Below are 50,530 nucleotides of genomic sequence, written 5' to 3'. Positions count from 1 at the left end.
GATTATATCTGTTACTACAATAACGAACGATTAAAATTGAATTTAAATGGAATGAGCCCGATGGAATATCGGGCTCATTATAACAAATCTAATAACTAAATTTGTCTAAACTTTTGGGGGCAGTCCAAATTCGACAGCCCTTTTACCCAAAACAGTTATACTGCTATTTACTCTCTTTGTTTTTCAGTTCAGTAACCTCGTTACGTCCTTCCTGAGCCAAAACTTTAATATCCTGGAAAGCCTTACGCAAACGAGTTCCCGCTGCTTTGTTTCCTTTAGTGTAAAAAGCTGTTGCATCTGCTTCAGTAGCAGCTACCAATTCTTTCAATTTTTCAAATGCTGACATAATAAATAGTTTAAGGGGGTGAATTTATAAATTAATTGATGAAAACTCCAAATGCGCTACATCGCCATTTCTGGCTTTGAGAGGTACCCTTTTCCTTTCCAGCGGAAATATCCTTTCCTTGTTTAACCACTTTCTGAAACTGCTCCCTATTGACAGGCCAATTGTCCAGGCTAAAGAAATTCAGGTTACCAAACCGTGGTACGGCCTCCATCTGTAACTTCTTTAGTTCCCCCGCCTCCGTTAATGCAGTAACACCTGGGCGTTCCCTAACCCCTGTTATCCAGACCTGGATGCATCAGGTTATCTTGGGAGATTAGATTAAGAGTTCAATCCCCATATGGCAAAAACCAGATTTGCTAGAATTCAATAGGCAGAAAATGTATCAAAAGCTGAAAGCCTTCCCAATGAAATCTGATGGATGTTGCTGATTTCACACGAGCCTATCAAGAAAAAGAAGGACATTAAGACTTCAGCAGCAGGTTTACGATAATATCAGTAAACCCAAAAACTTCAACTGATTTATCCAAGTTTTTCATACTTCAAACCAGTAATACCCAGTTCCTCGAATGATTTTTTCAAATCTTCGGTTACTATTATGGTAGGAAAATATTTCAATATCCTAAAAATTCTTGCATCGCCACACTTCGTACTATCAATAGAAAACCTATTCAAACTTTTATAGGTATTCTCCCGCACTGGCACCATTTGAACTTCTGCATCATTCCAATACTCAAATTCTGATTTCTTTTCATCCACACAATCGTAAAAGTTGCTTATTCGTAAAGCAAAATAATTTTGCTTAGGTTCAATGTTTGTGAATACTACAGGATAAAATTCAGCTTCATCACCAGTAAGTAAGTTTCTAAATTTCTCGCTAATAATTTGAATACCTGTAGTTGATAAATTAAAGTCACTTTCATCACATCCGTATTCATCATCAATTTCTATTTCAATTGGTTTATCAACAATATTTTCCCACTCGGGAGTATTCATCTTTTTTATCTCGAACTCGCCAAAGTTCAAAATTTCACCCAAATCCCATGCATCTTCATGCTCACTTAATGCATTTATAAGCTTATAATATATCATAATCAATATTTATTCAAAATATATTAAGATTTCCAGTCAGCAATTCAAGCCCAAGCTCTCTCAATTCTCGAACTCTGGCAGCTTCAATTTCTTTCTTCGCTGCCTTAGGAATACCTTTATGAGTAGAAATTCCTTTGGCTTCTGCGTCCTTAAATTATGGATCTTTTCTGACTTTTCGAGAGCTATTTTTTCATATTAGAAACTTGTAATAGTCAGAAAAAGGATTTCCGTTTAATGCCTCCAAATATTTTTCTTTAAATTCTGAAAAAGACTTAGCGATTAAAACCGCCTCTTCATATTCTGGTTCACTTCCGTAAAAAATCTCTCCTTTGTTATTTTCACCTATTCCAACAGCTACATATTGATAACCATTTTTTACAGTCATTAAAATTGGAAGATGTGATGCCCAAAATTTAATAATATCATTTTGCATATCATCATCAATGCTATCTAAACTTTGCTTTTCAAACTCATTCCAAGGGAAGGCTACATCTGTTTTGCTTTCATAATCTTTTAAGGAAAGAAACCAAATATTATCTTCTTTATTTGCTAATACTTCAAATGATTGGACAAAATTTTTGATATCCTCGGGAACTTTCAATAATCTGCCATTTGCCAATTTATTAAAGTCTATTTCTTTATTAATGGATAATTTACTAATGTTCCATTCTGTTTGATTTAAGAAATCTATAAAAATTTCATTTTGCATAATTGTAATTTAAAGTTGTTTTTTCAGAACATTTATTACTCTTCGCTGAAGTCCTGTAACTTTTGAGTGTTGCAGATTTTTAACAGTTTGGGTTACTTCGTAATTTTTAATTTCCTGACCATTGTCCTCTAAAAGAATATGATCAATTAGTGATTTTTTTTCTAACAATTCACATGAAAACTAAAAAAAGTATACCCATGCCAATCCGGCTCCTATAAATAACAAAGAAAGGAGCACATAAAGAATTTGTGCAGTTCTGAAGCCAAAGGTTTCAGCTAGCCAGGCTATATTGAACATGCCATCGCCACCTTCAAATAACCAGCCCCAACGTCTGATAGACCCGTATAAAAAAAGAGCGCCTAAAGCAACCATTAACCAACCAAAAATAGTAGGATTTTGTTGAAAATATTCTCCAAGCTGGTCTATATAACTTTTGTCTTTTGCTTGTTCTTCCATTGTACATAAATATTTGTTTTGCAAAACTACTTTAGTGCCTTGATTTTTGATTATCTACCCAAACCCAAGCCAAAATATAGAATCAAAATAGCAAAAATATCCTGGAACGTTAATGGTTCCTAATAAAAAAAGCCCTGCATCTATAATTGACGCAGGGCCTTCTCCCAAAACAGTTATACTGCTATTTACTCTCTTTGTTTTTCAGTTCAGTAACCTCGCTACGTCCTTCCTGAGACAAAACTTTAATATCCTGGAAAGCCTTACGCAAACGGGTTCCCGCTGCTTTGTTTTGGCTTGCATACCCTACCTGTTGCAATCTCGGAACATTTACCTGCTACGGTAAATCTTAAATAGATAGGTGCTCCACCAGAAAGATAGTTTTTTGTTTCTTCATGTAGAAGAGCAGACTGAAATTGGTTTTCATAATCAAAGATTTAAGGTTAACAAAGTTAGCCTTGCAGTCTTTACGCATCAAATTGTTTAAATTTATAACTAACTTAATAACAAATAGTTACACGTTATTCGGTGAGTAAATCGGAACCTCAAATTACTCACCTAATCACTCACCTATTTTTTGCGGATTTTGAATATTTTGAAGTTTTCACTAAATGCAAAAAGCCTGCAATCATTTGATTTGCAGGCTTTTATACGTTTTGTTACTATTCTCTGTGATCCCGCTGGGATTCGAACCCAGGACCACTACATTAAAAGTGTAATGCTCTACCAGCTGAGCTACGGAATCATCTTCTGTTGTTTGAAGAGGGTGCAAAGATAGAATTATTAATTTATTCTTATAAAGAAATTTTAAAAAAAATCAATGCACCTATATAAGTCATTTATTTACAGATAGATTATTTTCCTTATAACCCTTACTAGCTAAACAAAAAGTATGCTATAATCAATGTAATAATGATATTGAACCCTTGCGCAATTATAAAAGCATAGAATGGTGTCTTGCTATTCCTACCAAAAAGATCTTTAAAGTTTGTTTCCAGGCCAATACTTGTAAATGCAAGTGCAAACCATAAACCTTGCATATTTTTCAGCATTCCCTTTACTTCCTTATTTACTTCTGGTGTTATAAAGAAGGAAAACAATAGTGAAGCGCCTACAAAACCTATTACAAACTTAGGAAAGCGTTCCCAGATTACTTTTATTGTTGGTTTTGACTCTGCCTCCTTACCTGCTGGGTGCTGTGTAACTGTCCAATAGATAGAGATTGCAAAAGCAGCAATCCCTAACAATACGTTTTGAGAAAATTTTACGATTGTACTAATCTTTAATGCTTCCTCACCTACTAAGCTACCAGAAGCAACTACAGCCCCTGTTGTATCAATACTTCCACCCAACCATGCACCAGTCACTGCCTGAGGAAAATTAAAGTAATTCGCGATGTAAGGCATAAAGATCATCATTGGTATAGCTGTAATTAAAACCATTGAAATGACATAGGAAAGTTTTTTAGAATCTCCCTTGATGGCTCCTGAAGTTGCAATTGCAGCAGAAACACCACATATAGATACCGCACTTGAAATCATCATAGTCAACTCACTGTCTACTTTTAATTTTTTGCATAACCAAAAAGCAAAATACCATACAGATAGTACTACTACCAGGGATTGTAGCAAACCTTTTGAACCTGCTTCTAATATTTCAGAGAAAATAACTGTTGTACCTAATAACACAAGTCCGATCTTAACAAACAGTTCGGTGGACAGTGACGTTTTAAACCACTCTGGAAGCTTAAAGAAGTTACCAATGATCAATCCTATAGTTAAACTAAAGATAACAGCTTCAAGATTTAATGCCTTAACCTGAGCATTACCAGCCAATATCAGTGCAAGAATGGTTAAGATATAAACCGCTGGAAAGGTTAATACAGCATTTTTCACTGATTTACCCATTAGTATTGCACCTAGTGCAGCTATTGCAATTACAAATAGGAATTGTATTCCAATTAATTGCAGGTTTGAAGTAGAAAGTACGAGTGTAGAAAGATCTGTCATGTTCTTCCAGCCAAATACTGGAACGCGCAATACAAATCCTGAAATAGCTAAAATGATTGTTAAAGCACCTAAAATTACGACTACCCAATCTTCATGGATACTGAGTTTTTTGTTTTCTGACATTATATTTAATTTGTGTGTTTACGATATTAAAGTCATACCCATCCCCTTTCACTTAAATTAAGTGAATAATAGATATAAGTTTAGAATCAGGACAATTCCTGCATCAGCTTATCAAAAGCTTCTTTTAGATCAGACAATTCCTGCTCAACTTTACTCAGTCGGCTTTCCAACTCACTAGAAGGTCTGTTGTTGCTTACCTCATCCTGTAAATCAATCTGAGTCAGGTCAGGAATACCACCCAGCAAATGAGCGTATCGAACTTCCTTTTGACCAGGACGCTTTGGTAGCTGCATTACATAAGGCATTTCTGGCGCAGAAAGTCTTTCCAATACTTCTTGTACCTCATCTAATGTTTCAAATTCGTACATCCTACCAGAATTTGTATTGAGCTCACCAGGTGTTTGTGGCCCTCTTAACATCAATAAACATATAATGGTTACGTCTTGTGGAAGAACAGGAAAAACAATAGCAAAGTTATGTTTGTATTTTACACTACGACTTGAGCCACCTGTGGCTGTAGATACAAGGCCTTTTCTTTTTAAAGTATCAAGTGCAAGAATTACTGTTTGATCATCGTATTGAACGACTGGTTTACGAGAGGTTTTTTGGTTACAAGCCAGTGTAATCGCATTTATTGTCATTGGATAATACTCTGGCGTTGTCTTTGACTTTTCCATTAGCACGCCTAAAACGCGAAGCTCAACAGCATCAAGGACTGGTAAAGTTTGTGTTGATTCCATTTCTAAAGATAGAAATAAATCATTTATTACGGCATTTAACATGCCTCAAAAAATATCAGTAACCAACCCAAGGCGGGTTACTGATATCTATACTAATTCTTATTATTTAGCATTTTTCTTTTCAGTAACCTCTGTACGGATCTCCTGAGCCAGAACTTTTAAATCTTGCATTGCTTTACGTACTCTTGTACCTGCAGCATTGTTACCTGCACTATAAAATTTCTCTGCATCAGCCTCTACAGAAGCTAATAATTCTTTAACTTTTGAAAATTTTTCCATGTTTTTTCTTTTTAATTATATGAAAGCTACCCAGGCAGTTTTCATGTTTAGTTTTTATTTTAAGTCAAATATATATTATTTTACAAATAAACGTACATAACTCGTCCGTTATTGCACTTTTCTATCTAAAATATTTTTCATCAAGATGTTTCGGATCTAAAATCATTAATTCAAAAGCTATCATTTTGTAATAATCAGACATCTATATTAATTCAGAGTAAATGAATCTATTTAGAAAAAATTCCAAAAAATACAGAAAAAATTCTTACATTTGAATAGATTTTAAATATAACCCAAAATGGCTGCTACTCCAAAACCATATAAAACTAAAGAAAAGGTTTCTATCGTCGCCGAAAGCACAATTATTGCGCCGTACCAATCTTTATATGACAACCCGATAAGCTTATTAACCAATTCCAAAAAGGGTTTATCAGCAAAAGCCGCTCTTGATTTTTTAAATCTTTCTGGCTTTAGTAAAGAAGAATTTCAGGATACTTTTAAGACCAATGTAAAAACAATACAAAATTATATAATCAGTTCTTCTAAGCTAGATGCTTCCTTAAGTGAAAAACTATTAAAATCTTTTTCATTATTTGATAAAGGAATTGCTGTTTTTGGTTCTGCAAAAGCATTTTACCAATGGCTTAATATGCCCTCTTATGGCTTAGGAAACCAAATACCTTTTGATTTGATGGATACGATTACAGGCATTTCCCTCATTGAAGAAGAACTTATCCGCATAGAATACGGTGATTTAGCGTAAAATGCAGGTATTTCGGATTGGACTGGCAAAATATACGGATTCATTACAAGCCTCGGGAAGAGCAGCGCGATGGAATCCTAATGATATAGAAATGATCTATACAGCAGGCTCAAGATCTCTCGCCTGCCTTGAAAATGTAGTGCACAGAAATCAAATAGGGCTAAATCAATCGTTCAAAGTAATGACTATTGAAATTCCTGATGACTTAGTTATCTTATCTATAGAACAGAAAAAGTTACAAACAGACTGGACTGAATTTCACAATATGCCAGTTACCCAGAAATTAGGAGAAGATTGGATCATAGCTGGTAAGTCAGCAATATTAAAAGTACCATCAGCCATTATCAATGCTGAATACAACTACCTCATTAACCCTAAACATCCTGATTTCAAATCCATTAAACTGTTAAAATCAGAAATTTTCATTTTTGACAAGCGGATAAAAATGTCATAATCTTCATTTTTCTTTGATTTTTGAAAAAAGCTGACGACATTAGCAAAAATGGAACAAACAGGTATTCATAAAGCTGCAATGATGACTTACAATAAAAGTCAATCGCAAGCCTATGCCCTGTTCAAAAGGTTCTTTAGAGAAAACTATCCATTAGGTTTCACATTCCAGGTAACCAGTAAGGACTTTATCATTTAAGCCCCGAATCATTCTTATCACCTTCTTCGATTCAGGGGCTCAGAAATTTTCTGAATCATCATTCCTTATTATTTTTTTCAACAAACAGCTTTATAACACATCTGCATAGGGTTATTCTTTTGATAGCCCTTAAACTATATAACATCATATTTAAGAGAATTAAAATCATGGAAACAAAATCATTATCATTATCAAAAAGCGATTTCAAATTATTAAAAGAACATTTAGAGAAATCGAACATGAGCGCTTATAATAAAGAGAAATTACGAGAAGAACTTAAAGCAGCTACAATTTATTCTGAAGATGAACTCCCTTTAGACGTAGTTTGTTTAAAATCTGAGGCACGTATTGCCAATGTTAAAACAGGAAAAGAATTTACATTTAAATTGGTAATGCCTGAGGAAGCAAATATAAAAGTTCAGAAAGTATCTGTTTTTGCACCGATAGGAATTGCTTTATTTGGATATAGAACTGGCGACAGCATTAACTGGGAAATGCCGGACGGCATCCAGGAATTCAAAATTCTTGAAGTAAACAGATTATAATTAAAATGTGTCGAAGGGGGAGATATTGCTTCGGCCTTATCTCCTGCCTGCCATTTTTATCATGCGTTGCGAAAGATCTTTACCCAGATAGCCATCAATAATACTATGCACGAGATACAACACTGGTGTCATTAAAATAGCAACAATAAATTTATAAACATAACCTACCAGTCCGATTGCCATTACCATTTGGAAGCTCCAATGGTATTGAGGATTTAAGTAAAATGCTATAAAAATAACAACAAAGCTATCTATAAATTGAGAGACAACTGTGGAGCCTGTAGCCCTTAACCAAAGAGCTTTATCGCCAGTTATCTTTTTAATGCGGTGAAAAATCAGTACATCAGCAATTTGTCCAACTAAAAATGCAGTAATAGAGCCTACTATTATCCACATTCCCTGGCCAAATATACCTGCAAATGCAATATTCATATTTACTTTTTGCCCATTTACATCTTGATTAACCCAGAAATCTGAGGGCTGCAGGTGCATTGCAGCACCCACAACGATAAAGGCATAAGAGATTAAAATAGCAGTCAGTATAGATAAAAAACGCACCTGTCTTACTCCAAAATATTCATTTATAATATCTGTCATGATGAATATTATTGGCCAGGTAAGCACTCCTGCTGACATATGAAAAGATAGGTTGGGTACACCAAATAAATTTATATCAAACTGCTTTATGCCTATTGTTCCTTCTACCGTAAAAATTTTAACACCAATAAACTCTGATAGAATTGCATTGGCAACAAAAAAGGCACCCAGGACAAGTAACAACTTACTCTCTTTTGTTCTAAAACTCATAGCAGGTTGAAATTATTAAATAAATCTGATATAAGGCTATAAAATATTTATTTCTATTTTCGTTGTAACATGATATCTATACAGTCAAAATTACCCCACACAGGCGTTACCATTTTCAGCGTAATGTCTAAGCTAGCTGAAGAACACAACGCAGTAAACTTGTCACAAGGCTTTCCCGATTATGAATGCGATCCGAAACTGTTAAACTTTGTTACAGATGCCATGTTAAATGGCAATAATCAATATGCCCCTATGCCCGGCTTACCTGTACTTAGAGAACTTATAGCTGAAAAAGTAAGTGACCTTTATGGTGCAAACTATAATCCAGATACTGAAATTACGATTACAGCAGGCGGAACTCAGGCCATTTTTACAGCTTTGAGTTCATGTATTAATTCTGGTGATGAGGTGATTATTTTTGAACCTGCTTATGATTCTTATGCTCCGGCAATTAAATTATTAGGCGGATTGGTTAAACCTTACGAATTATCCCCTCCTAATTATGAGATTGATTGGGAAATGGTAAAAAAGCTGTTTACTGCCAATACTAAAATGATCATCTTAAACAGCCCTCAAAATCCAACAGGCTGTATTTTATCTGACAAAGATATTAAAGCCTTAATTAAGCTTACAAAAAACACAGACATCTTGATTTTGAGCGATGAGGTATATGAACATATTATATTTGACAACAATAAACATCGCAGTATTGCCCTGTATCCTGAATTAAGAGAGAGAAGCTTCATTACTGCTTCATTCGGAAAGTTACTACATGCTACTGGCTGGAAAACAGGATACTGTCTGGCTCCTGAAAATTTAATGAAAGAGTTCAGAAAAGTACACCAGTTTAATGTTTTTAGCGTTAATACTCCTATGCAAGTCGGTATTGCCAATTATTTAAAAGATAAAGAAACCTATATGGGTCTTTCTCATTTTTTTCAACAAAAACGTGATTTCTTCAGTAGCTTACTTGCAGAAACCCGGTTTAAATTATTACCTTGTAACGGTTCTTATTTTCAATGCGTTAGCTATGCGCATCTAAATCAAGAAAAGGATACGGACATGGCCATAAGATTGGTTAAAGAATTTGGCGTAGCCAGTATTCCGGTTTCAGCATTTTATATGAAGCATACCGATCATCAGGTATTAAGGTTTTGTTTTGCCAAGAAGCAAGAAACACTCGAAAAAGCCGTTGAGAGACTAATGAAGTTATAATTTACATCCCTATAAATTAGAATAATGGACAGCCCTAAATACTTAAACATAAATAACTTAAAAGTCACCATTTTCCAGGCCTATCTTTTCTGGGAAAATATTGACAAAAACCTACAAAACCTTGCACTCCGTCTTTCTTTGGGAGTAAAAGAAAAAACTGATCTGATTGTTTTGCCTGAGATGTTTAATACTGGTTTCAGTATGAATGCAGCTGAACTGGCTGAAGAAATGAATGGTAAAACAATGCTGTGGATGAAACAGATTGCTGAAAAGTACGATAGCGTAGTTACAGGAAGTCTGATCATTAAGGAAAACGGGAATTATTACAATCGTTTAATCTGGATGCTACAAGATGGTACTTCCAGTCATTATGACAAAAGACATTTATTTGGATTAGGAGGTGAGGACAAAACTTACACACCTGGAACTGAAAAAGTTATTGTGGAATTAAAGGGATGGAAAATACGTTTAGCAATATGTTATGACCTTCGTTTCCCTGTATGGTTGCGTAATCAAGATGAAGAATACGATATTTTATTATTAATTGCCAGCTGGCCTGATAAGCGTTCATCGCATTGGAAAGCCCTTATTCCTGCTCGTGCAATTGAAAACCAGAGCTATGTAATTGCGGCCAACAGAGTTGGTCATGACGGAAAAGAAGTTTACCATAGCGGCCATTCTATGTGTATAGACCCTATGGGTAAAACGGTTTATTATAAACCTGAAGACGAAGATCTTTATACTTTTAGCATTGGTTACGAAGAATTGGTAAAAACAAGAAGAAGCTTTCCTTTTTTAAAGGATGCAGACAAGTTTGATATCATTTAATCACAATACGACATTATGTTTAGTCGCCGGATGTTTATAAAATCAACTGCTATTTCTACATCAGTTATATGGTAAATATTGAGGTCTGTGCAAACTCATTAGAGTCTGCACTTGCAGCACAAAAAGGTGGAGCGATTCGGGTTGAACTGTGTGATAATTTATCAGAAGGTGGAACCACTCCCAGCTATGCACAAATCGCACTGGCTAAAGAGATACTATCTATTAAAGTATATCCTATCATAAGGCCTCGCGGTGGCGATTTCCTGTACACTAATCTGGAATTCAATTTAATGAAAACCGATATTAAAACCTGTAAAGCTTTAAATTGTGATGGTGTTGTCATTGGTATTTTAAAGGCTGATGGTAGTATAGACAAAGAGAGATGTGCTGAATTGATTGAGTTGGCTAGTCCTATGCCTGTTACTTTTCATCGGGCATTTGATATGAGTAATAATCTGGAAACATCATTGGAAGATATTATTTCCCTAGGTTGTGAAAGAATCCTGACCTCTGGCGGAGAATCTTCCGCAATCAACGGGGCTGATAGAATTGCAAAACTGATTAAACTGGCCGCTGGTCGTATTATTATCATGCCTGGTGCAGGTATTAATACAAACAACATTACGGAATTGATAAAAACTACAGGTGCATTAGAATTCCATGCCTCAGCAAAATATCCTGTAAAAAGCACTATGATCTTTAAAAACCCAAAGCTAAATATGGGAAGTACAGCTGATGAATTCAGTTACGATCTTACCGACGCCAACACGGTTAAAATGTTAATTGAATTGGCAAATATCCCTTATTAACCTCTTCAAGGTGAGCATATTGACAGATACATTTGTGCAGAGGATGTAAATTAAATACTGTACGTATTAAATTACATAAAATAATCGAGTCAAACTCTTATATTTGCGCAACTGATGAAGCACATACGTAATTTTTGCATAATTGCACATATTGACCACGGTAAAAGCACTTTAGCTGACCGTTTATTGGAATATACTAAAACCATTTCACAACGTGAGTCTCAAGCTCAATTGCTGGATAACATGGATTTAGAGCGTGAACGTGGTATCACGATCAAAAGCCACGCCATACAAATGAATTATAAGGTTGGTGAAATTGAATACAATTTCAACCTGATTGATACACCTGGACACGTAGATTTTTCTTATGAAGTGTCTCGTTCTATTGCTGCTTGCGAAGGCGCACTACTCATTGTAGATGCATCTCAAGGTATTCAGGCACAAACCATCTCAAACTTATATCTTGCTTTAGAGCATGACCTTGAAATCATCCCGATTTTGAATAAAATGGACTTACCTGGGGCAATGCCTGAGGAAGTAAAAGACCAGATTATTGATTTGATCGGTTGTAAACGTGAAGAAATTATCCCTGCTTCTGGAAAAACAGGAATGGGTATACCCGATATCATTCAGGCTATTGTAGACCGTGTTCCTGCACCAGTGGGTGAACCAGATGCTCCTTTACAAGCATTGATCTTTGACTCTGTTTTTAATCCTTTCAGGGGAATTATCGCTTACTATAAAGTAGTAAATGGCGAAATTAAAAAGGGTGATAAAGTAAAGTTCATCAATACTGGCAAACAGTATTTGGCTGATGAAGTTGGTATCCTTAAATTAGATATGTCGCCACGCAGCGTAGTTAAAACTGGTGATGTAGGTTATATCATTTCTGGAATTAAAGAAGCCCGTGAAGTAAAAGTTGGCGATACTATTACGACTGTTGACAGACCTTCATTAGAATCTATTCAAGGTTTTGAAGAGGTTAAACCAATGGTATTTGCAGGTATCTACCCTGTTGATACTGATGATTTTGAAGAGCTACGTGAAGCGATGCATAAATTGCAATTAAACGATGCTTCAATTGTTTTCGAACCAGAAAGTTCTGCTGCATTAGGTTTTGGTTTCCGTTGCGGATTCCTTGGCATGCTACACATGGAAATTATCCAGGAGCGTTTGGAGCGTGAATTTGACATGACGGTTATTACTACTGTTCCCAACGTTTCTTATATTGCTTTTACAACCAAAGGAGATGAAGTAACGGTAAACAATCCGTCTGATTTACCAGATCCAAGTAAATTAGAATCTGTTGAAGAGCCTTTCATTAAAGCAAATATCATTACAAAAGCAGAATTTGTTGGCCCTGTAATGTCACTTTGTATCCAAAAAAGAGGTATTATTATTAATCAGTCATACTTAACATCAGATCGTGTAGAACTTGTTTTTGAAATGCCTATGGGTGAGATCGTTTTCGATTTCTATGATAAGTTAAAAACAATTTCTAAAGGTTATGCTTCATTTGATTATCATCAAATAGGTTATCGCAAATCAGACCTGGTAAGGTTAGATATGTTGCTTAATGAAGAGCCTGTAGACGCTTTATCTTCCCTGATCCACCGTAGCAATGCTTATGATTTTGGAAAGAAAATTTGCGAAAAACTGAGAGAACTTATTCCTCGTCAACAATTCGAGATTAAAATACAAGCATCTATTGGTGCAAAAGTTATTGCAAGGGAAACACTTAGTGCTTTACGTAAGGATGTTACTGCTAAATGTTATGGTGGTGATATTTCGCGTAAACGTAAGTTACTTGAAAAACAGAAGCAAGGAAAGAAACGTATGCGCCAGGTTGGTAACGTAGAGATTCCTCAGACAGCATTTATGGCTGTTCTAAAACTGGATTAGTCTTTCAATTTATAAGTTCATCTAATTTTTAATAACAAACAACATTATCATACATGCAGTTACTTGACGGAAAATTCGCATCTGAAAAAATAAAACAGGAAATAGCAGCTGAAGCTGCAGACTTTTTAGCTACTAGTGGCCGAAAACCACACCTGGTTGCAATTTTAGTAGGTAATGATGGTGGTAGTGAAACTTATGTTGCCAGTAAAATGAAAAACTGTGAGAAGGTTGGTTTTCAGTCCTCTCTGATCAGGTATGATGTTACTGTAACTGAAGATGAATTGTTAAAGAAAATTCAGGAGATTAATCAGGATGCAGGTGTTGATGGCTTAATTGTACAGCTGCCTCTTCCTAAGCATATTGATCCGGAAAAAGTTACTGAAATGATTGACTACCGCAAGGATGTTGACGGCTTCCACCCTGTAAACCTGGGTAGAATGATGCGTAACCTTCCTTGTTTTATTCCAGCTACACCTTATGGTATTTTATTAATGTTACAGGCTTATCAAATTGATACTACCGGTAAACATTGTGTCGTAGTTGGTCGTAGTAATATTGTTGGTAGCCCTATGAGTATTCTTATGGCACGCAATGCTAATCCAGGAAACTGCACAGTAACGCTTACACATAGTAGAACTGCAAACTTAAAAGAATTAGCTCTGCAAGCTGATATTATTGTTGCTGCAATTGGTAAAAAGAACTTTGTTACTGCTGATATGGTAAAACCAGGTGCGATTATTATCGACGTAGGTATCAACAGAGAAACTTCTGATCAGACTAAGTCTGGTTATAAGTTATATGGTGATGTTGATTTTGAAAATGTTGCTCCTAAGTCTTCATGGATTACTCCGGTACCGGGTGGTGTTGGTTTGATGACCATCGTAGGATTACTTAAAAATACACTGGCATCAGCTAAAGGCGAAATTTACAGCTAAATAGATATTATAAAAGGAATTGGTATTAACTGCCAAACAGCTTTTTAATCCAACTTTCTTTAAAACCTACATATATCCCGTCGGCCCTGAGCTCTACGGGATATTTATTTATATAGTCGCCCTGCCCCTCTGCTCCTCTTCCTGTATATAAATTGTATTCCCAGCGATGGATAGGACAAATCAAATGGCCATTTTTACACCAACCACCACTTAATACACCTCCTGCATGTGGACAATAATTCTGTACCACAAAAAACTCTCCTTCATGTTTTACAAGGCATAACTTTTTACCATCAACCATAATTTGTTTCACAAATTCCTCTTCTGGTATTTCGGTATCTATTTTATGCCACTTTAACTTATTCATGAGTTGGTCATTTATTGGTGTCAAGATACATATAATCTCATTTTCAACAGATATTTATTTACCTTTGCCTCCTTAATTATGGCACATCAAATACCAGAAGACGGCACGTTACTTCCTTTAATGGAAGAGTTTTACACTATACAGGGAGAAGGATTTAACACTGGAAAAGCAGCATATTTTATCCGTTTAGGCGGTTGTGATGTGGGGTGCCACTGGTGCGATGTAAAAGAAAGCTGGGATGCTGAATTACATCCTCTTACTTTATCTGACGATATAGTTGCGAAAGCGGATACCTTTCCTGGAAAAGCTGTTGTGATTACCGGAGGTGAACCCTTGATTTATAACCTGGATTATCTAACAAAATCACTTCGTAGTAAGGGCATATTAACTTTTATAGAAACATCTGGCGCTTACCCTTTATCTGGAGAGTGGGATTGGATTTGTTTATCTCCTAAGAAATTTAAAGCTCCACGGCCTGATATTACTCCTTTTGCAAATGAGCTTAAGGTAATTGTTTTTAATAAGAGTGATTTTGAATGGGCAGAGAAATATGCAGAATCAGTTTCTGAAAACTGTAAGTTATATTTACAACCAGAATGGTCAAAATCTAAAGAAATGACTCCCCTGATTATTGATTATGTAATGGCGAATCCTAAGTGGGAAATTTCCTTACAGACACATAAGTATCTAAATATCCCTTAAACGGAATAGATTTTTTTTTACATTTAATGGTATAGTTGTTATAACTTGGCATAAATGAAGAAAATTGCGCTTTTACTATTCCTTTTTTGTATTATCAAAAACACTAATGCGCAAACCTCTAAGGTAAAAAAAGCGCAATCAAGTTATGATAAGGCACAGGTACAGCTTGCATCTAACAATTATGATCAGGCAATAATTTTATTACAGGAAGCTGTGAAAGCAGATCCTGCTTTTCAGTTTGCTTTTTTCCAGTTAGCAGACATCAACCGTAGACTAAAATCTTATGAAGAGGCAAAGCAAAACTATAGCAGTGCACTTGCTTTAGGTAACAACCTGGAAGCCAGGTTTTATTACGGATATGCTGAAGCTGAGATGTATACCGGAGATTATAACAATGCCTTAAAACACCTAAATCAGTTTATAAACACTTATAAAGGAAATGATCCTGATTTTATAAACAAGGCAAAAAAGTATTTAAAGGACTGTGAGTTTGCTATAATCGCATTGAAAAACCCTATAAAATACGAACCCTTAAATATGGGAGCTGAAATCAATTCTGTTCACCGAGATTATTTTCCTTCCGTTACTGCCGATGGTAACCAGCTTATTTTTAGCAGAAAAATAGATGATAATGAAGATTTCTATGTTTCAACTTTGAAGGATAAACAATGGAGTAGCCCCATTCCTTTAAGTAATCAGATTAATACTTCGAAATATAATGAAGGAGCTCAATCTATTTCTGCTGATGGCAGGTATCTGTTTTTCACAGGTTGCAATCGTCCGGATGGTTTAGGCCGTTGTGATATTTACGTTAGTCATAAAAAGGGAAAAGAATGGGGCGAACCGTTTAACCTTGGTGCACCAATTAATTCTAGTTATTGGGAATCTCAACCTGCTATTAGTTCCGATGGAAGTACTTTATATTTTGTAAGTAACAGACCTGGTGGTTTAGGAGGTTATGATATATGGAAAAGTACCTTAAAAGCTGATGGGTTCTGGACGAGTCCCGAAAACCTTGGGCCATCAATTAATACACCTTACGACGAACATACTCCCTTTATACATCCTGATGGGAAGACTTTATACTTCTCTTCTGACGGCTGGCCAGGAATGGGGAACAAAGACATTTTCATGAGCCGTTCTGATGAAAAAGGCAATTGGTCCAAACCCCAAAATCTTGGTTACCCTATTAATACTTTTAATGAGGAAACAGGTTTAATTGTAACTCCTGATGGTAATTATGGCTTATTTTCATCAAACTTAAAAGGTGGTTATGGGGATATGGATATTTACCAGTTTAAAATGCCGGAAAGTAAAAAGCCACTTCCTATTACTTATGTTAAAGGGATTGTGACAGACAGAGAGACCAATGCTTTTTTAGAAGCTAAAGTTCAGGTTGTCAACTTAAAAAGCAGGAAAATTGAGTATAGCGATTATACATCGGTCGAAACAGGCGATTTTTTAGCCGTGATGCCTATTGGAGGAAATTATGCCTTTAATGTAAGTGCAAATGGTTATATATTCTATTCAGAAAACTATGCGCTTGATACATCTTATATCAATAATCCATTTATTTTATCTGTTAAACTGGATAAACTGATTATTGGAAAAAATATGGTGATGAAAAATGTTTTTTTTAACACTAATTCATACGATCTGTTACCCGCATCTGTTACAGAACTAAATACACTTAAAGACCTGCTTAAAGACAATGCCAGTCTGGCTATAGAGATACAAGGGCACACTGATAATGTGGGTAATGATGTAATTAATGAAAAACTATCATTGCAACGTGCTAAAGCTGTTTATGATTTCCTGATCGAAAATAAAATCACTCCGGAAAGACTCAGCTTTAAAGGTTATGGAGCTAAAAAACCTATAACAACGAACGATACAGAAGCTCAGAGAAAACAAAATAGAAGGACTTCTTTTGTAGTGACTAAAATCTAGTTTAACGTATTAAAACTAAAAAAGCGGTTAAATAACCGCTTTTCTTATTCTAATTAGTTTCACTAATAGCTCTTCTATCAAATCGAGATGCAGCATATTTGCGCCATCCGATTTTGCATTAGCCGGATCCGGGTGTGTTTCAATAAACAATCCATCAGCACCAACTGCAATAGCAGCTTTAGCAATGGTTTCTATCAACTCTGGCTTACCACCAGTTACACCAGAACTTTGATTAGGTTGTTGTAATGAGTGTGTACAATCCATTACTACAGGAACACCAAAACTTTGCATTTCCGGAATTCCACGATAATCGACAATTAAATCCTGGTAGCCGAAAGTATTTCCCCTATCCGTAAGGATTACCTTATTGTTACCTGACTCTACAATTTTTTCTACTGCAAACTTCATTGATCCAGCAGAAAGGAACTGACCTTTTTTAACGTTAACTACCTTATTTGTTTTAGCCGCAGCAATTAATAAATCTGTCTGACGACAAAGGAATGCAGGGATTTGAAGCACATCAACATAAGCTGCTGCCATAGCCGCTTCTGCACTTTCATGAATATCAGTTACGGTAGGCACATTAAAAGTCTTTCCGATCTTCTCTAAAATTTTTAATGCTTTTTCATCACCTATTCCTGTAAAAGAACCACCTTTAGAACGGTTCGCTTTACGATAAGAACCTTTAAAAATAAAAGGGATCTCTAATTTATCGGTAATTGTTACCAGTCGTTCAGCTATTCTAAATGCAATTTCTTCGCCTTCTATGGCACATGGACCTGCCATTAAAAAGAAGTTACCAGAACTTATATTTTTTAAATTATCTAATGAAATGTTGGTCATTACTGTTGTTATAGTATTAATTTCCTAATTCAGACATGAACTTTATACGCATCAGCTGTATTTCTTCGCGCGAGTAGTCTGTTTCTCCCAATTCTTTCAATGCCTCGTCTATAGAATCATTTTCAGCAGATTGGAAATAATCAAATACTTCATCTTGTCTGTCTTCGTCAATTACTTCATCTACAAAGTAGTTCAGGTTTAATTTAGTTCCTGAGTTTACGATAGCTTCTATTTCTTTAAGAATATCATCATAAGTGATGCCTTTAGCCTTAGCTATATCTTCAAGACCTATCTTTCTGTCGATGTTTTGAATAATGGATACTTTAAGTTGTGATTTATTAGCCTGTGTTTTAATAATCAGATCTATAGGACGCTCAATATCATTGTCTTCCACATATTTCTTAATCAATTCCAGGAAGGGAGCACCAAACTTTAATGCCTTACCATTTCCTACTCCAGAAATCTGCTTCAGCTCATCCATAGCTATAGGATAATGCGTACACATTTCTTCTAGTGATGGGTCTTGGAAAACGACAAATGGAGGTACATTTTTTTGTTTGGCTATTTTCTTTCGCAGATCTTTAAGCAGTTGCAATAACTGAGTATCTGTTGTTCCTGAGCCATGTTTTACATCATCTTCATCATCATCCGCTGCACTTTCAATTGGCTCATTCAGGATGAATTTAAGACTATATGGATTTTCGATAAAGTCGCGTCCTGAATTAGTTAAACCAAGTAATCCGTAATTGTCAATATCCTTAGAAAGGAAGTTATTTAATACAGCCTGTCTAACCAGGGATTTCCAATAATTCTCTCCTTCTACAACGCCAATTCCAAATTCAGACAGTTTACTATGTTCGTAAGCAATAGTTTGTGCCGTTTCAGATCCCATAATTAAATTCAGGATATGCGAATCATCAAATTTCTCACCTACTTTCTGGATTAATTTTAGGAGTAAAGACAATGAATCTTCGGCCTCAAAAAGAGTTTTCGGCTTTTTACAGTTATCGCACATACAGTTACAACCTGTTTCGTTAAAGTTTTCTCCGAAATAGTGAAGGATCTGTTTTCTTCTGCAAACTCCAGATTCAGCATAATCAATAACCTCTTTTAAAATCTGTGTCCCTATTTCTCTTTCAGAAACAGGTTTATCTTTCATAAACTTAGCCAATTTATCTACGTCCTTTTGTGCGTAGAAAGCAATACAAACACCTTCTCCACCATCTCTTCCGGCTCTACCCGTTTCCTGATAATAGCCTTCCATACTTTTAGGAATATCATGGTGTATTACAAAACGAACATCAGGTTTGTCGATCCCCATACCAAAAGCTATGGTCGCTACGATTACCTCTACATCTTCCATCAGGAACTTGTCCTGAGTTTCTGCTCTAACTTTAGGTTCTAATCCAGCATGGTAAGGTAAAGCCTTGATACCGTTCAGATTCAATGCTTCAGCCACCTCCTCAACCTTTTTACGGCTTAAGCAATAGATAATTCCAGATTTACCAGTGTTGTATTTAATATACCTGATAATCTCTTTAATGATATCTCGTTTAGGTCTGATTTCATAAAACAAATTGGGTCTGTTAAATGAAGACTTAAACAGCGTTGCATCGCTCATTTGAAGATTTTTAATGATATCCTGCTGCACTTTAGGGGTGGCTGTTGCAGTTAAGGCTATGATGGGAATTCCCTCACCTAAGCCACTAATAACCTGTCTGATCTTACGATACTCAGGTCTGAAATCATGTCCCCACTCGGAAATACAGTGGGCTTCATCTACCGCTACAAAAGATATTTTTATCAGTTTCAGAAATTCAATATTATCTTGTTTAGAAAGCGACTCAGGAGCTACATAAAGTAACTTGGTTTGTCCGCTTAATAAATCCCCTTTTACCTGGGCAATTTCTGTTTTGTTCAGTGAAGAGTTTAAAAAATGTGCAATACTATCACTTCCACCAAAAGCTCTCAATTGATCTACCTGATTTTTCATCAGTGCTATTAGTGGTGAAATAACGATTGCAGTACCTTCATTCATCAATGCAGGCAACTGGTAACATATGGATTTCCCCCCTCCTGTGGGCATGATCACAAAAGTGTTCTTCTTCTCAAGAACATTGGTGATTATTGACTCCTGATCACCCTTAAAATTGTCAAAACCAAAAAAGGTTTGTAAGTTGTCAAACAACGACTTTTTCACATCCATTTCGTGTATAAAATATTCAGTGCTATTTTTACTTCAAAATAACATAATTTTGCACTAATTCAAAGCATCAATATACTAATAAATTCTGTTTGAAAAGTAAAAAATCTATTATCGAGGCGGGTGTCAGCACTTTACAGTTAGAGGCTGATGCAATTTTAGGCTTAATTAAAAATGTAAATGATGATTTTGTTAAGGTTGTTGACTTAATTATTGAAAGTAGCGGACGTGTAATCGTTACTGGAATTGGTAAAAGTGCCATAATTGCACAAAAAATTGTAGCAACTTTCAACTCAACAGGTACGCCTTCCATATTTATGCATGCTGCAGATGCGGTACATGGCGACCTTGGAATGATCCAGAAAAATGACATTGTTATCTGCATTTCGAACAGCGGAAATACGCCAGAAATAAAAGTACTCGCTCCCCTTCTTAAACAGTCAGGGAACATCATGATCGGTATGATAGGACAAATGAATTCGGAACTGGCTAAACAAGCTGATCTGGTTTTAAATACCACGGTTGAAAAAGAGGCTTGTCCACATAACCTAGCTCCAACGACAAGTACTACTGCCCAGCTTGCTATGGGTGATGCACTTGCAATATGTTTATTGCATACCCGGAATTTTAATGAGCAGGATTTTGCAAGATATCATCCTGGAGGAGCGTTAGGTAAAAAATTATATTTAAAAACAGGTGATTTGGCACTTAAGAACCACAAACCTAGTATTAGCCCGGATGCTTCTGTTAAAGATGTGATCGTTGAAATTAGCAGAAACCGTTTAGGTGCTGTTGTTGTTGTAGAGATGAACAAGATTCTAGGTATCATTACTGATGGTGACATTAGGAGGATGCTGGAGAATCATTCTGATTTAAGCAATATTAAAGCTAGAGATTTAATGAATTCAAATCCGAAGAGAATCGAAAAAGATTTATTGGCAATAAGTGCGCTTGATGTCATAAAACAGAATAACATAACCCAATTGTTAGTAACAGATGCTGGAAATTACTTTGGTATCGTACATTTGCATGACCTTCTTCAGGAAGGCATCATATAACACTTTCTAATTTAGCATGAATAAGAATAATTACGCATTGATAATGGCCGGCGGTGTTGGCAGCCGGTTCTGGCCGGTAAGCAGGACAGAGTTCCCAAAACAATTCATTGACTTCTTTGGTGTCGGAAAAACTTTGATTCAGAGTACTTATGAACGTTTTTTAAAAATATGTCCGCCTGAAAATATTTTTATTGTAACTAATGAAATCTATATAGATATCGTTAAAGAGCAATTACCTGACCTAAAAGAAAATCAGATCCTGGCTGAGCCTATCATGAGAAACACAGCACCATGTATTTCTTATGGTTCAATGAAAATTGCAAGTCTGAATCCAAATGCAACCATAGTTGTTGCACCTTCAGATCATACCATAACTAATCCGGATGCCTTTGTAGCAGCAATTGAACAGTCGTTAAAAGCAGCCTCTGAGAACAATTGCCTGATCACACTAGGTATTAAACCAAGCAGACCAGATACAGGATATGGTTACATTCAATATGTAGAAAATACACTTAAGACTGACGAGCAAATCCATAAAGTGAAGATATTTACTGAAAAGCCAAATATTGAGCTCGCAAAGTCTTTTATACAAAGTGGTGACTTCCTATGGAATGCAGGGATATTTATCTGGTCTGCAAAATCTATAAATGATTCATTCCACAAGCACCTTCCTGATATGCACGAGATATTTTTACAGGGACGCGCTTTATATAACACTGAAAATGAAAAACAATTCATCAGTGATGCCTATCAGCAATGCACAAACATTTCTATAGATTTTGCCATTATGGAGAAAGCTGATAATGTTTATGTGTTACCTGCAGAATTTGGTTGGTCTGATTTAGGCACGTGGGCTTCAATATATGATATTGCTGAACATGATTATGTTGGCAACGCGGTGATACCTACTGAAAAAGTAATGATGTTCGACTCTTCAAATTGCATGGTTAATGTACCTAAAGATAAACTGGTTATTCTTCAGGGATTACATGATTATATTGTTGTAGAATCTAACAACACATTACTAATTTGTCCACGTTCAGAAGAACAATCTATAAAACAAGTTGTTGCAGATGTAAAAGCCAAATTTGGCACAAAATACATCTAGCTTTCAAACTAAATTCTATACCTACATCCGAATTTGGACTAAAAACCAGGTTCGGATGTCTTTTTATTACCCTTTAAACATTTTGAGTTTTTACAATGAGTAAGTTTTTATATGGAATTGATTTTGGAACAACCAATTCTGCCCTATCTATTTTTGATGAAGAGAAAAATGAAATTATAGAAACGATTATCGTGCCTTCAATTTTATATTTTGGAAGTGAACAGAGTGCAGCAGAGCCACTAAAGTATGTAGTTGGAGAAGAGGCAATAGCAGCTTACCTTGCTGATGGAATGAAGGGACGCTTCATGAAATCAATTAAACGAATACTTCCAAGAAGCAGCTTTATCGAAACAAGAATCCATCATAAAAGATTGAATGCATCAGACCTGGTGACTTTAATTTTAAAAGAGTTAAAGACTAAGGCAGATTTGATTACTGGTATTGATTGTCAGAAGGCTATTATTGGCAGACCTGTTTTCTTTGATGATGACAATACCACTAAGGATGCATTAGCACAAAAAAGATTAACTAAAGCTGCAGAAAATGCTGGATTTAATGAAGTAAGATTTCAATTTGAGCCTATTGGAGCAGCTTTTGCCTATGAAAAAACCATTAGTAAAAAGGAAAAAGTACTGGTTGCCGATCTGGGTGGTGGAACTACAGACTTCACTTACCTTGAACTAGATCCTGCAAAAATTGGCAGTAAAGACCGTAAAAAAGACATTATTGCCACTGGAGGTATATATATTGGCGGCGATAGCTTTGACTCTGCATTTATGTGGGAAAAAGGCACACCTTATTTTGGAAAATATACGATGTATGAAGCAGCCCCTGGAAAAATGCTTAAGGTCCCAGTTTCCTTATTTTCTAATATATGCTCATGGGAGCAGATGAACTTTTTTAACGGTTTAAAGGTCAAAAATGACATACAGACTTATTATCACTATTCCAAACAGGACAAGACATTCAAAAATCTTATCACACTTATAGATAATAATTTAGGCTACTCTATATTCCAAACAATAGAGCAAACTAAAATAGAATTATCCAAACAAACCAGTTCAAAATTTAAGTATTCAGAAATGGAAATCGAGATTGATGAAGCTATTTCTATCGAACAATATGAAACAGTGATTGATAAGGATATCAGAAAGATCAGCCAGTATCTCGATGCTTTTTTATTGCAGCATCAGATTAAGCCTGAAGAAATAAACAGTTTATTTTTAACAGGAGGAACATCAATGGTGCTTGCCATTAAAAGCCTATTTAAAGACAGATTCCCTGATACCCCAATGCATACAGGAGATAACTTTATAAGTGTAGCTAAAGGATTAGCTTATAGCGGTTACTTATTTAACGATTAATAAGAAAAAATGGTCATCTTCAGCTATTGCCGCTGTCTGATGGCCTCATATAAAATAACACCTGCCGATACAGATACGTTTAACGAACTGATCTCTCCAATCATAGGAATTTTAGCCAGGTGATTTGCCATACGCATTATCTCATTTGAAATCCCCTCATCTTCAGCCCCCATTACGATAGCCGTTGGAGCAGTATAATCAGGCACATAGATCAAATCATTGGTTTTTTCAGTACAAGCCACGATCTGCAAGCCACATTCCTGCAAATACAAGGCTACTTTATGCAAATTCTGATGTCTGCATACCGGAATAGTGAACAGAGCTCCGGCGGAAGTTTTTATGGCATCGGCATTAATTTGCGCAGAATTTTTAGAAGGTACAATTATAGCATGTACTCCGGCACAAGCAGCAGTACGGGCAATAGCTCCCATATTTCTTACATCAGTAACCCCATCAAGAATCAATACCAATGGTGTCTCTCCTTTTTCATAAATTATTGGAATGATATCCTCAATTTTTTGAAAAGAGATAGCTGATATAACTGCGATAACCCCCTGATGGTTCTTTTGGGTCATTCGGTTCAATTTTTCAATCGGCACATTGTGTACAGGAATATCAGTCCCTTTTAATAAGGCCTTTAGCTCCAATATGATCCCACCGGTAAGTCCGCGTTGTATATAAATACTCTCCACATCTTTTCCAGCTTTAATCGCCTCTATTACAGCACGTATACCAAATACAAATTCATTATTTTCTTTAGGTCTTGAAGGTCTCCGGGAATTTTCCATTAATATTAAATTGAACGGCAAAAATAAGGATTCTTTTCCACATAGTTTTGTTAGCAAAAATCTAAAATTTCATAGGACGATACCGTAACGCAAGTATTGATGAATGTCTAAATGTGAGTAAACAATTAACGAAAGGACTTATTTTTTGCATAATTTTGTAGTTATGAGTAACGATCCCCAATCCCAAGGAAATGATAAAGCAAATTTTAGTGCAAGAAAAAACCGTTTAAGTAACACGATAAGTACTATGGGGAGGATACCTCCACAAGCTACAGATCTTGAAGAAGCGGTTCTAGGTGCACTGATGCTCGAAAAGGATGCATTATCTACTGTTATTGACATCCTTAAGCCTGAAATGTTTTATAATGAAGCACATAGAAAAATATTTGAGGCAATCCAGGGACTCTTCCAAAAATCAAAGCCAGTTGATATTTTAACGGTTACGTCTGAAATGCGTACACTGGGGCTATTGGAAATGATTGGAGGAGCTTATTACATTACGAATCTGACCAACAGGGTCGCTTCTGCGGCGAACATTGAGTTTCATGCCAGAATTGTTTCTCAGAAATATATTCAAAGGGAACTGATCAGAATTTCATCAGAGATCATATCTAATGCTTATGAAGATACAACAGATATTTTCGACCTGTTAGACCAGGCTGAAAAGGGGTTATTTGATATTGCACAAAACAACCTGCGTAGAGATACACAGAAAATGGATGAGATTGTAAAACAATCATTGGCTACACTAGAAGAACTACGAGGTAAGAGCGATGGTTTAACTGGGGTACCTTCAGGTTTTACAGATCTTGACCGCATTACAGGTGGCTGGCAACCTTCGGATTTGGTAATTATTGCTGCACGTCCGGCGATGGGAAAAACAGCTTTCGTATTAACCTGTGCAAGGAATGCTGCAGTACAGTTTCATCGTCCAGCCGTAGTATTCTCTTTAGAGATGTCTTCCGTACAGCTTGTAAATCGTTTGATTTCCGGAGAAGCTGAAATTGAGCAAGAGAAAATCAGAAAAGGTAATCTACAAGAATGGGAATGGCAACAACTACATAGTAAAATAGGTGGATTGACCGAAGCCCCTCTATTAATTGATGATACACCCGCACTTAACATATTTGAGTTCAGAGCTAAATGTAGAAGGCTAAAAGCACAATACGATATACAACTAATCATTATCGATTACTTGCAGTTGATGCATGGTAAAGGTGAAGGTCAAGGTGGTGGTGGAAACAGGGAGCAGGAAATTGGTAGTATTTCAAGGGCATTAAAATCTGTTGCTAAAGAATTAAACGTACCTGTATTAGCCCTTTCGCAGTTAAGTCGTGCGGTAGAAAGTAGACCTGGGGTAAATGGAAAGAGGCCAATGCTATCAGATTTACGTGAATCGGGCTCTATTGAGCAGGATGCGGATATGGTTTTATTCTTATACAGACCTGAGTATTACGGTATCACAGAAGATGAACAAGGCCGTTCACAAGCCGGTGTTGGTGAGGTAATTATTGCCAAGCACAGAAATGGTGAAACTGGTATTGTACCACTTCGCTTCATTGGTAAATACGTTAAATTTGCGGATTTGGAAGAGAGTTTCTCTGCACCAACTTCCTTCTCAATGGATAGCCCTAGTGCAGGCATGGCTCCTTCTCAAGATTTTGACAGGCCAGCGGGAAATGTAATTATTAAACCTTCACGGATGGATGATATGCATGATGATGCACCATTTTAGGCTACAAAAAATAGCCTAGTAATATTCCGGCAAGCACAATAAATGGCGTACTGATTTTGGTATAATTAAGCACCAGAAAAGTAATCACCATTATTACAATAGCCAATGCATTTAAGGCAACAGGCATTAGTAACAGAATAAACGCTGCAATAATAAAACCTACACTCACCGCATTAATACCCGTTAAGGAGTATTTAATGCGTGTGATTTTTTTAAGATCTTCCCAGAAAGGAACAATAAACAACACTAATATTACTCCGGGTAAATTGATTCCGATAACACCAACCACCCCTCCTAAGATCTGTCCACTTATACCAAAACCAAAATTACGCATACTCAGAGCACCCAGGTAGCTGGTAAAAGAAAATGTTGGACCTGGCAGCGCTTGTTGCAAAGCGAAGCCCGATAAAAAGCCAGAAGCACTCAGGTATTGCTTCATTTGTACGAACTCGGTAAACATCAGTGGAACTAAAACTTGTCCACCTCCAAAAATCACGATACCATTGCGGTAAAAATTCTCAAAAAGCCTGATAGGCAAACTAAATGGTGAAGTTCTATTAATGATGGCCCCCATAAGTGCTAAAATCAGCAATACTCCAAAAAAATAACTTAACTTTTTGGGGTTGATATTAGAGAATAAATTCAATCTGATATTACTTTCTTCTGCCGGTGTGCCTATGGCTGAAGATATCATTCCTCCCATTAAAATAGCCAAAGGAAATACGTAAGCATTCCTTAAAACCAAGGTGACGATAACAGCGGATATTGCCAAAAATATAGTTAACTGTGATATTAAAATTCTTTTAGCAAGATTAAACGCCCCATATGCCACAATTCCAAGTGCAATAGGTTCTACATATTCCAGCACATCGGTAAACTTGCCTTTCTGATCCAGCTTTCCAAAAGTTATTGCTGCAAAAGTCATAATTGCAGCTGATGGTAAAATCCAGATTAAAAAAGTGATAATAGAAAGCTTTAACCCTCCTACTTTATAAGCAACACCTACAAGTGTTTGCGTAGATGCAGGACCTGGTAATACTTGTGCAAGTGCATTTAATTCCAGCAGCTCTTCTTCAGAAACGAAGGCCACATTCTTCACAAAATACTTTAGTAAAAGTGCCAGATGCGCCTGTGCTCCTCCAAAAGCCGTAAAAGTAAAAAGAGTTACATTCCTGATAAACAACAATTGCCTTTTGCTCACCTGCTTCAATTTAATTAATCATCTTCATAATCTAAACCGGCTGCCGAGTTATATGCTCCCTGAAGTTCAGAAAAAGCATGCATATCTCTTTTTGCCCTGGCAGCAAGCATACCTTTCTGATAAATTTCCAATGCACTATCCGTTTGTTCTAATTTCTGGTAAAGTTTACCCAGATGATAATAAGTACCCACATAATCAGGATGGTCATTTATCAGCTTTAAGTAATATTCCAGCGCTTTTTCAGTATCATTTGAACTGTTATACTCTGTAGCCAGTGCATACAGAACAAAGGGATCATTAGGATCACTTTCTAAAAACTCCAATAACTTTATTAATCGGGTACTTTGCATTTTAATTCCCTGCTTTTTTAATTAGATTTGCAAAAAGACATTTAGAAGTTTAAGGACTTCTTTAACCTTTAAAAATCAAATATATTAATTCTATGAACCCATCTTTGGGTTAAATATTAAAAATCAATATGTGATCCTATGAAAATATTAGTTTGTATCAGTAACGTGCCCGACACGACAACAAAAATAACTTTTACCAACGATAATACACAATTCAATACAGCAGGGGTGCAATTTATTGTAAATCCTTATGATGAAATTGCGTTATCAAGGGCGATTGAGCTTTGCGATGGTGGAAAAGGAACAGTTACGGTAGTCAATGTGGGTGAGAGTTTTACAGACCCAACTATTAGAAAAGCTTTAGCTATCGGAGCTGATGATGCAGTCAGAATTAATGCTGCACCCAGAGATGCTTATTTTACAGCATACCAGATTGCTGAGTATGCAAAGACCAATGATTTTGATATGATCCTTTGCGGACGTGAGTCGATCGACTACAACGGCTCGCAGGTAGCTGCAATGGTTGGCGAATTTTTAGATATCCCATCTATATCTATCATTAAAAAATTGGATTACGATGGATCAACAGCAACAATTGAGCGTGAAATTGAAGGTGGTAAAGAAGTGATTTCAGTAACTGGAAAATTCATTGCTAGCTGCGCCGAAGGAACTGCTGAACCTAAAATCCCAAATATGAGAGGAATTATGTCAGCACGTACTAAACCTCTTCAGGTAGTTGAAGCTAAAGATATTGTGCAACTTAGTAAAGTACAGCAATTTGAAACACCTCCCCCACGTGGTGCAGTTAAATTAGTACCAGCAGAAGAAACTGCTAAATTAATCGATCTGTTACACCAGGAGGCGAAAGTTATCTAAACTTCAGTTTCAAATTTTAAATTATTTAATAAAGATCTTATGTCAGTTTTAGTATATGTAGAACAAGTTGATGGTAAATTTAAGAAATCAGTTTATGAAGCGGTTTCTTATGCAAAAGCCATTGCAGATAAACAAAATAGTAATTTAACAGCCATTTCTATAGGTAATGTTGCTGAGGCAGAGCTTAAAGAATTGGGTAAATATGGTGCTTCAAAGGTTTTAAATGTTTCTAATGACCAATTAAAAAACTTTGTAAACCAAGCTTATGCAGCAGTAATTGCTGAGGCGGCTAAAAAAGAAAACGCAGACGTTGTAGTCTTATCTAATTCATTCTCAGGAAAGGGATTGGCACCACGTATTGCAGTAAAACTTGAAGCTGGATTAGTTGATGGTGCTGTTGAATTGCCACAATTAGATGGTGGAAGATTCCAGGTAAAGAAAACAGCTTTCTCTGGAAAAGCTTTTGCTGTGACAGAATTGACTTCTGCTATAAAAGTAATTGCACTTAATCCAAATGCATTTGGCACTAAAGAAAATGCTACCGACGCAGCAATTGAAGCTTTCAATCCTGAAGTTAAATCAACAGACCTTGCTGCTATTGTAAAAGAGGTGGTTAGGGCTACAAATAAAGTTTCATTACCAGATGCAGAACTTGTTGTTTCTGCAGGCAGAGGTCTTAAGGGTCCTGAAAACTGGGGAATGATAGAAGAGCTTGCTGACCTGTTGGGCGCTGCTACAGCTTGCTCTAAACCAGTCTCGGATGCAGATTGGAGACCACATTCAGAACATGTTGGACAAACTGGTATTGCGATCAGTCCAAATTTGTATATTGCAATAGGTATTTCTGGCGCTATCCAGCACTTAGCGGGTGTTAGTTCTTCAAAAGTAATTGTTGTTATCAATAAAGACCCTGAAGCTCCATTCTTTAAAGTTGCGGATTATGGAATTGTTGGCGATGCATTTGAAGTAGTACCAAAATTAATTGAGGCGTTAAAAGCACATAAAGGGTAATATTTGTCATTCTGAGCTTGCTAAATAGATCATAGTTTTAGCGAGCTTAACATGACATTTCAGCAAAATGAAGAAAGTAAAACTAGACATCGTTGGTTTATCTTATAGCCAAACCCAATCCGGGGCTTATGCACTCGTGCTTGGAGAAGTAAATGGTAGAAGACGTTTGCCAATTATAATTGGTGCGTTTGAAGCTCAGGCTATTGCCATAGAGATTGAAAAGATGACCCCGAGCAGGCCATTAACCCACGACCTATTTAAGACATTTGCGCAGATCTATAATATTGAAATTCAGGAAGTCCTGATTTATAATTTAGTAGAGGGTGTTTTTTATGCCAAACTAATCTGTACAGATGGAAAAACTACACATGAAATTGACGCCCGCACTTCTGATGCAATTGCATTAGCTGTTCGTTTCAATGCCACTATTTATACCTACGAGTTCATTTTATCTTCGGCTGGTATTGTAATAGAAGGTAATGATTTCCTTTTCCTTGAAAATATGGATACACTTCCTAAAGAGAAAGGAGCTGAAGACCTCTCCTCTATCCCATCTTCAAGTTATAAATCATTAAGTACAGAAGAATTAAACCAAAAGCTTCAGGAAGCACTTGCAGAAGAGGCCTATGAAAAAGCTGCCCGCATACGTGACGAACTAAACAAAAGAAACAATGAACGTTAAGTTTCGCTTAACCCTGATGAGTTTTATGCAATTCTTCGTCTGGGGTGCCTGGTTAATTACCATAGCTAATTACTGGTTCGGCACAAAACAATGGGATGGCACACAATTCGGTGCCATTTTCGCAACCATGGGTTTTGCGTCGTTAATCATGCCTACGCTAAGTGGTATTATTGCCGACAAATGGGTAAATGCAGAAGTCCTTTATGGTATTCTGCATATTTTGTATGCGGGTGTTTTGTTTTATTTACCACAGGTAGATAGCCCTAATGGTTTCTTTTGGGTAATGTTGCTAGCCATGTGCTTTTACATGCCTACTATATCATTAAGTAATTCCATTTCTTATACAACTTTAAAGTCTGGTTCCTTTGATGTAATCAAAGACTTCCCTCCAATCAGAGTATGGGGTACTATAGGTTTTATAGTTGCCATGTGGACAACCAACTTAACAGGGAACAAAGCTACAGCTTATCAGTTCTATATTGCCGGAACTGCAGCGCTTGCATTAGGCTTATATGCCTTTACCCTACCTAAGTGCCCGCCACAAGGTATAAAAACAGAGAAGAAATCTCTTGCACAAACCTTAGGCCTGGAAGCATTTAAGCTTTTTGCTAATTATAAAATGGCTTTATTCTTCATCTTTTCGATGTTCTTAGGCGGTGCACTTCAACTAACAAATGCTTATGGTGATGTGTTTTTGGATGAATTTAAATTGTTTCCAACTTATGCAGACTCATTTGTAATTAAGTACTCTACCATTATCATGTCCATTTCGCAGGTTTCAGAAACCTTGTTTATATTAGCGATTCCTTTCTTTTTAAAGCGTTTTGGTATCAAAAAGGTAATTGTGATTGCCATGCTGGCATGGGTGCTCCGTTTCGGCTTCTTTGCTTATGGCGACCCAGCAGGTAACTTATGGATGATTGTTATGTCATGCGTGGTATACGGAATGGCCTTCGATTTCTTTAACATTTCAGGTTCTCTTTTTGTAGAAACTTCTACTACTGCAAAAACACGTTCCTCTGCACAAGGAATGTTTATGATGATGACCAATGGATTTGGAGCAGTATTTGGCAGTCTGGTATCAGGTTGGATGATAGATAAATATTTTACTAAACACTACAACGATATTCAATCGCTTGCAGCTGTTGCCAACACAGAACCTACAAATGAGCATTTACTTACCTTTTTAAAGAATAAGGGTATAAATGTATTAACTAATGGAGATTTAAGCCGTGCTTTAGATGTTAAAGACTGGCACCATATATGGCTTTCCTTTACAGCATATGCATTGATTATTACCATTGCCTTTGCCATTATGTTTAAACATAAACACAGCATTGCAGAAGAAAAGGCAATTGAACAAAAACTAGGTCATTAAGATCATAAAAAAATCCCCGCTCAAATGAACGGGGATTTTTCTTTATATATAATTCAAGATATTATCTGTCTTTTATTGCGCTGAACTTTCTATCGGTATGACCAACATATATTTGACGTGGACGCCCGATTGGTTCTTTATTCTCATGCATTTCTTTCCATTGAGCAATCCATCCTGGTAAGCGTCCTAATGCAAACAATACAGTAAACATATCTGTAGGGAAACCTAGTGCTCTATATATGATACCTGAATAGAAATCAACATTCGGGTACAATTTACGTTGAACAAAATATGGATCGTTTAATGCAGCTTCTTCTAGTTTCTTAGCGATTTCTAAAACTGGATCATCAATACCTAATTTCTCTAAAATATCATCACATGCTTTTTTAATGATTTTAGCTCTTGGATCAAAGTTTTTATAAACTCTGTGTCCGAAGCCCATCATACGGAAAGGATCGTTTTTATCTTTAGCTTTATTGATCCATTTTTCTGTATCACCACCATCTTCCTTAATCAATTCAAGCATTTCGATAACAGCCTGGTTTGCACCACCATGAAGTGGGCCCCATAATGCATCGATACCTGCTGATACAGAAGCATATAAATTACAATCAGACGAACCAACCATTCTTACAGTAGATGCCGAACAATTTTGTTCATGATCAGCATGTAGAATAAGTAATGTATTCATGGCGCTAACTACTACAGGATCAATTTCGATTTCTTCGGTACGCTGACCAAAAATCATGTTTAAGAAATTGCTTACATAATCATACTTATTTTTAGGATAAATAAGTGGATGACCTAATGATTTTTTATAAATGAAAGAAACTATAGTCGGAAATTTAGCCAATAATTTAATCATCGTCAGATCCATTGATTCTGCCGATGAATTAGCTTTTAATGATTCAGGATAAAATGTAGATAAAGAACAAACCAAAGAAGACAACTGAGCCATTGGATGTGATTTTGAAGGGTATCCATCCAAAAACTTCTTCATATCCTCATGAATCAACGTATGTCTGCTAATTTGCAACTGGAAGTCTGTTAATTGACTTTCTGTTGGCAAATCGCCATATATTAATAAGTATGCTACTTCTAAAAATGTCGATTTTTCTGCCAGTTCCTCGATTGGATATCCACGGTATTTTAAAATACCCAGTTCACCATCTAAAAATGTTATTGCACTCTTTGTTGAGCCCGTATTTTTGTATCCTAAATCTAAAGTGATATGACCTGTTAAATCTCTAAGTTTAGAAATATCAATAGCCTTCTCCCCCTCGGTTCCTGTGATAACGGGGAATTCATACACTTTTCCATCAATCTTAATTTCTGCAATATCTGACATATATATTCTTAAATTTATAAAAACAAACTTAACCAATTCATTCTAATTGGCTTCTAGCTTAAATAACAAAACTGTTAAATTATTATTAAATATGGGTCAACGCCAAGTAAATTACAAGGCAGTTTTTATTGTTTCTACAACTCGACCACATTCCATCATTTCATCACCATAATATGGATTTTGTATTTTTTGCTCACTCGACAACCAATCACCTCCATCGCCATTGTTAGCCATCGGACAATGTTGAACAAAAATAGCTCCTTTAGTAATATCAGCATGCTTAAATAGCGCTATTACATCTGAACTTAATGAAGTAAAATCTTTACGTTGGGCCGCAATATCTGCAGCTGTAGCGATTTTTTCAGCAATCAATGCTGTATTCTCACAGCCCTTATAACTGGCTAAATCCGCTTTAAGAGCATCAGCAGCTTTTTTCGCTTCCTCAAATTTTGTAGACACTAAAGCGTCTTTTAGTATAATGTAACCATTATAAATCGCCTGAACCTTAGGTTCTTTTAACTCTACTTCAGCAGGAGCCGCAGTGGCTGCATCTGAAGTAGTTGTGTCTGAATTCCCTGCTACTTTTTTTTCTGTATTTGTGCAAGAAACTATCCCTGCGATTAGCATTACTGCCAGATATTTTCTCATGTATTTTTTTTTGGTTAAAATACCAATTTAATTTTAAATAAATAAGAAAGCTCCTGATTTTTTCAGGAGCTTTCTATAATTAGCAGAAAAATAGTGTTATAATTTAAAACCATAGGCTATCCGTAGTGCGACCTGGCCTACTGTTCCACCACCTACAGGTACTCCTTCATATTTGACTCCCAGATCTAATCCACTGCTCCATGCATAGCCAATTGCTGGTGAATACACAAAGTGCGTTCCTGAATTTTCAGTTACCCCAAAGGCAGCACCAACTTCTGCCAATGCATACGGACCAGAGCCAGTTTCATCTAAAAACACTTTCAAACCGGTTTTTAATGGGATATAACCGTAATCACTCACTTTCACATTATTTGCAATTTCTTTTCCCATAAAATGAGTGTATCCCGCTGTTACAGGAATCGAAACTTGCTTAGATACATCGAACTGTAATCTAGCATCAGCACCAAGTGCGAAATTGTATCCATCATTAGTAGGAATACCAAGGTTTAAACCTATTCCTAATTTCTGAGCATTTGCATTAGTAGTAAAAAACAATGCCACAACAGCTACTGCCGAGGCAATAAATTTGGTAGTTCTATTCATAGGTACGTTTTTACGTTATACAATCAGGTTTATCCTGATTTATATACAATGTTGCAAACCCTGTGCCATAGATTTAAAATTGAAGATAAAATAAAAAGGCTCCTGAAAATCAGGAGCCTTTTTACTTTAATTATTTTATCTCAGTTATTACAATTTGAAGCTATAAGCTAAACGTAAAGCAAACTGACCGTTTTGTGGTCTGAATGTGTTAGAAGTTCTTTGTTGAGTAACACCTTCGTATCTAGCACCAATATCAAAACCACCAGCAGTCTGGTAACCTAATCCACCTGAATAGATAAATGACTCTTTAGAATCTTTTTCAGTACCGAAACCGAAACCAGCTTCACCTGATAAATATAAACCACCGATTTGAGGGAATACTTTAACACCAGCTTTTACTGGAATAAAGTTATAATCTTCACCTTGACCATCTTTCGCTTTGAATGAAGTATAACCACCAGTTGCAGTAAGTGCTAATTCTCTTGACAATTCAAATTGAAAACCTAGATCTGCACCATAAGCATATTCGAATGGAGATTTGTCAGTAGTAGTTCCACCACTAATACCGATACCTAAACGTACACCTTTAGCATCTTCTCTTGTTTGAGCTTGAGTAGCCGTTGCAGTAAACATAAACAAACCTGCTGCAATAGCTAAAATTCCAGTAACTTTTTTCATCTTTTTAATTTCAATTATATAAAACTTATTTGTGTATTATAAATATATATTTAATTGTCGATAAATTATTAATACCTCTAACTAAATAACTATTTATTACTCCCCTTTGCAAAACGTATGCCACATTTCTTAACTGTCAATTATTAATTTACAATAATAATGATGTTAAATGTTCTACATTTTACATCAAAATATGCCCTGACTGTTAAAAAAGGAGTTATACAAATCCAGTGCTTGTTGGGTAGGGTCAGTTTTTTCAGTCGATTTTATCCAATGAATTTTAACACCATCCTTTTCCATTTTTCTGAAAAAAGTCATCTGACGCTTTGCAAACTGACATATCGCTATTGTTAATTTCTCAACTAATGTCCTATAATCGATTTCACCCAAAATATACGTTACAACATACTTATATTCAAGACCATAGAACTGAAGCTTCTCTATAGAAACACCTGATTGCATCAATTGCTCCACCTCATTTATAAGGCCTTCATTTAACCTTAATTCCAAGCGGCTAATGATGCTTTGCCTACGCAAATTCAGTTCAGGTTCTAACCCAATTACACACGAATTAAATGTTGGTCTTACTACTTTGTCAAGTTTATGGTCAGTTAGATATGAAGAAACCTCTATGGCTCTAATAATTCTCTTCCGAGAAGACAAATCGGCGTGAGCTGTAAATTTATGAGAATATTTTGACAATAAATGTATTAGTTCTTCCGTTTCCAACTTAAGCAAAGTTGTCCTTAATGTAGGATTTGGTGGAATTGCTGTGTATTCATGGTCTTGCAGGACGCTGTGAATATACATACCACTGCCACCACATAATATTGGCAGTGCATTTTTGTCAGTTATTTTTTCAAAAGCACGATAAAAGTCTTCTTTAAATTCATTTACATTATAACTGTCGCCTGCCTTTTTAATGTCTATTAAATGATAATGGATTCTCTTTCCATTAATTATATATTCATCAAGATCTTTCCCTGTGCCAATATCCATTCCTTCAAATACCTGTCTGCTATCGCCACTAATGATTTCGCCTTTTAAAATATTTGCCAAATTCACAGCTAACTTTGTTTTACCAGAAGCAGTGGGGCCCAATATGATTAGAAGTGGATTTTTAGTCATTATTTAATTAAACTTTATTCAAGTATAGTATGTATTTAAGATTGCCTGTATTAAACACTGCGGCAAATTTATCTTGACCAAGATCCGGCATACGATGTGGAAAATATCTGATCATCTCCTCTTTTTGTAACCATATCTTAGCTGGAGGAGTAGTTTCAACAAGTTTAAAACCTGAAAGTTCATAAGCATTCCCTAGCGACCAATCACGATCTGCATAACTCATTACATCATCAGGTTGAATTAATTTTATAAAATGCTTAAGTAATTTTGTAAAGCCCCCTGTAACTGTATAACCCATTCTAGTAGCAAAACGAATCAATTCAACAGATTTATAACTGGCAGAAATTCCTTTCATCCATCTCACATTACTAAAACAGGCTACTGCCACAGTTTGTCCGTCTATTTGAAGTGCAAATTTATACCGCGCTTTAGCAGAGGCTTGAATATGATTTGCAATTAAAAAATCATCCGCTTCCGTTTGATCAATTACGGTAACCAGCCCCTTTCGCCCATGCAACCTTTTATTTAAGCCTAAAATAGATTTAATTCTTCCGATTACCTGCTCTTGCCTGGTTAGCCAGATATCTTCCCATAACTGAACTAAAACAACATTTTTAAGCTGATATACCGATTGTAAATCAATTAATTCCGAAGCAGAATAATCATTATCAAGGGGTATCAGATTAATGACCAGTTTATCGTTGATCATGATCAAATCATACCGATCATATATTTCAGTTCTTGCAATAATTCCATTATCCTGCAGTGCAATCCAAACACTGTTTTGCCAGATCAATCCTACACCCAACCCTTTTCCTTATATAACCTGAATCCTTCTGCCAATGCACTTTCAATACTCGCTAACAATGTATCGTCCAATTTTTTGATATGAAAACAAGATTTCCCTTTTAATAATTTCAACAGACCAGGATCAAAAATCTCTTTCATTTTTTCAGGTTCTGCATAAACAGGCATAAAATAGAAGCCAACATGTCCTTTAAAAATCTTTACTTCTGCAAAATAAACTTCATTTCTCTTTTTCCCTTCAATAACCACATTCATATCACTCCACAGATCAAAAGTTGTTTCACTGTTTATCCTGTTGCTAAACCCTTGTGCAGTGTAAGGTTGTAATACTGCTCTTATCGTTTGAAATATTTCTATGAAGTCTGTTTTCATTATATAGATGATAAAATTTATTTAGATAACATCTTAAAAACCATATTGTTTATTTACCTAAATCAAGCCACCATTCTTTTGACGGATAATGTTCATCCAAAACAACAGACTCACCCAGTAAGGGGGTTGTAATTTTAAAATTATCAGCTTTAGCCTGTTTTGCTACACGGATAGCTGGATCATCCCAGCTGTGCATTGCTAAAGCAAATTTCCCCCAATGTACAGGAAGTAATACTTTAGCATTTAAATCTTTAGCTGCCTGAACTGTTTGCTCAGGGAACATATGTATCAATGGCCAATACGCATTATACTGTCCACATTCCAGAATAACTAAATTAAAAGGACCATATTGCTCCCCCACTTTTTTAAAATGAGTATCATATCCAGAATCTCCCCCTAAATATAATTTGTGATTAGCACCCTGTAATACAAAAGCCGACCATAGGGTCTGGTTTCTTTTAAATCCTCTACCAGTAAAATGGCGTGCTGGTGTAGCAATAAACTTTAACCCGTTAGCAGTAACATTTTCATCCCATGCCAACTCAACAATTTTGTCTGCCGGCACTCCCCATCGCTCCAGATGTGCTCCTACACCTAAAGAAGTAATGAAAAGTTTAGTTTTACTTTTCAGCTTTAATATACTTTGATAATCAAGGTGATCATAATGATCATGTGTAATCAATACAATATCCAAGTAAGGGAAATCTTCCACCTTCACAAAATCTGTCCCCTTAAAATTACGAGTTCCAATAAAAGAGAATGGAGATGGACGTTCACTAAATACTGGATCTACAAGTACCTTTACACCGTCAATTTGCAAGTAATAAGAGGAATGACCAAACCAAATAAGTTTGGTCTTAGTACTGGTCGTAAAATCTGGCTTAATATGCGGAAGGTTCTCTTTAGGTGAACTATTATCATTGCCCTTCATCATTCCTACAAGCATATCCCAATAACTCACACTATCCGGTTTCATTGGTGTTGGTGAAAGGTTTTCAAGCGTACCATCTGCCTTGAAATTACTAAGCTTTTTTAGTTTTTCCAATCTCGTTCCTTCAGATACAGAACCAAACACAGGTAAGTTCAGTACCCATACTGTTGCCAGTGCGAGTACTACAATAATGACCAAAATGGAATACATAAATTTCTTCATTTACAATTATTAATCAGCTTTCGTTTCAACTACTGCCTCAGTTGGTGGCTGTGGCGGTGGTGCCAATTTTGCAGCAAGTGTATTTCCTGACAGCAATAACTCATTGGTAATTGCAGTCGTATATTCAGCAATTTCTGCCTTAAAATCAACTACCGAAGCACCAGAGCGTATTTCTTCCAGACGTTTTTCCCACTGACCTGTTAACTCTGCTTGTGCAATTTTCTGATCTTTTACTACATCATATACAGCTAAACCCTTTGTAGTTGGTACCAGATTGCGTTTCTCCCTCGAAATATACTCCCTGTTAATCAACGTTTCTATAATTGAAGCCCTTGTTGCAGGTGTACCCAATCCACTATCTTTCATTGCATATCTCAATTCTTCATCTTCAATATCCTTTCCAGATGTTTCAAGGGCTTTTAATAAAGAAGCCTCATTGTACATAGGTTTAGGTTTGGTTTGCTTTTCTAACAAAGCTTTATTTGTAATCGGCAGCTCCTCACCTTTTTTAACTTTTGGCAAAGCAGGATTATCCTCGTCTTTCTTTTCTTCGTCAGACTCGTTAAATACGGACCTCCATCCAGCAGAACGAATAACGGTTCCATTAGCTATAAACAATGAACCCGATTCAACAGATATTTTAGTGATTTCTTTCACACATTCCTGATGAAAAGCCTCGAGCATCCTTCCAACAACCATATCATAGACCGCCTGCTGATCACTACCTAAATGATATGGCGTTTCGCCAGTTGGTAGAATAGCATGGTGATCTGTTACTTTCTTAGCATTAACGCTTCTTTTATTTAATGGAATGCTTTGTAAAAACTCTGCCTGCCTGCCAAAATCCTTATGTGATTTTAATTTGTCTATCAAGTTAAGCACTCCAGCAAATACATCATCACCAATATACCTACTTCCTGTACGGGGATAGGTAACCAATTTACTTTCATATAAACCCTGTAAAAGACTGAGTGTCTGATCAGCTGTATAACCCTTACGTTTATTGGCTTCCTGTTGCAGACTACTTAAATCATGTAATAATGGAGGTGGTTCTTTTCTGGGTTTCGCCTCAACGCTTATAATCTTAGCACCATTGGGAAATCCAGATGCTACATCTTCAATTTTAGCCAGCAGTTCTTCTGCTTCTTCTTTTTTATCGAAGTTATTGACCGACATTGCTCTGAATAGCTGTCCGTCTTTATCTACCTGAATAGCTAATTGATAATAAGCTTGCGGAACAAAGTTTTTAATCTCGAGAAACCTTGAACAAATCATAGCTAAGGTTGGAGTTTGCACTCTACCCAGCGATAAGACTGATCTATTTCCAGCAGAAATACTCAAAGCCTGAGTAGCATTCATTCCTACCAGCCAATCCGATTCAGACCTCATATGTGCCGAATTGAACAAAGTATCATACTCTGTTCCTGGTTTCAGATTTCTGAATCCTTCTTTGATTGCTTCATCAGTTTGCGAGGAAATCCAAAGTCTGCGGAAAGGTTTTTTGCATTTCAGAAAGTAATAGATATATCGGAAAATGAGTTCACCTTCCCTCCCGGCATCCGTAGCCACAATGATTTCCTCAGCCTCATCGAACAACTTTTTAATAATATCAAGTTGTTTACGCACTCCGGGGTCTTCAACCATACCATCTTTGGTTTTTATTTTCCGGATGGCCAGTTTAAATTTCTTCGGCAACATTGGTAAATGCTGTTTTCTCCAACCAATAAAACCATAATCTTGTGGAGGAGCAAGCTGTAACAAGTGCCCAAATGCCCAGGTAAAAGAATAACCTTTCCCCTCTATATAGCCATCTTTTTTAGTTGTAGCACCAAAAACCTTAGCCAATTCACGTCCCACCGAAGGTTTCTCTGCAATAACAATCTTCATAATTATTCAAAAATATCTAAACCAATCTTAAAAGTGTTACAATGTGCATCAACAATATCTTTAATATTTGGTGAATAACCACCTCCCATACTTACCTGAACAGGTAAATTATTGTCCTTACAAAACTGTAACACCAACCTGTCTCTCTCTTTACATCCCTCTTTGCTCATTGCAAGTTTACCTAGTTTATCCGTTTCCAGTACATCAACACCTGATAAATAGAATACAAAATCGGGCTTATGTTTTAATAGTAATGGAAGTGATTCCTTCAGTTTATCCAGATACAATTGATCTGTTATACCATCTTCCAATGGAACATCCAGATCGGAACGCTCTTTTCTAAACGGAAAGTTTTTATCGCCATGCATAGAAAATGTAAACACCCTTGGCTCATTATAAAAAATCTCTGCCGTACCATTGCCCTGATGAACATCTAAATCTATCATTAAAATACGGCTGGCTAAATTATTCTTCAACAAATAGTTTGCTGCTATAGCCTGATCATTTAATAAACAAAAACCTTCGCCCCAATTACTACCAGCATGATGTGTACCACCAGCAATATTAAAAGCAATTCCATATTCCAAAGCAAATAAAGCACCATCAACAGTACCTTTAGCAATGCTAATTTCACGTTCTACCAATTGTGCATTTAAAGGAAAACCAATTCTTCTCTGCTCTTTTGAAGAGAGCGTAAGGCATTTAAGTTCATTCCAATAATCTTTATTATGCGACAATATAACGACATCTTCTTCCAACTGATCAGGGGTAAACAAATTGTTTTGAGTAATTACCCCTTCGTGCATTAGCTGTTCAGGAATCAGTTCATACTTCAGCATCGGAAAACGGTGCCCTTCTGGTAAAGGATGTGCGTAAAGCGGATGCCAGGCTATCTTTACCATATTACTTAAGGATTTCTCCTACATGCTTTTCAATATTGATACAAATCTCGTTTACAGGCAGATCATTAGCATCCTCACCAAAAGGATTTTCAATTTCCTCGGCAATGAGTTCTAAACTAGCCAGGACATACAAGATAAAAGGCACTATAGGAACTACAAAATACCCCAAGCTAAATACCCATCCAAATGGCAATGTAATCACATAAATAAAAATGAACTTTTTAATAAAAGCACTGTACGAATATGGGATTGGTGTATTCTTAATTCGTTCACAGCCACCACAAACCTCTGTAAATTGCTGAACATCATCATTCAGAATTATCAGCTGCTGACCTGTAATTTCGCCATTTGCTTCCAATTCAAAAATCCTTGAAGATATTCTTGCAGCCACCTGATTTGGAATATGTTTACCTCCATCGACCTCAATTAAAACACTGTTTTTGCCAAAATACTGCTTCTCTCTTAAATGCTCTTTTAATGCGAAAGCATACTTTGCAATTGCATATTCAAAAAACTCATTATGCTCAGCTTTAAGCTTTAAAGCTTTTATTTTGATGGCAAAATTACGGCTGACATTTGTTAAGGCACCTAATTGCCTACGGCCTTCCCACCATCTGTCGTACGAAGTATTTGTTCTGAATACCAACAACATAGAAATCACAAAACCTAGTAGATTATGCATCATTCCTATATTTTTCACATAGGTCGTTTCAGCAAGCTTCAAATAATTCAATTCCAGGTAGGCAATAATCCCGGAGAATACTGCTACACTGAGCATCAATGGCCATAAAGTACGTATGGTATCCGCTTTATGAATATGAAATATAAAAGTTACCCAGTCTTTTGGATTATAATTTATCATATTATTTTCTATTTCAGAATATTAGATTTTGCTTAAGATATTAATTAAAGTATCCGCTTACTGATATCTAGCAATAAGGCCCCCATAGTAAATACATCCTCAAAAGAATTGTATAACGGCACAGGACTTAGCCTGATCACATTAGGTTCACGCCAGTCGCCCAATACATTATTGGCAACCAACTCCTGGAATACCTCTTTTCCCTTTTGCTTAGCGATAATAGAAACCTGTGCACCACGATCAGCCTCTGTTATAGGCGTTATAATCTTATATTGCTCTTCGCCAATTGCTTTATTCACCTCATTAACAATAAAAAACAAATAGGCTGTTAATCTTTTACTTTTTTCTCTTAACGGAACCATAAAACCAGCTTTTTCAAAGCTTTGTAATGCTGCATAATATAATGCCATTGGCATAACCTGAGTACAGCTAACCTGCCATCCATCTGCACCGCTTTCCGGCACAAACCCTTTTTCCATTTTAAATCGTTGCTCTTCCTGATAACCCCACCAGCCAGCAAAACGGTTCATTTTAGTATCAGAGAAGTGCTTTTCGTGAACAAAAATACCACTGATGCCACCTGGCCCTGAGTTTTGGTATTTATAGGAACACCAGCAAGCAAAATCAACGTCCCAATCGTGCAGTTTTAGAGGAACATTTCCAGCCGCATGCGCAAGGTCAAACCCTACCACAGCACCAGCTTCATGTCCTGCTTTAGTAATTACCTCCATATCAAACCACTGGCCCGTAAAATAATTTACACCACCAAATAAAACCAGTGCAATGTCATTTCCATTTTCTGCAATTGCATTTGTAATGTCTTTTGTTCTTAAAGTATATTCTCCTTCTCTTGGTGCAACTTCAATAATAGCAGTTGATGGATCGTAACCATGAAAACGAACCTGACTTTCAATCGCATACTGATCCGATGGAAAGGCTCCAGCTTCCATTATAATCTTATACCTATTGGTTGTTGGTTTATAAAAACTAACCATCAACAAATGAAGGTTTACGGTCAAAGTATTCATCGGACAAACTTCAGCTGCACTAGCGCCTACTAATGGTGCCATCAGTTTTTTTAACTCTTTATGATAAAACATCCAAGGTGTTTCACCTTCAAACCATCCTTCAACAGCAAGGTTTTCCCAGTTAATTAGCTGCTCATTTAACACCTCACGTGCAGCTTTAGGTTGTAAACCTAAAGAATTGCCACATAGATAAATAAATGGATTTCCATTTTGTTGTGGAAATAAAAAATCTTGTCTCAATTCACGCAGAGGATCTGCCTGATCAAGCGACTGTGCGAATGCTAAAGTGTTTTCAAAATTCATTGTCTCAAATATCTACAAAAACGAGGATAAATTAATCCCAGTAATCATTTTGTTATCCACAACAAAGGGTTAACACTGGTAGCAAGGATGATAGGGATAGGCAACAATAAAAAATCAGGTATTGGGTTTACTCACAAATTTATTTCCTTTGATATAATATCGCCAGGGCAGCAAAGCATGATCTTCAGCATAATCTACACCTACCCTTGGAACCGCAACAATGTCTTCAGACCTAACAATCAAACCATTATCTTCAATCCAGATTTCTTCTCCACAAAGATCTTTAGCATTCAATCCTTTATCAATTCCCATAGCTTTAGCCAATGCACCTGGGCCAGCGGTTAATGCAGGTTTTAAAACAGGTTTATTTCTTCTATACAACATAATATCCAAACCGTTTACCGGCTCTAATCCCCTTATCAACACCGCATGAGGCGTTCCTTTAGGAGCTGTAACTACATTAAATAGATGATGAATACCATAGCATAAATAAACGTATGATATCCCACCTTCATCATACATAATCTTCGTGCGATCGGTAAACCTACCACCATAGGCATGAGAAGCCTTATCTTCCTCGCCATTATACGCTTCAGTTTCTACTATAGTTCCAGAGGTAATTACCCCATCTATAAATGTATACAACTGTTTACCCAGTAGTTGAATAGCAAGCTGGTTAACATCTGTATCCTGATAAAATGAATAGGGTAATTTAGACATTCAACATCTTAATTATTTCCTTTAAGTACTTAGCATCAATATCATCAAAATGAGAAATATATTCACTATCAACATCAAGTACTCCAATTATTTCTTCCCCTCGATACAAAGGTAAAACGATCTCAGACCTTGAAGCTGAAGCACAAGCAATATGACCTGGAAACTGATCAACATCCGGTACGACTAAAATCTGATTCTGTTGCCATGAGGCACCACACACACCTTTACCTTTTTTAATCCTTGTACAAGCCACTGGCCCCTGAAAAGGCCCCAAAACCAATTCATCACCTTTAACCAGATAAAATCCAACCCAAAACCATTTAAATTGCTCCTTTAAAGCCGCTGCAACATTAGCAAGGTTAGCGATCTGGTCGCTCTCTCCTTCCAACAAAGCTGTTATCTGGGGAATAATTGATTTGTATTGAGCTTCTTTATCTATGTCCGTATTTATAATTAAATCTTCTGCCATTCTTAGAAAGTTGAATAACAAAAATACAAAAGTAAAATGGAAAGGATTTGGATCTTATATTGGTTTCTCTTTAATCTTGGTCGCCAAACAGTAAAAAACCAAATAGAAAGGGGCTAAACTCCAACATGACTCCAACTATTTCTTAGGAAACTTGGTATTATGTTGGAGTTTAGTTGGAGTCATGTTGGAGTCATCTCATTATTATATCCTACTTTTGCAATGAATGAAGCCCATCCTACAATTATTTGATTTTTCCCAAAAAGTAAACTACAGAACAGAAGTACTTGCTGGTTTAACAGTAGCAATGACCATGATGCCTGAATCCCTATCTTTCGCTATTCTTGCAGGCTTACCTCCATTATCTGGACTCTACGCAGCTTTTATTATGGGTTTGGTCACGGCTATTTTTGGTGGCAGACCAGGCTTGATTTCTGGTGGCGCAGGAGCTACTGTAATTGTACTCATTGCCCTCATGAAATCAAATGGGCTTGAATATGTTTTTGCTGCTGTGGCAATGGCTGGTGTAATACAAATTATTGTCGGCCTTTTTAAACTGGGAAAATTTATTCGTCTTGTTCCGCAACCTGTGATGTTTGGCTTTGTAAATGGATTAGCTATCATCATATTTATGGCACAAATTGAACAATTTAAAGTAAATATAAATGGACAACTGGTATGGCTAAGTGGAAGTGCACTATACATTATGCTTGGATTAGTAGCTCTAACGGTAGCAATAGTTATGCTTTGGCCAAGAATAACGAAAGCAGTTCCAGCCTCTCTTGTGGCTATCATTGTTGTGTTCCTCATCGTACTTGGTTTTAATATTGACACCAAAACAGTTAAAGATATTGCATCAGTAGGTGGTGGTTTTCCTCCTTTTCATATCCCTGAGATTCCTTTTACGCTAGAAATGCTAAAAATTGTATTCCCGTACGCCTTGATTATGGCCGCTGTTGGTTTAACAGAGGGTCTGCTGACTTTAAATCTTGTTGATGAAATCACAGAAAGCAGAGGGAATGGGAACAGAGAATGTATTGCTCAAGGTAGCGCAAATATACTTAATGGCTTCTTTTTTGGTATGGGTGGCTGTCCTATGATTGCGCAAACACTAGTCAACCTTTCTGCCGGTGCCAGAGCTCGTCTTTCTGGTATTATTGCTTCCATGACTATTTTAATTATCATTTTATTTGGCTCCTCCCTAATTGAAAAAGTACCCATGGCGGCTTTAACGGGTGTAATGATTATGGTGGCTATTGGAACTTTCGAATGGATGAGCTTTAGGGTAATAAACAAAATGCCCCGACAAGATATATTTGTAGGTGTCCTGGTAGCATTAATCACCATCTGGTTACATAACCTGGCTTTAGCAGTATTGATTGGTGTAATCATTTCTGCATTGGTTTTTGCGTGGGAAAGTGCTAAACGCATCCGAGCTAAGAAATACATTGATGAGTATGGAATAAAGCATTACGAGGTCTATGGTCCACTGTTTTTTGGTTCAATAACTGCTTTCTCAGAGAAATTTGACGTCAATAAGGATCCACAAAAAGTAATTATTGATTTCCGGGATAGCAGAATTGCGGATATGTCTGGAATCGATGCTTTAAATAAGCTTACTGAGCGATATCGAAAGGCAGGAAAAGAATTGCATTTAAAACATCTGAGTGAAGATTGTCGTCAATTACTAAAGAATGCTGATGCCATAATCGATGTAAATATTATGGAAGATCCTAATTACAGAGTAGCGGATACTCGTTAACTATTAGACAAAACACATCCCTAGAATTGTTGTTTTTAAAAAAAACGATTATGTTTGCGCTATGAGATACCTCGCTTTCATATTCACAATTTACATTATGGCGCTTTCTGCGTGGCCATGCTGTGGTGATGAAACCAGTATTTCTTCGAACCATGAAGATGTGTGCCTGAGTTCAACAGAACATCAGAAAGACAGTCACGAGCACCCAGATGCCTGTTCTCCATTCTTTCATGCCAGTAATTATCACGTTTTCGTAATATCGCCTGCTATAACCAATGCCCCTGTTATTGCAAATGCAGAACAAATAAATGACTATCCAGAATATAAAGATGCTGCAGTTACTTTATTTCCAGGTGATATCTGGCAACCACCTCAATTAATTTAATTTCTTCAGGTCTAATTCTTATTGGACAACCTGTCATTCTGTTTTTTAGTTGAAGCAATTGCTATTTGCAGGTATGTGTTTCATTCAGAAAAACGACAAAATACTATACTAAAATATTATTAATCATTGCATTAATGCAGGATTACCTCCTGTAATGCAGTAAAACATCATTATATGTTTAACAAGATTATTTTATTCTCTATCAAGAATAAATTAGCAATAGGCATAATGACCCTGGCCCTTATGGTCTGGGGAATTTATTCCTTAACTAGATTACCTATTGATGCGGTACCAGATATCACTAATAATCAGGTCCAAATCATTTCACAAGCACCTAGTTTGGGCGCACAGGAAGTGGAACAATTCATTACAGCACCAATTGAGTTGTCGATGGCTAATATTGCAAATGTTGTCGAAAAACGCTCTATCTCCCGTGCAGGTATTTCAGTAATTACCATAGTCTTTGAAGATGATACGGATATCTATTGGGCTCGTCAACAGGTGGCTTTGCAGTTAAAAGAGGCTGAAAGCATTATCCCGGCTGGCATGGCAGAGCCTACCTTAGCCCCTATCACAACAGGTTTAGGAGAAATCTATCAATACGTCTTGCATACTAAAGAAGGTTACGAAAACAAATACTCTGCCGTAGACCTTAGGACTCTACAGGATTGGGTAGTACGCCCTCAACTTGCCGGAACCAAAGGTGTTGCTGAAGTAAGCGGTTGGGGCGGCTATGTCAAACAATATGAAATTGCATTAGACAACGAGAAATTGAATGCCAATAATGTAACCATTTCCCAGATCTATGATGCACTTAAGAATAACAACGAAAATACAGGAGGATCCTATATAGAGCAACAAAGTAATGCCTATGTGATCCGTGGAATCGGACAGGTTAAAACCCTTGATGATATTGAAAAAATAGTTGTAAAAAACGTTGGTGGTGTCCCTGTACTTATCCGAGACATTGGCACAGTTCAATTTGGCACATCTACCAGATATGGCGCGGTTACCAGGAATGGGACAGGTGAAGTTGTTGCCGGAATTACCCTGATGTTAAAGGGCGAAAATTTTAACGAGGTGATTAAAAATGTTAAAGAAAGGATTGAACAGATTCAAAAAACCTTACCCGAAGGTGTGGTTATAGAGCCTTATATGGATCGTACTGAACTGGTTGGCCGTTCCATTAGCACTGTACAGAAAAACCTGATAGAGGGTGCTTTAATCGTGATTTTTGTATTGCTGTTGCTATTGGGTAACTGGAGAGCAGGATTAATTGTAGCTTCTGTAATTCCTTTATCAATGCTCTTTGCTTTCTCGATGATGCGATTATTTGGCGTTTCCGGAAACCTGATGAGCCTTGGTGCTATAGACTTTGGTTTAATTGTAGATGGTGCTGTGATTATTGTAGAAGCAATAATCTTCAGACTTACCGAAAGCAAATTATTTAAAGGTACTCCAAGGCTAAATCAGGAGCAAATGGATCAGGAGGTATATACTGCATCTTCTAAAATAAGAGCCAGTGCTACTTTTGGTGAGATTATTATCCTTATCGTATACTTACCCCTATTGTCGTTGGTTGGTATTGAAGGGAAAATGTTTAAACCGATGGCAGAAACCGTTGTTTTCGCTATTATAGGAGCATTTATTCTCTCGCTTACCTACGTCCCGATGATGAGTGCTCTATTTTTAAGCAAGAATACGGAGCACAAAAGGAACATATCCGACAAAATCATGGATTTCTTTAAACGTATATACAAACCTATGTTAGAAAGGGCATTGAAATTTAAGAAAGTTGTTGTTGCTTTTGCAATCATCTGTTTTTCTATTGCCCTTTGGTTATTCAATAACATGGGTGGCGAGTTTATTCCTCAGTTAGAAGAAGGCGATTTAGCGGTAGAAATTGGAATGGCACAAGGAACATCGCTTACACAGGTTGTAGAAACTTTTGGTAAAGCAGAAAAAATACTGAAAGATAAATTCCCTGAAGTAAAGCAAGTAGTAACAAGAATTGGTAGCGCAGAAATACCGACCGATCCTATGCCGGTTGAACGTGGCGACATGATGGTGACTATGCTACCTAAAGAGGAATGGACTACCGCAAAAACCAAGGAAGAAATGACCGAAAAGATGGAACATGCTTTGTCGATCTTACCAGGTGTAAGTGTTGAACTCACACAACCTATGCAATTACGGTTCAATGAATTGATGACTGGTGTAAGACAAGATGTTGCCATTAAAATTTATGGTGAAGATCTTGATGTATTAGCAGCGCAGGCTAAAAAAGTTGCTCAACTTATTGCTCCAGTGCAGGGTGTAAATGAACCTTTTGTTGAACAGGTAACAGGCTTACCTCAAGTTGTTGTAGATTATGACCGAGACAAAATTGCACAATATGGCTTAACCATAAGCGACATTAATAACATCTTAAAAACTGCCTTTGCAGGCAATGTAGCCGGTGTGGTATTTGAAGGTGAAAAACGCTTTGATATGGTGGTACGTTTACAACGTGACCTTAGAGCCGATATATCTAGTATAGAGAATTTATATATTCCAATTCCTTCAGGTAACAAGGTACCTTTAAGTCAGGTTGCCAAAATTGACATTAAAGAAGCTCCTGCGCAAATTTCACGTGAAGATGGAAAAAGGCGCATTTATGTAGGCTTTAATGTTAGAGGCAGAGATGTTGAACGTACTGTGGCAGAAATAAAAGGCATTCTGGACACGAAATTAAAGCTCCCTGCTGGTTATTATACCACATATGGAGGACAATTCCAGAACCTAATTGAAGCAAAAGAACGACTAATGATCGCTGTTCCAGTGGCTATGTTGCTCATTTTATCTTTGCTTTACTTTACTTTCAGATCTCTTACTCAAACTATATTGGTCTTTACAGCCGTCCCTTTGTCAGCCATTGGTGGCGTAATTGCATTGCTATTTAGAGGCATGCCTTTCAGTATATCCGCAGGTGTTGGTTTTATTGCTTTGTTTGGTGTAGCTGTACTAAACGGAATTGTGCTCATCTCCTACTTTAACCAGCTTCGGGAAGAAGGCATTACAGACGTATATAAACGCGTTATACAGGGAACAGGGGTACGACTAAGGCCTGTAATTATGACAGCCTCCGTTGCTTCTCTAGGTTTTTTACCAATGGCTTTATCTGGCAGTGCAGGTGCAGAAGTACAGAGACCATTGGCCACAGTTGTAATCGGAGGCCTAATATCAGCTACATTTTTAACACTGTTTGTATTACCTTGTCTTTATGTATTGGTTACGGATCGAAAAAAGCGTTTAGATCTACCAGTTAAAGCTTTATCTGTTTTGCTTGTTCTTTTTGTCGGTTTAGGCCTCTCTGCTAATGTTAAAGCTCAACAAAAACCTATTTCTGTTGATACAGCAATATCGTTGGCTTTGAAAAACAACCTGCAACTAAAATCAGCAGGTTTGGCGGTCGACCAGTCGAAAGCTATGCAGAAAACAGCTTTTGATCCTGCTAAAACCGAATTTGGTGTATCACAAGATCCTACCGCTGGTGGTGGAAATGATAATTCGATATCTGTTACACAAAGCTTTGCCTGGCCAGGACTTTACAAGAATCAGAAAAAAGTGCTTAAAGGTCAAACCAGTTTAATGGAAAAATCTGGAAATTACACGAAATCGG

The 50,530-nt window shown here is 36.6% G+C and carries 53 protein-coding genes and 1 tRNA gene (1 of these 54 running past the window's edge); 23 read left to right on the top strand and 31 right to left on the bottom strand.

Annotated features, from left to right (window positions below; translation table 11 throughout):
- Positions 1-6 precede the first annotated feature (6 nt).
- Complete coding sequence (locus WC623_RS20860; RefSeq protein WP_372854749.1) at positions 7-99, top strand: IS3 family transposase; 93 nt, start codon at positions 7-9, stop codon at positions 97-99.
- A gap of 64 nt (positions 100-163) precedes the next feature.
- On the opposite strand, the gene WC623_RS20855 is transcribed toward WC623_RS20860, so the two are convergent.
- From WC623_RS20855 to WC623_RS20810, 10 genes are all read right to left on the bottom strand, one after another.
- Positions 164-346, bottom strand: coding sequence for a histone H1 (locus tag WC623_RS20855; protein ID WP_131607471.1), 183 nt, complete (start codon positions 344-346; stop codon positions 164-166).
- 31 nt (positions 347-377) lie between these two features.
- Positions 378-557 (bottom strand): hypothetical protein, encoded by a 180-nt coding sequence (locus WC623_RS20850; protein ID WP_372854745.1) that lies wholly within the window; start codon positions 555-557, stop codon positions 378-380.
- A gap of 308 nt (positions 558-865) precedes the next feature.
- Positions 866-1,435 (bottom strand): imm11 family protein, encoded by a 570-nt coding sequence (locus WC623_RS20845; protein WP_372854743.1) that lies wholly within the window; start codon positions 1,433-1,435, stop codon positions 866-868.
- A 190-nt stretch (positions 1,436-1,625) separates the two neighbouring features.
- The gene (locus WC623_RS20840) at positions 1,626-2,144 is read right to left on the bottom strand and encodes a hypothetical protein (RefSeq protein WP_372854741.1); all 519 of its coding nucleotides are present in this window, start codon (positions 2,142-2,144) and stop codon (positions 1,626-1,628) included.
- 180 nt (positions 2,145-2,324) lie between these two features.
- Positions 2,325-2,600: an immunity 17 family protein gene (locus WC623_RS20835; protein WP_372854739.1), complete on the bottom strand. Its 276-nt coding sequence runs from the start codon at positions 2,598-2,600 to the stop codon at positions 2,325-2,327.
- Between the two features lie 181 nt (positions 2,601-2,781).
- On the bottom strand, positions 2,782-2,916 hold the full coding sequence (locus tag WC623_RS20830; protein WP_372854737.1) for a hypothetical protein: 135 nt from the start codon (positions 2,914-2,916) through the stop codon (positions 2,782-2,784).
- A gap of 353 nt (positions 2,917-3,269) precedes the next feature.
- Positions 3,270-3,342: transfer RNA gene (locus WC623_RS20825), tRNA-Lys, on the bottom strand.
- Positions 3,343-3,472: 130 nt separating this feature from the next.
- Positions 3,473-4,729 carry a YeiH family protein gene (locus WC623_RS20820; RefSeq protein ID WP_372854735.1) on the bottom strand — a complete coding sequence of 419 codons (1,257 nt, stop codon included), beginning with the start codon at positions 4,727-4,729 and terminating at the stop codon, positions 3,473-3,475.
- An 86-nt stretch (positions 4,730-4,815) separates the two neighbouring features.
- The gene (locus WC623_RS20815; protein WP_372854733.1) at positions 4,816-5,469 is read right to left on the bottom strand and encodes a YceH family protein; all 654 of its coding nucleotides are present in this window, start codon (positions 5,467-5,469) and stop codon (positions 4,816-4,818) included.
- A 102-nt stretch (positions 5,470-5,571) separates the two neighbouring features.
- Positions 5,572-5,748: a histone H1 gene (locus tag WC623_RS20810; protein ID WP_372854731.1), complete on the bottom strand. Its 177-nt coding sequence runs from the start codon at positions 5,746-5,748 to the stop codon at positions 5,572-5,574.
- A gap of 298 nt (positions 5,749-6,046) precedes the next feature.
- On the opposite strand from WC623_RS20810, the gene WC623_RS20805 reads away from it, so the two are divergent.
- The 4 genes from WC623_RS20805 to WC623_RS20790 all read left to right on the top strand — a co-directional run bounded on the left by WC623_RS20805 (position 6,047) and on the right by WC623_RS20790 (position 7,705).
- Positions 6,047-6,511: an antitoxin Xre/MbcA/ParS toxin-binding domain-containing protein gene (locus WC623_RS20805; RefSeq protein ID WP_372854729.1), complete on the top strand. Its 465-nt coding sequence runs from the start codon at positions 6,047-6,049 to the stop codon at positions 6,509-6,511.
- A gap of 1 nt (position 6,512) precedes the next feature.
- A complete protein-coding gene (locus tag WC623_RS20800; RefSeq protein WP_372854727.1) occupies positions 6,513-6,965 on the top strand; it encodes an RES family NAD+ phosphorylase in 453 nt (150 codons plus the stop codon).
- 48 nt (positions 6,966-7,013) lie between these two features.
- Entirely contained in the window at positions 7,014-7,160 is a 147-nt protein-coding gene (locus tag WC623_RS20795; protein ID WP_372854725.1) for a hypothetical protein, read from the top strand.
- A gap of 167 nt (positions 7,161-7,327) precedes the next feature.
- The gene (locus WC623_RS20790; protein ID WP_372854723.1) at positions 7,328-7,705 is read left to right on the top strand and encodes a GreA/GreB family elongation factor; all 378 of its coding nucleotides are present in this window, start codon (positions 7,328-7,330) and stop codon (positions 7,703-7,705) included.
- A 36-nt stretch (positions 7,706-7,741) separates the two neighbouring features.
- Here WC623_RS20790 and WC623_RS20785 read toward each other — a convergent pair whose 3' ends face one another.
- Positions 7,742-8,512, bottom strand: a complete 771-nt coding sequence (locus WC623_RS20785; protein ID WP_372854721.1) for a queuosine precursor transporter — start codon at positions 8,510-8,512, stop codon at positions 7,742-7,744.
- Positions 8,513-8,581: 69 nt separating this feature from the next.
- On the opposite strand from WC623_RS20785, the gene WC623_RS20780 reads away from it, so the two are divergent.
- The 5 genes from WC623_RS20780 (at position 8,582) to WC623_RS20760 (ending at position 14,201) form a co-directional block, all read left to right on the top strand.
- Positions 8,582-9,727 carry a methionine aminotransferase gene (locus WC623_RS20780; RefSeq protein ID WP_372854719.1) on the top strand — a complete coding sequence of 382 codons (1,146 nt, stop codon included), beginning with the start codon at positions 8,582-8,584 and terminating at the stop codon, positions 9,725-9,727.
- Between the two features lie 24 nt (positions 9,728-9,751).
- On the top strand, positions 9,752-10,555 hold the full coding sequence (locus WC623_RS20775) for a nitrilase family protein (protein WP_372854717.1): 804 nt from the start codon (positions 9,752-9,754) through the stop codon (positions 10,553-10,555).
- Between the two features lie 68 nt (positions 10,556-10,623).
- Positions 10,624-11,364 (top strand): copper homeostasis protein CutC, encoded by a 741-nt coding sequence (locus WC623_RS20770; RefSeq protein WP_372854715.1) that lies wholly within the window; start codon positions 10,624-10,626, stop codon positions 11,362-11,364.
- 114 nt (positions 11,365-11,478) lie between these two features.
- The gene (lepA, locus tag WC623_RS20765) at positions 11,479-13,266 is read left to right on the top strand and encodes a translation elongation factor 4 (protein ID WP_372854713.1); all 1,788 of its coding nucleotides are present in this window, start codon (positions 11,479-11,481) and stop codon (positions 13,264-13,266) included.
- Between the two features lie 53 nt (positions 13,267-13,319).
- On the top strand, positions 13,320-14,201 hold the full coding sequence (locus WC623_RS20760) for a bifunctional 5,10-methylenetetrahydrofolate dehydrogenase/5,10-methenyltetrahydrofolate cyclohydrolase (protein ID WP_372854711.1): 882 nt from the start codon (positions 13,320-13,322) through the stop codon (positions 14,199-14,201).
- A 25-nt stretch (positions 14,202-14,226) separates the two neighbouring features.
- On the opposite strand, the gene WC623_RS20755 is transcribed toward WC623_RS20760, so the two are convergent.
- Positions 14,227-14,568: a Rieske (2Fe-2S) protein gene (locus WC623_RS20755; protein WP_372854709.1), complete on the bottom strand. Its 342-nt coding sequence runs from the start codon at positions 14,566-14,568 to the stop codon at positions 14,227-14,229.
- A gap of 78 nt (positions 14,569-14,646) precedes the next feature.
- Between WC623_RS20755 and WC623_RS20750 the strand changes: the two genes are divergently transcribed.
- Both WC623_RS20750 and WC623_RS20745 read left to right on the top strand, forming a co-directional pair.
- Positions 14,647-15,270 carry a 7-carboxy-7-deazaguanine synthase QueE gene (locus WC623_RS20750; protein WP_372854707.1) on the top strand — a complete coding sequence of 208 codons (624 nt, stop codon included), beginning with the start codon at positions 14,647-14,649 and terminating at the stop codon, positions 15,268-15,270.
- 54 nt (positions 15,271-15,324) lie between these two features.
- Positions 15,325-17,220 carry an OmpA family protein gene (locus tag WC623_RS20745; protein WP_372854705.1) on the top strand — a complete coding sequence of 632 codons (1,896 nt, stop codon included), beginning with the start codon at positions 15,325-15,327 and terminating at the stop codon, positions 17,218-17,220.
- 27 nt (positions 17,221-17,247) lie between these two features.
- On the opposite strand, the gene kdsA is transcribed toward WC623_RS20745, so the two are convergent.
- Together kdsA and recQ are read right to left on the bottom strand one after the other, a co-directional pair.
- A complete protein-coding gene (kdsA, locus tag WC623_RS20740) occupies positions 17,248-18,063 on the bottom strand; it encodes a 3-deoxy-8-phosphooctulonate synthase (protein WP_372854703.1) in 816 nt (271 codons plus the stop codon).
- Positions 18,064-18,079: 16 nt separating this feature from the next.
- Positions 18,080-20,269: a DNA helicase RecQ gene (gene recQ / locus WC623_RS20735; RefSeq protein ID WP_372854701.1), complete on the bottom strand. Its 2,190-nt coding sequence runs from the start codon at positions 20,267-20,269 to the stop codon at positions 18,080-18,082.
- Between the two features lie 89 nt (positions 20,270-20,358).
- Here recQ and WC623_RS20730 point away from each other — a divergent pair, with 89 nt between their 5' ends.
- The 3 genes from WC623_RS20730 (at position 20,359) to WC623_RS20720 (ending at position 23,796) form a co-directional block, all read left to right on the top strand.
- A complete protein-coding gene (locus tag WC623_RS20730) occupies positions 20,359-21,324 on the top strand; it encodes an SIS domain-containing protein (protein WP_372854699.1) in 966 nt (321 codons plus the stop codon).
- Between the two features lie 16 nt (positions 21,325-21,340).
- Complete coding sequence (locus WC623_RS20725; RefSeq protein ID WP_372854697.1) at positions 21,341-22,432, top strand: mannose-1-phosphate guanylyltransferase; 1,092 nt, start codon at positions 21,341-21,343, stop codon at positions 22,430-22,432.
- Between the two features lie 95 nt (positions 22,433-22,527).
- The gene (locus WC623_RS20720; RefSeq protein ID WP_372854695.1) at positions 22,528-23,796 is read left to right on the top strand and encodes an Hsp70 family protein; all 1,269 of its coding nucleotides are present in this window, start codon (positions 22,528-22,530) and stop codon (positions 23,794-23,796) included.
- A gap of 23 nt (positions 23,797-23,819) precedes the next feature.
- Here the strand turns inward: WC623_RS20720 and rlmB are convergent, their stop codons facing one another.
- The gene (rlmB, locus tag WC623_RS20715) at positions 23,820-24,584 is read right to left on the bottom strand and encodes a 23S rRNA (guanosine(2251)-2'-O)-methyltransferase RlmB (RefSeq protein ID WP_372854693.1); all 765 of its coding nucleotides are present in this window, start codon (positions 24,582-24,584) and stop codon (positions 23,820-23,822) included.
- Positions 24,585-24,747: 163 nt separating this feature from the next.
- Between rlmB and dnaB the strand changes: the two genes are divergently transcribed.
- Positions 24,748-26,319 carry a replicative DNA helicase gene (gene dnaB / locus WC623_RS20710; RefSeq protein ID WP_372854691.1) on the top strand — a complete coding sequence of 524 codons (1,572 nt, stop codon included), beginning with the start codon at positions 24,748-24,750 and terminating at the stop codon, positions 26,317-26,319.
- 1 nt (position 26,320) lies between these two features.
- Here dnaB and chrA read toward each other — a convergent pair whose 3' ends face one another.
- Both chrA and WC623_RS20700 read right to left on the bottom strand, forming a co-directional pair.
- The gene (gene chrA / locus WC623_RS20705) at positions 26,321-27,520 is read right to left on the bottom strand and encodes a chromate efflux transporter (protein ID WP_372854689.1); all 1,200 of its coding nucleotides are present in this window, start codon (positions 27,518-27,520) and stop codon (positions 26,321-26,323) included.
- A gap of 14 nt (positions 27,521-27,534) precedes the next feature.
- Complete coding sequence (locus WC623_RS20700; RefSeq protein ID WP_372854687.1) at positions 27,535-27,870, bottom strand: tetratricopeptide repeat protein; 336 nt, start codon at positions 27,868-27,870, stop codon at positions 27,535-27,537.
- Between the two features lie 138 nt (positions 27,871-28,008).
- Between WC623_RS20700 and WC623_RS20695 the strand changes: the two genes are divergently transcribed.
- The 4 genes from WC623_RS20695 (at position 28,009) to WC623_RS20680 (ending at position 31,817) form a co-directional block, all read left to right on the top strand.
- Positions 28,009-28,746, top strand: coding sequence for an electron transfer flavoprotein beta subunit/FixA family protein (locus WC623_RS20695; RefSeq protein ID WP_372854685.1), 738 nt, complete (start codon positions 28,009-28,011; stop codon positions 28,744-28,746).
- 39 nt (positions 28,747-28,785) lie between these two features.
- Positions 28,786-29,757, top strand: coding sequence for an electron transfer flavoprotein subunit alpha/FixB family protein (locus WC623_RS20690; RefSeq protein ID WP_372854683.1), 972 nt, complete (start codon positions 28,786-28,788; stop codon positions 29,755-29,757).
- Positions 29,758-29,824: 67 nt separating this feature from the next.
- Complete coding sequence (locus WC623_RS20685; RefSeq protein WP_372854681.1) at positions 29,825-30,439, top strand: bifunctional nuclease domain-containing protein; 615 nt, start codon at positions 29,825-29,827, stop codon at positions 30,437-30,439.
- Positions 30,429-31,817: a nucleoside permease gene (locus WC623_RS20680; protein WP_372854679.1), complete on the top strand. Its 1,389-nt coding sequence runs from the start codon at positions 30,429-30,431 to the stop codon at positions 31,815-31,817. The genes WC623_RS20685 and WC623_RS20680 overlap by 11 nt, the downstream gene beginning before the upstream one ends.
- Positions 31,818-31,878: 61 nt before the next feature.
- Here WC623_RS20680 and WC623_RS20675 read toward each other — a convergent pair whose 3' ends face one another.
- From WC623_RS20675 to WC623_RS20610, 14 genes are all read right to left on the bottom strand, one after another.
- On the bottom strand, positions 31,879-33,165 hold the full coding sequence (locus tag WC623_RS20675) for a citrate synthase (protein WP_372854677.1): 1,287 nt from the start codon (positions 33,163-33,165) through the stop codon (positions 31,879-31,881).
- A 111-nt stretch (positions 33,166-33,276) separates the two neighbouring features.
- Entirely contained in the window at positions 33,277-33,813 is a 537-nt protein-coding gene (locus WC623_RS20670) for a DUF3347 domain-containing protein (protein WP_372854675.1), read from the bottom strand.
- 96 nt (positions 33,814-33,909) lie between these two features.
- Positions 33,910-34,416: a hypothetical protein gene (locus tag WC623_RS20665; RefSeq protein ID WP_372854673.1), complete on the bottom strand. Its 507-nt coding sequence runs from the start codon at positions 34,414-34,416 to the stop codon at positions 33,910-33,912.
- Between the two features lie 147 nt (positions 34,417-34,563).
- Positions 34,564-35,094 carry an outer membrane beta-barrel protein gene (locus WC623_RS20660; protein ID WP_349785037.1) on the bottom strand — a complete coding sequence of 177 codons (531 nt, stop codon included), beginning with the start codon at positions 35,092-35,094 and terminating at the stop codon, positions 34,564-34,566.
- A gap of 186 nt (positions 35,095-35,280) precedes the next feature.
- Entirely contained in the window at positions 35,281-36,222 is a 942-nt protein-coding gene (gene miaA / locus WC623_RS20655; protein WP_372854671.1) for a tRNA (adenosine(37)-N6)-dimethylallyltransferase MiaA, read from the bottom strand.
- 7 nt (positions 36,223-36,229) lie between these two features.
- On the bottom strand, positions 36,230-37,030 hold the full coding sequence (locus WC623_RS20650) for a hypothetical protein (RefSeq protein ID WP_372854669.1): 801 nt from the start codon (positions 37,028-37,030) through the stop codon (positions 36,230-36,232).
- Positions 37,021-37,401 carry a hypothetical protein gene (locus WC623_RS20645; RefSeq protein ID WP_372854667.1) on the bottom strand — a complete coding sequence of 127 codons (381 nt, stop codon included), beginning with the start codon at positions 37,399-37,401 and terminating at the stop codon, positions 37,021-37,023. The genes WC623_RS20650 and WC623_RS20645 overlap by 10 nt, the downstream gene beginning before the upstream one ends.
- A gap of 49 nt (positions 37,402-37,450) precedes the next feature.
- A complete protein-coding gene (locus WC623_RS20640) occupies positions 37,451-38,554 on the bottom strand; it encodes an MBL fold metallo-hydrolase (protein WP_372854665.1) in 1,104 nt (367 codons plus the stop codon).
- 9 nt (positions 38,555-38,563) lie between these two features.
- Positions 38,564-40,441: a DNA topoisomerase III gene (gene topB / locus WC623_RS20635; RefSeq protein WP_372854663.1), complete on the bottom strand. Its 1,878-nt coding sequence runs from the start codon at positions 40,439-40,441 to the stop codon at positions 38,564-38,566.
- A gap of 2 nt (positions 40,442-40,443) precedes the next feature.
- Positions 40,444-41,343, bottom strand: coding sequence for a histone deacetylase (locus WC623_RS20630; protein WP_372854661.1), 900 nt, complete (start codon positions 41,341-41,343; stop codon positions 40,444-40,446).
- Position 41,344: 1 nt separating this feature from the next.
- Positions 41,345-42,205, bottom strand: a complete 861-nt coding sequence (locus tag WC623_RS20625; RefSeq protein WP_372854659.1) for a bestrophin family protein — start codon at positions 42,203-42,205, stop codon at positions 41,345-41,347.
- Positions 42,206-42,249: 44 nt separating this feature from the next.
- Complete coding sequence (gene kynU, locus WC623_RS20620) at positions 42,250-43,536, bottom strand: kynureninase (RefSeq protein ID WP_372854657.1); 1,287 nt, start codon at positions 43,534-43,536, stop codon at positions 42,250-42,252.
- A 114-nt stretch (positions 43,537-43,650) separates the two neighbouring features.
- A complete protein-coding gene (locus tag WC623_RS20615; protein WP_372854655.1) occupies positions 43,651-44,256 on the bottom strand; it encodes a DNA-3-methyladenine glycosylase in 606 nt (201 codons plus the stop codon).
- On the bottom strand, positions 44,249-44,725 hold the full coding sequence (locus tag WC623_RS20610) for a GAF domain-containing protein (RefSeq protein WP_372854653.1): 477 nt from the start codon (positions 44,723-44,725) through the stop codon (positions 44,249-44,251). Before WC623_RS20610 ends, WC623_RS20615 begins: the two co-directional genes overlap by 8 nt.
- Before the next feature lie 223 nt (positions 44,726-44,948).
- Here WC623_RS20610 and WC623_RS20605 point away from each other — a divergent pair, with 223 nt between their 5' ends.
- The 3 genes from WC623_RS20605 to WC623_RS20595 all read left to right on the top strand — a co-directional run.
- Positions 44,949-46,484, top strand: a complete 1,536-nt coding sequence (locus WC623_RS20605; protein WP_372854651.1) for a SulP family inorganic anion transporter — start codon at positions 44,949-44,951, stop codon at positions 46,482-46,484.
- 97 nt (positions 46,485-46,581) lie between these two features.
- A complete protein-coding gene (locus WC623_RS20600; RefSeq protein WP_372854649.1) occupies positions 46,582-46,869 on the top strand; it encodes a hypothetical protein in 288 nt (95 codons plus the stop codon).
- Between the two features lie 174 nt (positions 46,870-47,043).
- Positions 47,044-50,530: the 5' portion of a CusA/CzcA family heavy metal efflux RND transporter gene (locus WC623_RS20595; RefSeq protein WP_372854647.1), read on the top strand. 872 nt of this gene lie beyond the right edge of the window; 3,487 of the gene's 4,359 nt are visible here — the first part of the coding sequence; it begins with the start codon at positions 47,044-47,046; its stop codon lies off the right edge, out of view.

It is taken from the genome of Pedobacter sp. (assembly GCF_041645105.1).
Classification (GTDB): domain Bacteria; phylum Bacteroidota; class Bacteroidia; order Sphingobacteriales; family Sphingobacteriaceae; genus Pedobacter.
The sequence above is the reverse complement of the archived record's forward strand: the minus strand, read 5'-3'. Positions and strand labels throughout refer to the sequence as shown.

Excerpts from the sequence above, each read along its gene's own strand:
- WC623_RS20855 (WP_131607471.1), bottom strand. The coding sequence starts at position 346 with ATGTCAGCATTTGAAAAATTGAAAGAATTGGTAGCTGCTACTGAAGCA.
- WC623_RS20850 (WP_372854745.1), bottom strand. The coding sequence starts at position 557 with ATGGAGGCCGTACCACGGTTTGGTAACCTGAATTTCTTTAGCCTGGAC.
- WC623_RS20845 (WP_372854743.1), bottom strand. The coding sequence starts at position 1,435 with ATGATATATTATAAGCTTATAAATGCATTAAGTGAGCATGAAGATGCA.
- WC623_RS20840 (WP_372854741.1), bottom strand. The coding sequence starts at position 2,144 with ATGCAAAATGAAATTTTTATAGATTTCTTAAATCAAACAGAATGGAAC.
- WC623_RS20835 (WP_372854739.1), bottom strand. The coding sequence starts at position 2,600 with ATGGAAGAACAAGCAAAAGACAAAAGTTATATAGACCAGCTTGGAGAA.
- WC623_RS20820 (WP_372854735.1), bottom strand. The coding sequence starts at position 4,729 with ATGTCAGAAAACAAAAAACTCAGTATCCATGAAGATTGGGTAGTCGTA.
- WC623_RS20815 (WP_372854733.1), bottom strand. The coding sequence starts at position 5,469 with ATGGAATCAACACAAACTTTACCAGTCCTTGATGCTGTTGAGCTTCGC.
- WC623_RS20810 (WP_372854731.1), bottom strand. The coding sequence starts at position 5,748 with ATGGAAAAATTTTCAAAAGTTAAAGAATTATTAGCTTCTGTAGAGGCT.
- WC623_RS20805 (WP_372854729.1), top strand. The coding sequence starts at position 6,047 with ATGGCTGCTACTCCAAAACCATATAAAACTAAAGAAAAGGTTTCTATC.
- WC623_RS20800 (WP_372854727.1), top strand. The coding sequence starts at position 6,513 with ATGCAGGTATTTCGGATTGGACTGGCAAAATATACGGATTCATTACAA.
- WC623_RS20795 (WP_372854725.1), top strand. The coding sequence starts at position 7,014 with ATGGAACAAACAGGTATTCATAAAGCTGCAATGATGACTTACAATAAA.
- WC623_RS20790 (WP_372854723.1), top strand. The coding sequence starts at position 7,328 with ATGGAAACAAAATCATTATCATTATCAAAAAGCGATTTCAAATTATTA.
- WC623_RS20785 (WP_372854721.1), bottom strand. The coding sequence starts at position 8,512 with ATGAGTTTTAGAACAAAAGAGAGTAAGTTGTTACTTGTCCTGGGTGCC.
- WC623_RS20780 (WP_372854719.1), top strand. The coding sequence starts at position 8,582 with ATGATATCTATACAGTCAAAATTACCCCACACAGGCGTTACCATTTTC.
- WC623_RS20775 (WP_372854717.1), top strand. The coding sequence starts at position 9,752 with ATGGACAGCCCTAAATACTTAAACATAAATAACTTAAAAGTCACCATT.
- WC623_RS20770 (WP_372854715.1), top strand. The coding sequence starts at position 10,624 with ATGGTAAATATTGAGGTCTGTGCAAACTCATTAGAGTCTGCACTTGCA.
- lepA (WP_372854713.1), top strand. The coding sequence starts at position 11,479 with ATGAAGCACATACGTAATTTTTGCATAATTGCACATATTGACCACGGT.
- WC623_RS20760 (WP_372854711.1), top strand. The coding sequence starts at position 13,320 with ATGCAGTTACTTGACGGAAAATTCGCATCTGAAAAAATAAAACAGGAA.
- WC623_RS20755 (WP_372854709.1), bottom strand. The coding sequence starts at position 14,568 with ATGAATAAGTTAAAGTGGCATAAAATAGATACCGAAATACCAGAAGAG.
- WC623_RS20750 (WP_372854707.1), top strand. The coding sequence starts at position 14,647 with ATGGCACATCAAATACCAGAAGACGGCACGTTACTTCCTTTAATGGAA.
- WC623_RS20745 (WP_372854705.1), top strand. The coding sequence starts at position 15,325 with ATGAAGAAAATTGCGCTTTTACTATTCCTTTTTTGTATTATCAAAAAC.
- kdsA (WP_372854703.1), bottom strand. The coding sequence starts at position 18,063 with ATGACCAACATTTCATTAGATAATTTAAAAAATATAAGTTCTGGTAAC.
- recQ (WP_372854701.1), bottom strand. The coding sequence starts at position 20,269 with ATGGATGTGAAAAAGTCGTTGTTTGACAACTTACAAACCTTTTTTGGT.
- WC623_RS20725 (WP_372854697.1), top strand. The coding sequence starts at position 21,341 with ATGAATAAGAATAATTACGCATTGATAATGGCCGGCGGTGTTGGCAGC.
- WC623_RS20720 (WP_372854695.1), top strand. The coding sequence starts at position 22,528 with ATGAGTAAGTTTTTATATGGAATTGATTTTGGAACAACCAATTCTGCC.
- rlmB (WP_372854693.1), bottom strand. The coding sequence starts at position 24,584 with ATGGAAAATTCCCGGAGACCTTCAAGACCTAAAGAAAATAATGAATTT.
- dnaB (WP_372854691.1), top strand. The coding sequence starts at position 24,748 with ATGAGTAACGATCCCCAATCCCAAGGAAATGATAAAGCAAATTTTAGT.
- WC623_RS20700 (WP_372854687.1), bottom strand. The coding sequence starts at position 27,870 with ATGCAAAGTACCCGATTAATAAAGTTATTGGAGTTTTTAGAAAGTGAT.
- WC623_RS20695 (WP_372854685.1), top strand. The coding sequence starts at position 28,009 with ATGAAAATATTAGTTTGTATCAGTAACGTGCCCGACACGACAACAAAA.
- WC623_RS20690 (WP_372854683.1), top strand. The coding sequence starts at position 28,786 with ATGTCAGTTTTAGTATATGTAGAACAAGTTGATGGTAAATTTAAGAAA.
- WC623_RS20685 (WP_372854681.1), top strand. The coding sequence starts at position 29,825 with ATGAAGAAAGTAAAACTAGACATCGTTGGTTTATCTTATAGCCAAACC.
- WC623_RS20680 (WP_372854679.1), top strand. The coding sequence starts at position 30,429 with ATGAACGTTAAGTTTCGCTTAACCCTGATGAGTTTTATGCAATTCTTC.
- WC623_RS20675 (WP_372854677.1), bottom strand. The coding sequence starts at position 33,165 with ATGTCAGATATTGCAGAAATTAAGATTGATGGAAAAGTGTATGAATTC.
- WC623_RS20670 (WP_372854675.1), bottom strand. The coding sequence starts at position 33,813 with ATGAGAAAATATCTGGCAGTAATGCTAATCGCAGGGATAGTTTCTTGC.
- WC623_RS20665 (WP_372854673.1), bottom strand. The coding sequence starts at position 34,416 with ATGAATAGAACTACCAAATTTATTGCCTCGGCAGTAGCTGTTGTGGCA.
- WC623_RS20660 (WP_349785037.1), bottom strand. The coding sequence starts at position 35,094 with ATGAAAAAAGTTACTGGAATTTTAGCTATTGCAGCAGGTTTGTTTATG.
- miaA (WP_372854671.1), bottom strand. The coding sequence starts at position 36,222 with ATGACTAAAAATCCACTTCTAATCATATTGGGCCCCACTGCTTCTGGT.
- WC623_RS20645 (WP_372854667.1), bottom strand. The coding sequence starts at position 37,401 with ATGAAAACAGACTTCATAGAAATATTTCAAACGATAAGAGCAGTATTA.
- WC623_RS20640 (WP_372854665.1), bottom strand. The coding sequence starts at position 38,554 with ATGAAGAAATTTATGTATTCCATTTTGGTCATTATTGTAGTACTCGCA.
- topB (WP_372854663.1), bottom strand. The coding sequence starts at position 40,441 with ATGAAGATTGTTATTGCAGAGAAACCTTCGGTGGGACGTGAATTGGCT.
- WC623_RS20630 (WP_372854661.1), bottom strand. The coding sequence starts at position 41,343 with ATGGTAAAGATAGCCTGGCATCCGCTTTACGCACATCCTTTACCAGAA.
- WC623_RS20625 (WP_372854659.1), bottom strand. The coding sequence starts at position 42,205 with ATGATAAATTATAATCCAAAAGACTGGGTAACTTTTATATTTCATATT.
- kynU (WP_372854657.1), bottom strand. The coding sequence starts at position 43,536 with ATGAATTTTGAAAACACTTTAGCATTCGCACAGTCGCTTGATCAGGCA.
- WC623_RS20615 (WP_372854655.1), bottom strand. The coding sequence starts at position 44,256 with ATGTCTAAATTACCCTATTCATTTTATCAGGATACAGATGTTAACCAG.
- WC623_RS20610 (WP_372854653.1), bottom strand. The coding sequence starts at position 44,725 with ATGGCAGAAGATTTAATTATAAATACGGACATAGATAAAGAAGCTCAA.
- WC623_RS20605 (WP_372854651.1), top strand. The coding sequence starts at position 44,949 with ATGAAGCCCATCCTACAATTATTTGATTTTTCCCAAAAAGTAAACTAC.
- WC623_RS20600 (WP_372854649.1), top strand. The coding sequence starts at position 46,582 with ATGGCGCTTTCTGCGTGGCCATGCTGTGGTGATGAAACCAGTATTTCT.